This window comes from Providencia sp. PROV268 (genome assembly GCF_028477805.1).
GTDB classification, from domain to species: Bacteria; Pseudomonadota; Gammaproteobacteria; order Enterobacterales; family Enterobacteriaceae; genus Providencia; species Providencia stuartii.
The window spans coordinates 57,672-115,342 of the sequence record NZ_JAMPLW010000009.1 but is presented as its reverse complement, the minus strand read 5'-3'; the positions used below and the strand labels follow the sequence as shown (position 1 = coordinate 115,342).

At 41.8% G+C, this 57,671-nt stretch carries 51 protein-coding genes, 7 tRNA genes and 1 pseudogene (1 of these 59 only partly in view); 13 read left to right on the top strand and 46 right to left on the bottom strand.

The window, feature by feature from the left end; all coding sequences use genetic code 11:
• The 10 genes from emrA to nrdH form a co-directional block, all read right to left on the bottom strand.
• On the bottom strand, positions 1 to 117 hold the 5' end (the start) of the coding sequence (gene emrA, locus PR699_RS08440; RefSeq protein ID WP_004917588.1) for a multidrug efflux MFS transporter periplasmic adaptor subunit EmrA. 1,065 nt of this gene lie to the left of the window's left edge; 117 of the gene's 1,182 nt are visible here — the first part of the coding sequence; it begins with the start codon at positions 115 to 117; the stop codon falls past the left edge of the window.
• 218 nt (positions 118 to 335) lie between these two features.
• On the bottom strand, positions 336 to 860 hold the full coding sequence (mprA, locus tag PR699_RS08435) for a transcriptional repressor MprA (protein ID WP_004917591.1): 525 nt from the start codon (positions 858 to 860) through the stop codon (positions 336 to 338).
• Between the two features lie 656 nt (positions 861 to 1,516).
• Entirely contained in the window at positions 1,517 to 2,716 is a 1,200-nt protein-coding gene (locus tag PR699_RS08430; protein WP_014657703.1) for an MFS transporter, read from the bottom strand.
• 157 nt (positions 2,717 to 2,873) lie between these two features.
• Positions 2,874 to 3,872, bottom strand: coding sequence for a glycine betaine/L-proline ABC transporter substrate-binding protein ProX (gene proX / locus PR699_RS08425; protein WP_014657704.1), 999 nt, complete (start codon positions 3,870 to 3,872; stop codon positions 2,874 to 2,876).
• Between the two features lie 86 nt (positions 3,873 to 3,958).
• Positions 3,959 to 5,137: a glycine betaine/L-proline ABC transporter permease ProW gene (gene proW, locus PR699_RS08420; RefSeq protein WP_014657705.1), complete on the bottom strand. Its 1,179-nt coding sequence runs from the start codon at positions 5,135 to 5,137 to the stop codon at positions 3,959 to 3,961.
• Positions 5,127 to 6,329, bottom strand: a complete 1,203-nt coding sequence (proV, locus tag PR699_RS08415; protein WP_004917599.1) for a glycine betaine/L-proline ABC transporter ATP-binding protein ProV — start codon at positions 6,327 to 6,329, stop codon at positions 5,127 to 5,129. Before proV ends, proW begins: the two co-directional genes overlap by 11 nt.
• A 726-nt stretch (positions 6,330 to 7,055) precedes the next feature.
• Positions 7,056 to 8,027, bottom strand: a complete 972-nt coding sequence (nrdF, locus tag PR699_RS08410; protein ID WP_004917602.1) for a class 1b ribonucleoside-diphosphate reductase subunit beta — start codon at positions 8,025 to 8,027, stop codon at positions 7,056 to 7,058.
• A 13-nt stretch (positions 8,028 to 8,040) separates the two neighbouring features.
• Positions 8,041 to 10,173: a class 1b ribonucleoside-diphosphate reductase subunit alpha gene (gene nrdE, locus PR699_RS08405; RefSeq protein WP_071821176.1), complete on the bottom strand. Its 2,133-nt coding sequence runs from the start codon at positions 10,171 to 10,173 to the stop codon at positions 8,041 to 8,043.
• A 10-nt stretch (positions 10,174 to 10,183) separates the two neighbouring features.
• Entirely contained in the window at positions 10,184 to 10,597 is a 414-nt protein-coding gene (gene nrdI, locus PR699_RS08400) for a class Ib ribonucleoside-diphosphate reductase assembly flavoprotein NrdI (RefSeq protein ID WP_004917606.1), read from the bottom strand.
• 9 nt (positions 10,598 to 10,606) lie between these two features.
• Positions 10,607 to 10,834 (bottom strand): glutaredoxin-like protein NrdH, encoded by a 228-nt coding sequence (gene nrdH, locus PR699_RS08395; protein ID WP_014657707.1) that lies wholly within the window; start codon positions 10,832 to 10,834, stop codon positions 10,607 to 10,609.
• 290 nt (positions 10,835 to 11,124) lie between these two features.
• Here nrdH and PR699_RS08390 point away from each other — a divergent pair, with 290 nt between their 5' ends.
• Both PR699_RS08390 and cspE read left to right on the top strand, forming a co-directional pair.
• A complete protein-coding gene (locus PR699_RS08390; protein WP_004917609.1) occupies positions 11,125 to 11,595 on the top strand; it encodes a methylated-DNA--[protein]-cysteine S-methyltransferase in 471 nt (156 codons plus the stop codon).
• A gap of 206 nt (positions 11,596 to 11,801) precedes the next feature.
• A complete protein-coding gene (gene cspE / locus PR699_RS08385) occupies positions 11,802 to 12,011 on the top strand; it encodes a transcription antiterminator/RNA stability regulator CspE (RefSeq protein WP_014657708.1) in 210 nt (69 codons plus the stop codon).
• Between the two features lie 142 nt (positions 12,012 to 12,153).
• Here cspE and lipA read toward each other — a convergent pair whose 3' ends face one another.
• The 9 genes from lipA to rsfS all read right to left on the bottom strand — a co-directional run bounded on the left by lipA (position 12,154) and on the right by rsfS (position 20,775).
• The gene (gene lipA, locus PR699_RS08380) at positions 12,154 to 13,119 is read right to left on the bottom strand and encodes a lipoyl synthase (RefSeq protein WP_004917612.1); all 966 of its coding nucleotides are present in this window, start codon (positions 13,117 to 13,119) and stop codon (positions 12,154 to 12,156) included.
• Between the two features lie 123 nt (positions 13,120 to 13,242).
• Positions 13,243 to 13,887 (bottom strand): lipoyl(octanoyl) transferase LipB, encoded by a 645-nt coding sequence (lipB, locus tag PR699_RS08375; RefSeq protein ID WP_014657709.1) that lies wholly within the window; start codon positions 13,885 to 13,887, stop codon positions 13,243 to 13,245.
• Positions 13,888 to 14,147: 260 nt separating this feature from the next.
• Complete coding sequence (ybeD, locus tag PR699_RS08370; protein ID WP_004917614.1) at positions 14,148 to 14,411, bottom strand: DUF493 family protein YbeD; 264 nt, start codon at positions 14,409 to 14,411, stop codon at positions 14,148 to 14,150.
• 100 nt (positions 14,412 to 14,511) lie between these two features.
• Complete coding sequence (gene dacA / locus PR699_RS08365; protein ID WP_004917615.1) at positions 14,512 to 15,720, bottom strand: D-alanyl-D-alanine carboxypeptidase DacA; 1,209 nt, start codon at positions 15,718 to 15,720, stop codon at positions 14,512 to 14,514.
• A gap of 226 nt (positions 15,721 to 15,946) precedes the next feature.
• Positions 15,947 to 16,924: an endolytic peptidoglycan transglycosylase RlpA gene (gene rlpA / locus PR699_RS08360; RefSeq protein WP_014657710.1), complete on the bottom strand. Its 978-nt coding sequence runs from the start codon at positions 16,922 to 16,924 to the stop codon at positions 15,947 to 15,949.
• 12 nt (positions 16,925 to 16,936) lie between these two features.
• Positions 16,937 to 18,049 (bottom strand): peptidoglycan glycosyltransferase MrdB, encoded by a 1,113-nt coding sequence (mrdB, locus tag PR699_RS08355; RefSeq protein WP_004917618.1) that lies wholly within the window; start codon positions 18,047 to 18,049, stop codon positions 16,937 to 16,939.
• A 4-nt stretch (positions 18,050 to 18,053) separates the two neighbouring features.
• Complete coding sequence (gene mrdA, locus PR699_RS08350; RefSeq protein ID WP_004917620.1) at positions 18,054 to 19,943, bottom strand: peptidoglycan DD-transpeptidase MrdA; 1,890 nt, start codon at positions 19,941 to 19,943, stop codon at positions 18,054 to 18,056.
• A gap of 32 nt (positions 19,944 to 19,975) precedes the next feature.
• Positions 19,976 to 20,446 (bottom strand): 23S rRNA (pseudouridine(1915)-N(3))-methyltransferase RlmH, encoded by a 471-nt coding sequence (gene rlmH, locus PR699_RS08345; RefSeq protein ID WP_004917624.1) that lies wholly within the window; start codon positions 20,444 to 20,446, stop codon positions 19,976 to 19,978.
• A 2-nt stretch (positions 20,447 to 20,448) separates the two neighbouring features.
• A complete protein-coding gene (gene rsfS, locus PR699_RS08340; RefSeq protein ID WP_004917626.1) occupies positions 20,449 to 20,775 on the bottom strand; it encodes a ribosome silencing factor in 327 nt (108 codons plus the stop codon).
• A 315-nt stretch (positions 20,776 to 21,090) separates the two neighbouring features.
• On the opposite strand from rsfS, the gene PR699_RS08335 reads away from it, so the two are divergent.
• Positions 21,091 to 21,813: a YbgA family protein gene (locus PR699_RS08335; RefSeq protein ID WP_237713150.1), complete on the top strand. Its 723-nt coding sequence runs from the start codon at positions 21,091 to 21,093 to the stop codon at positions 21,811 to 21,813.
• Here the strand turns inward: PR699_RS08335 and nadD are convergent.
• From nadD to leuS, 4 genes are read right to left on the bottom strand one after another with little or no spacing between them, the layout of a single operon-like run.
• The gene (gene nadD, locus PR699_RS08330) at positions 21,804 to 22,460 is read right to left on the bottom strand and encodes a nicotinate-nucleotide adenylyltransferase (RefSeq protein ID WP_014657713.1); all 657 of its coding nucleotides are present in this window, start codon (positions 22,458 to 22,460) and stop codon (positions 21,804 to 21,806) included. The genes PR699_RS08335 and nadD overlap by 10 nt on opposite strands.
• On the bottom strand, positions 22,450 to 23,484 hold the full coding sequence (gene holA, locus PR699_RS08325) for a DNA polymerase III subunit delta (RefSeq protein ID WP_014657714.1): 1,035 nt from the start codon (positions 23,482 to 23,484) through the stop codon (positions 22,450 to 22,452). The genes nadD and holA overlap by 11 nt, the downstream gene beginning before the upstream one ends.
• The gene (lptE, locus tag PR699_RS08320; protein ID WP_014657715.1) at positions 23,484 to 24,023 is read right to left on the bottom strand and encodes an LPS assembly lipoprotein LptE; all 540 of its coding nucleotides are present in this window, start codon (positions 24,021 to 24,023) and stop codon (positions 23,484 to 23,486) included. Before lptE ends, holA begins: the two co-directional genes overlap by 1 nt.
• Before the next feature lie 12 nt (positions 24,024 to 24,035).
• Positions 24,036 to 26,618, bottom strand: coding sequence for a leucine--tRNA ligase (leuS, locus tag PR699_RS08315; RefSeq protein ID WP_004917635.1), 2,583 nt, complete (start codon positions 26,616 to 26,618; stop codon positions 24,036 to 24,038).
• Positions 26,619 to 27,052: 434 nt separating this feature from the next.
• Here leuS and PR699_RS08310 point away from each other — a divergent pair.
• A pseudogene (locus PR699_RS08310) lies at positions 27,053 to 27,450 on the top strand (GFA family protein).
• 10 nt (positions 27,451 to 27,460) lie between these two features.
• On the opposite strand, the gene PR699_RS08305 reads toward PR699_RS08310, so the two are convergent.
• From PR699_RS08305 to PR699_RS08285, 5 genes are all read right to left on the bottom strand, one after another.
• Positions 27,461 to 27,994: a GNAT family N-acetyltransferase gene (locus PR699_RS08305; RefSeq protein ID WP_014657716.1), complete on the bottom strand. Its 534-nt coding sequence runs from the start codon at positions 27,992 to 27,994 to the stop codon at positions 27,461 to 27,463.
• Positions 27,995 to 28,154: 160 nt separating this feature from the next.
• Positions 28,155 to 28,880, bottom strand: a complete 726-nt coding sequence (locus tag PR699_RS08300; protein WP_004917638.1) for an amino acid ABC transporter ATP-binding protein — start codon at positions 28,878 to 28,880, stop codon at positions 28,155 to 28,157.
• Positions 28,877 to 29,557 (bottom strand): glutamate/aspartate ABC transporter permease GltK, encoded by a 681-nt coding sequence (gltK, locus tag PR699_RS08295; protein ID WP_004917639.1) that lies wholly within the window; start codon positions 29,555 to 29,557, stop codon positions 28,877 to 28,879. The genes PR699_RS08300 and gltK overlap by 4 nt, the downstream gene beginning before the upstream one ends.
• Position 29,558: 1 nt before the next feature.
• On the bottom strand, positions 29,559 to 30,299 hold the full coding sequence (locus tag PR699_RS08290) for an amino acid ABC transporter permease (RefSeq protein WP_004917640.1): 741 nt from the start codon (positions 30,297 to 30,299) through the stop codon (positions 29,559 to 29,561).
• 114 nt (positions 30,300 to 30,413) lie between these two features.
• Complete coding sequence (locus PR699_RS08285; protein ID WP_014657717.1) at positions 30,414 to 31,307, bottom strand: amino acid ABC transporter substrate-binding protein; 894 nt, start codon at positions 31,305 to 31,307, stop codon at positions 30,414 to 30,416.
• A gap of 482 nt (positions 31,308 to 31,789) precedes the next feature.
• Between PR699_RS08285 and PR699_RS08280 the strand changes: the two genes are divergently transcribed.
• The 4 genes from PR699_RS08280 to PR699_RS08265 are packed head-to-tail and all read left to right on the top strand — an operon-like array spanning position 31,790 to position 35,523.
• A complete protein-coding gene (locus tag PR699_RS08280; protein ID WP_040132901.1) occupies positions 31,790 to 32,185 on the top strand; it encodes a hypothetical protein in 396 nt (131 codons plus the stop codon).
• Between the two features lie 47 nt (positions 32,186 to 32,232).
• Positions 32,233 to 34,290, top strand: a complete 2,058-nt coding sequence (locus PR699_RS08275) for a protein-disulfide reductase DsbD (RefSeq protein WP_272577835.1) — start codon at positions 32,233 to 32,235, stop codon at positions 34,288 to 34,290.
• A complete protein-coding gene (locus PR699_RS08270) occupies positions 34,287 to 35,015 on the top strand; it encodes a DsbA family protein (protein ID WP_004917644.1) in 729 nt (242 codons plus the stop codon). Before PR699_RS08275 ends, PR699_RS08270 begins: the two co-directional genes overlap by 4 nt.
• Positions 35,016 to 35,022: 7 nt before the next feature.
• On the top strand, positions 35,023 to 35,523 hold the full coding sequence (locus PR699_RS08265; RefSeq protein ID WP_004917645.1) for a protein disulfide oxidoreductase: 501 nt from the start codon (positions 35,023 to 35,025) through the stop codon (positions 35,521 to 35,523).
• A 74-nt stretch (positions 35,524 to 35,597) separates the two neighbouring features.
• Here PR699_RS08265 and PR699_RS08260 read toward each other — a convergent pair whose 3' ends face one another.
• Positions 35,598 to 36,311 (bottom strand): NUDIX domain-containing protein, encoded by a 714-nt coding sequence (locus tag PR699_RS08260; protein ID WP_004917646.1) that lies wholly within the window; start codon positions 36,309 to 36,311, stop codon positions 35,598 to 35,600.
• Between the two features lie 150 nt (positions 36,312 to 36,461).
• Here PR699_RS08260 and PR699_RS08255 point away from each other — a divergent pair, with 150 nt between their 5' ends.
• Positions 36,462 to 37,484 (top strand): SPFH domain-containing protein, encoded by a 1,023-nt coding sequence (locus tag PR699_RS08255; protein ID WP_014657721.1) that lies wholly within the window; start codon positions 36,462 to 36,464, stop codon positions 37,482 to 37,484.
• Positions 37,481 to 38,404 (top strand): sugar kinase, encoded by a 924-nt coding sequence (locus tag PR699_RS08250; RefSeq protein ID WP_014657722.1) that lies wholly within the window; start codon positions 37,481 to 37,483, stop codon positions 38,402 to 38,404. The genes PR699_RS08255 and PR699_RS08250 overlap by 4 nt, the downstream gene beginning before the upstream one ends.
• Before the next feature lie 70 nt (positions 38,405 to 38,474).
• Here the strand turns inward: PR699_RS08250 and lnt are convergent, their stop codons facing one another.
• The 5 genes from lnt to miaB all read right to left on the bottom strand — a co-directional run bounded on the left by lnt (position 38,475) and on the right by miaB (position 44,067).
• Positions 38,475 to 40,019: an apolipoprotein N-acyltransferase gene (lnt, locus tag PR699_RS08245; protein ID WP_014657723.1), complete on the bottom strand. Its 1,545-nt coding sequence runs from the start codon at positions 40,017 to 40,019 to the stop codon at positions 38,475 to 38,477.
• Positions 40,019 to 40,903, bottom strand: a complete 885-nt coding sequence (corC, locus tag PR699_RS08240; protein WP_014657724.1) for a CNNM family magnesium/cobalt transport protein CorC — start codon at positions 40,901 to 40,903, stop codon at positions 40,019 to 40,021. Before corC ends, lnt begins: the two co-directional genes overlap by 1 nt.
• Positions 40,904 to 41,084: 181 nt before the next feature.
• On the bottom strand, positions 41,085 to 41,552 hold the full coding sequence (gene ybeY, locus PR699_RS08235) for an rRNA maturation RNase YbeY (protein ID WP_004917654.1): 468 nt from the start codon (positions 41,550 to 41,552) through the stop codon (positions 41,085 to 41,087).
• A complete protein-coding gene (locus PR699_RS08230; RefSeq protein ID WP_223854883.1) occupies positions 41,549 to 42,550 on the bottom strand; it encodes a PhoH family protein in 1,002 nt (333 codons plus the stop codon). The genes ybeY and PR699_RS08230 overlap by 4 nt, the downstream gene beginning before the upstream one ends.
• Positions 42,551 to 42,636: 86 nt before the next feature.
• Positions 42,637 to 44,067, bottom strand: coding sequence for a tRNA (N6-isopentenyl adenosine(37)-C2)-methylthiotransferase MiaB (gene miaB, locus PR699_RS08225; RefSeq protein ID WP_004917657.1), 1,431 nt, complete (start codon positions 44,065 to 44,067; stop codon positions 42,637 to 42,639).
• 394 nt (positions 44,068 to 44,461) lie between these two features.
• Between miaB and ubiF the strand changes: the two genes are divergently transcribed.
• Positions 44,462 to 45,649, top strand: coding sequence for a 3-demethoxyubiquinol 3-hydroxylase (ubiF, locus tag PR699_RS08220; protein ID WP_014657726.1), 1,188 nt, complete (start codon positions 44,462 to 44,464; stop codon positions 45,647 to 45,649).
• A 113-nt stretch (positions 45,650 to 45,762) separates the two neighbouring features.
• On the top strand, positions 45,763 to 45,861 hold the full coding sequence (locus PR699_RS19690; protein WP_219996624.1) for a DUF3289 family protein: 99 nt from the start codon (positions 45,763 to 45,765) through the stop codon (positions 45,859 to 45,861).
• A gap of 12 nt (positions 45,862 to 45,873) precedes the next feature.
• Here the strand turns inward: PR699_RS19690 and PR699_RS08215 are convergent, their stop codons facing one another.
• The 5 genes from PR699_RS08215 to PR699_RS08195 all read right to left on the bottom strand — a co-directional run bounded on the left by PR699_RS08215 (position 45,874) and on the right by PR699_RS08195 (position 53,642).
• The gene (locus PR699_RS08215; protein WP_004917663.1) at positions 45,874 to 47,223 is read right to left on the bottom strand and encodes a dicarboxylate/amino acid:cation symporter; all 1,350 of its coding nucleotides are present in this window, start codon (positions 47,221 to 47,223) and stop codon (positions 45,874 to 45,876) included.
• Between the two features lie 548 nt (positions 47,224 to 47,771).
• Positions 47,772 to 50,282 (bottom strand): PEP/pyruvate-binding domain-containing protein, encoded by a 2,511-nt coding sequence (locus tag PR699_RS08210; protein ID WP_014657727.1) that lies wholly within the window; start codon positions 50,280 to 50,282, stop codon positions 47,772 to 47,774.
• The gene (locus tag PR699_RS08205; protein WP_272572884.1) at positions 50,266 to 51,144 is read right to left on the bottom strand and encodes a phosphatase PAP2 family protein; all 879 of its coding nucleotides are present in this window, start codon (positions 51,142 to 51,144) and stop codon (positions 50,266 to 50,268) included. Before PR699_RS08205 ends, PR699_RS08210 begins: the two co-directional genes overlap by 17 nt.
• Complete coding sequence (locus PR699_RS08200; RefSeq protein WP_004917668.1) at positions 51,138 to 52,214, bottom strand: lysophospholipid acyltransferase family protein; 1,077 nt, start codon at positions 52,212 to 52,214, stop codon at positions 51,138 to 51,140. The genes PR699_RS08205 and PR699_RS08200 overlap by 7 nt, the downstream gene beginning before the upstream one ends.
• 195 nt (positions 52,215 to 52,409) lie before the next feature.
• Positions 52,410 to 53,642 carry a hypothetical protein gene (locus tag PR699_RS08195; RefSeq protein WP_272572883.1) on the bottom strand — a complete coding sequence of 411 codons (1,233 nt, stop codon included), beginning with the start codon at positions 53,640 to 53,642 and terminating at the stop codon, positions 52,410 to 52,412.
• 768 nt (positions 53,643 to 54,410) lie between these two features.
• Between PR699_RS08195 and PR699_RS08190 the strand changes: the two genes are divergently transcribed.
• A complete protein-coding gene (locus tag PR699_RS08190; protein ID WP_004917671.1) occupies positions 54,411 to 55,526 on the top strand; it encodes a DUF3829 domain-containing protein in 1,116 nt (371 codons plus the stop codon).
• A 1,174-nt stretch (positions 55,527 to 56,700) separates the two neighbouring features.
• On the opposite strand, the gene PR699_RS08185 is transcribed toward PR699_RS08190, so the two are convergent.
• The 7 genes from PR699_RS08185 to PR699_RS08155 form a co-directional block, all read right to left on the bottom strand.
• Positions 56,701 to 56,775: transfer RNA gene (locus PR699_RS08185), tRNA-Gln, on the bottom strand.
• A 31-nt stretch (positions 56,776 to 56,806) separates the two neighbouring features.
• Positions 56,807 to 56,891, bottom strand: a tRNA-Leu gene (locus PR699_RS08180).
• A 6-nt stretch (positions 56,892 to 56,897) separates the two neighbouring features.
• A tRNA-Met gene (locus PR699_RS08175) sits at positions 56,898 to 56,974 on the bottom strand.
• Positions 56,975 to 57,045: 71 nt separating this feature from the next.
• Positions 57,046 to 57,120: transfer RNA gene (locus PR699_RS08170), tRNA-Gln, on the bottom strand.
• 34 nt (positions 57,121 to 57,154) lie between these two features.
• A tRNA-Gln gene (locus PR699_RS08165) sits at positions 57,155 to 57,229 on the bottom strand.
• A gap of 28 nt (positions 57,230 to 57,257) precedes the next feature.
• Positions 57,258 to 57,342, bottom strand: a tRNA-Leu gene (locus PR699_RS08160).
• A gap of 5 nt (positions 57,343 to 57,347) precedes the next feature.
• Positions 57,348 to 57,424: transfer RNA gene (locus PR699_RS08155), tRNA-Met, on the bottom strand.
• Positions 57,425 to 57,671: the final 247 nt, after the last annotated feature.

Below are 57,671 nucleotides of genomic sequence, written 5' to 3'. Positions count from 1 at the left end.
CCAGCCAACGCCAATAGCAATAAAAAGGAATGTGAGAAACATTAAAGCATTTCTGCGTTTTCTTTTTTTATTTGGTTGTGGATTTTGGGTTGGTTGCATTTCCTCATGGGCACTCATTGGGTGTTTCTCCGCTCATCGGCATTTTAGATCACGAATGTTCCCAGCAGTTAACATTAACCACTGGAAACTAAGACAACAATTGAAATATTTGCTTGATGGGATATCGTAAGCACAAGTTAGAAAGGATAACGAAATCTTTCAGACAGAAAAGTCTTTTTTCGCCTTTTTGCTTATAAATGCCTCAAATACATTACCCACAAAAATACAATGGTTAATTATTTACTATAATCTTTAACAGTATCTAGCTTTATTAGCAACTTACGCATCAACTTATTCAGTTGTTGTTGTTCTTCAGCATCTAATACTGACCAAATATCTTTTAAGGCTGCATGCTGAGGAGGCAATAACCCTGCTAAAAATTCAGAGCCTTTTTCAGTTAGGTGAAGATGCAAACAACGACGGTCATTGTGACTTTCTTTACGTTCAATCCAACCATTTTTTTCCAGTTCATCGGCAATACGGGTTGCATTAGTGCGTGAGGATCCCAAAGCAGCGCTTAGCTCAGAAGGTTGAATACTGCGGGAATCTTTTGTATCTAGGATCATTAACGCCATAAACAGTGTTTCATTAATCCCTTGAGCTTTGAGCATATTATTACGAGACTCAAGGAGCTTGCCATGAACATGCATACAAAGGCGTGTTAGGAGGATCTCCTGATAGGGAATGGGATTGCTGTGTGAACTTTGCTGTGCGACGCGAGCATTAAGTAACTCTTCAGTCGGAGTAAATGAACTTTCCATTATTTAGATACCTTATTAGTTTCAGTTGGTAAGATTACAACTGTCATCAACCATCTAAATGGTATATCAAAAGCTAAAATTAGCAATTGTAGTTAATTGATACCATCAAATTTATTTTGATAATGATACATAATTCATAAATTTTATGAATGTAATTTGCTAAATTTAGTATAGCTTAATTATACTCTTCTGCCTTTTAAATTATTTACGTATAATAAAATCATCATTTTGCTTTATTTTTCATCATGATAATAACCGAGTAAAACAAAATAAAATCACGTAATTATACTGCTGCACTCTCCTTACTGTCATGATTTCATGACATTTGTAAACCTTTCCTCTGTTACTTAGTATTGTTAGGTGACAACTAACATATTGATTACAATAACTACAAGAAATAGTAATTTATATAAATTACATTATAACTTTATAGAAAGGTATATTTTTTGTTTAACTGTGTCATTTGATGATTTTTGCCTATGTAATTATTGCAAAATAAAATCATTGGCAAAAATTTGTGATTATAAAGAGAGGAAGCGGAGAATGAGATATTAAGTATAAATTAAGTATTTTTACCGATGCATTATATTTTCTGATAGATTTATGGCAGGGTTTATAAAGAGTGCCTAAAAAAAGACACTCCTTGCGAGTATGTTTTATTCATCGGATGGGTATATGGTGGGGTCAAAGCGAATACCTATTGCCCAAATAATCAAACTGATCACACATAATATGCCGCCAGCGATAGCAACGCCTTCCCAACCTGCTTTTTCGTAAGCATAGCCAGATAATAAAGAGCCAAGTGCACCACCAATAAAATAGCTCGTCATATAGCCTGCGGTAATACGATTACGCGCATCAGGTAAAATACGGTATAGAGTACTTTGGTTAGTGACATGGACAGCTTGAATAGCCAGGTCAAGTATTAAGACGCCAATAATAAAAGCAATCAGTGAATCCTTTGCAAATCCAATTGGGATCCATGACAGAAGCAATAAAATTAAGCCAATGGTTGTCACTCGTTTTCCTTTACCTTTATCGACGAGATGACCGGCTTGGGAAGCCATGAATGCTCCGGCAGCACCAACTAAGCCAAAAAGGCCGATAGTTCCTTCTGAAAAACTAAAAGGTGGGCTGGCAAGTAGAAAAGCCATGGCAGTCCAAAGTAATGCGAAATTGGCGAAGGATAGGGCGCCCAATAGCGCACGAACGGCCAACACAGGGGTTCCAAAAAAGAGTCGACCTATTGAAAACAGCAACTGGAAGTAATTTAGGTTTGCTTTTTGATGATAACGAGGCAGTTTAATCGCAAGCACAATAATTAAGATAATAAGTAGGGTAAAAGCGACCCAATAAATGGTTCGCCATCCTCCTACCATAGCGACGGCGCCGGAAATTGTTCTAGCAAGTAAGATCCCTAATAGCAATCCACTCATGATGATACCGACAGATTTCCCTCTTTGATGAGGTTTTGCCAGCGAGGCTGCCATTGGGATGAGCACTTGAGCAACAACTGAAAATAGCCCTGTGAGTGCCGTTCCAACAAGAATTTGCCAGATATTATTTGAGAGCGCGGTGATAAGTAAGCCGATAGCTGACAAGGATGTCATTGTTAATATCAGGCCTTTACGCTCAAAGATATCACCTAGGGGAACTAAAAAAAGTAGACCTACTGCATAGCCTAATTGGGCGACAGTCACAATAAACCCCGCCATATTTGTGGTCAGGTTAAATTGAGTGGCGATAGTGTCTAGAAGGGGTTGCGCGTAGTAGTTACTAGCAACGACGAGGCCTGTTGCGATGGCCATTAATATGACTAAACCCGGAGTGAGTTCTGCTTGTGGTGCCTTATTCATTCAATATCTACTCATCATTCATAAGGCCTCTACTATAAAACAATTTTGAGTTATGAATGGGAACATTTTATCTATTAATAAAATATTTCTATAAGTTGGGAAGCGTGCAAAAAAGCCACCTAAAAAGGTGGCTTAGAAGACTCATCACTGGCAGATATTATTTTTCAGCAGCTTTGCGTGCTTGCTCTACCCAACCATCAAAAGTGGATTGGTGGGCTTTGATCCACGCATCGGTGTGACGGCGAATATCTGATTGCGAAGCTTCTCCATTATGCATTCTCAAGTTTTGTGCGTTGATATCTGCAATAGGGAGTTTCATGATCTCGAATAACTTAGCTGCCGCAGGGTTCTTTTCGGCCCATTTTTTATTGGCGACGATATGCATTGTGTTTGGTGGGAAGCCGTAATTTTTACCGTTCGGTAATGCGGTGTCGGTTTTGTCATCATTTGGCATTGATGAGAACGGTACTTCTAACCAAACCACATCACGACCTGGTTTGAGCACATCACTGATCCAGTAAGGCGTCCATGTGTAGTACAGGATAGGTTTACCTTCTTTGTAACGAGTGATGGTGTCTGCCATCATAGCGGCGTAGTTGCCTTGATTGTGCTCAACGGTTTTTTCTAAACCATAAGCTTTTAGATGGTTGTTAATCGCCGCTTCACAGCCCCAGCCTGGGTTACAACCCGTTAGGTCTGCTTTACCATTACCATCGGTATCGAATAATTTGGCTATTTTTGGATCTTTTAGCTGATCAATATTGGTGATTTTGTATTTTTCGGCGGTTTTCTTATCGATGAGATAACCTTGTGCCGCATTCACGACATAATCACCTTGGCGGTAAAAGACCTTATCACCCCCTGCCGCGTTATATTGTGCATCATGTAATGGCACCCAGCTTACCGCCAAATAGGTTGCATCCCCATTGGCAATGGAAGCATAAGCCACATTGTAGTCGACCTCTTTAATCGGCTCGACTTCATAACCGAGTTTCTCAAGGGCTTTTGCCACTAACAGCGTTTGGAACGTCTCTTCGCTGATGGTACTTTGTACCGGGGTGATTTTTACCCCTTTGCCGGGAAGATCTTCTGCATGAGCAAATGGAACGGCAAGTAAGGCTGTCAGGGCAGTTGCCAATATCATTGGTTTTTTCATTATTGATACCTCTGTTTGTCGTTTTGGCTTGCCTTGGCAAGCGAAGAGCCGATTGTCGGCTCTATCGTGAATAGAAGAGCAAAAACTTAATGTGATTTTCGGCTAAATGGGCGCGTGATAAGGCCGATGGGGCCTTGTTGATACCAGCGAGTTGAGGCTTTACTACGCGAATTTTTGCCAAGTGACTGCGTTAATCGGTCAAGCACAATCGCGAGGATAACAATGCCCACACCACCGACGGACGCGAGTCCCATATCGAGACGACCGATACCACGTAATACCATTTGACCTAAGCCACCGACGGCAATCATAGAGGCGATAACGACCATGGAAAGTGCTAACATCAAGGTTTGGTTAACACCAGCCATAATGGTTGGCATCGCCAAAGGCAGTTGGACTTTAAAGAGTAGCTGACGAGGGCTGGCGCCGAAGGATTCTGCTGCTTCAATCAAGTCTGCGGGAACTTGTTTGATACCTAAAATAGTCAAACGGATAATAGGTGGTAGCGCAAAGATGATGGTGACGACAACACCGGGCACATTACCAATACCAAAAAGCATAACAATCGGTACTAAATATACGAATGCTGGTGTTGTTTGCATCGCATCAAGGATCGGCCTAACAATGCTGGCGGCTTTATCACTACGGGCTAGCCATATGCCGAGTGGTAAGCCAATAATTAAGCAAAAGAGTAACGAGGTTAGCACCAGAGAGAGTGTTACCATCGCTTCTGACCAAGCCCCGATAGCACCAATCACAATCATCGACACAAATGTTGCAATGCCCATGACACGGCCTGCCAGTTGCCATGCTATCAACGCAAATAAAATAATCGCAATCGGTGACGGTAGTGAGGTTAAAAGCTGCTCAAAGCCGCTAAGGATAAAATCAATAGGAATACGGATCCCCTGAAAAACAGGACGGAAATGCAACACGATCCAATCAATAGCCTGAGTGACCCAAGAGTCAAGTGGGATCAGAGTATGTTGAAAAGGATCCATAATATCAAAATGTTCTGTATTTATTCCCTCAGTGGGAGCCGCATCCAGCCAATCGCTTCCGCCGGTATCTGACGGTGTTGAAGTATCTGCTGTACTTCCCCACGGATCACTCTCTGTTGATGTTTGGCTTTCAGAACTTGTTGACCAAGGGTCGCTGCCTGAAGTGGTATCCGTCGCATTATTTTGTTGCGATGTCTCATCTGCTTGGGTTTCTGCCCACGGATCCTGATAGTCAGCTTTACGCTCATTCGTGTTATTGCTCATTAGAAGTCTCCTTATCCAGCGCCTGTAGTAGCATTCCCTTCGATATCACACCAAGATAGCGATTTTTTTCATTAATAACGGGAACGGCGCAGGGAGCTTGTGCAACGGTTGAGATGACCTCATTGAGTGGGGTTTCTCCCTGAATTGGTTCTATGCTAGAAATCACCGCTGATTCAATGCCTTGGTTGTTTTGTAGCGCTTTTTCGAGTGATTCAACAGATACGACACCTGCAAATGTGTGTCCTCGAGAGATGAGATAACCATAGTATCGGTCATCATCATTAAGCACTTTCAATGCGGAACGTGGGCCAAAACCAGGCGCAATATGCAATAGGGCATCGGCTCTTCGTCGCGCAATATCTTTGGCACTAAAGACCTGACTAATATCAACACCACGGAAGAAGGTTTTGACGTAATCATTCGCGGGATTATTGAGTATCTCATCGGGAGTGCCTATTTGCACAACGACACCACCTTGCATGATGGCAATTCGGTCTCCTATGCGCATGGCTTCATCAAGGTCGTGGGAGATAAACACAATGGTGCGTTGTTTATCACCTTGAAGAGAGAGCAACTCATCTTGCATTTCGGTTCGGATCAAGGGATCTAACGCAGAAAAGGCTTCATCCATTAACAAGATATCGGGATCATTTGCCAAGGCTCGTGCAAGACCAATACGCTGCCTCATACCACCGGATAATTCATCAGGATAAGAGTAAGCCCATTTTTCAAGGTTAACTTGTCGAAGGGCATCCATTGCTTTTTGATGACGTTGCTCTTTTGAGATCCCCGAGAGTTCCATACCAAAAGCGGTGTTATCGAGAACATTCATATGTGGCATGAGCGCAAAGGATTGGAACACCATACTGATTTTTGTGCGTCTGACCTGACGTAGCGCTTTTTCTGAAATATTCGAGATATCTTCACCATCAATCAGCACTTGTCCGCTGGTGGGTTCAATTAGGCGATTGAGAAGCCGTACCAATGTTGATTTCCCAGATCCCGAAAGCCCCATCACAACAAAGATTTCACCCTCATTAATGGCTAAATTTGCATCTTGAACACCAACCGTTTGGCCTGTTTTTTCAAAGATATCATCTTTGCTCATTCCTGATTCTAAAAGTTTGAAGGCTTGATCAGGGTGTTCCCCAAAAATTTTATATAAATTTTTAACTTCTAATTTTATTGGCATACAGTAATTACCCATTTTTCAATTAATAAATTGTTCAAAGCACTTATCGAATGAAACTGGTCTTTTTATCAATTGGCCAAAAACTCGATTATCAGCTTTAGACTATTGGTTGAAAATATTTAGGGTAGATATTCCTATTTCGCTTAAGGTGAATTTAATAATTATGATTTGAATTCAACGGCTCCACTTAAAATTATTAGAAAAATAAACAAGCAATATAACCTAGCATAATAAATTGAGCTGACAACCCTTGGTTAAGGAGTATTAATCAAAAAAATAGCGAGTAAAAATAGAATACAAATTAGGAAAGTGTTGTTTTTATGGGATTCAACATTAAGGTGATTTATTTTCAAAATAAATAGGTTAACGTTTTGTTGTATATACATTTATTTTACTATTGTGCATTTGAAAACTAACCATAACAAATTAAAAAGAATAGAGATTATAACGGTTAGGTCAATTAGCAAATAAAATTGAAAATAATTTCAATATAAGGCCTTATTGATTAGTTATATTAATTAATTTTTAAGCGAGAATACTTATTCTTAAAAATTATTGCCTGATATGCATATTAAAAATGAATTATTTAACAGTAAAACATGTAAATCTCGAGTTGTCATGATGGTTTTTTATACTAAAAGATATCCCGCTAAATAAAGTTATTATTATTCAGCGGGATATGCTTATTTAGGATGTTTAAAACGATCAGTTAACTAAATTGATTGATTAAAAATCCCAGTCATCATCTTCGGTGCTTACTGCTTTGCCAATGACATATGAAGATCCTGAACCCGAAAAGAAGTCATGATTCTCATTTGCATCCGGTGAAAGTGCCGATAATATTGCTGGGCTAACATCAGTAACCACATCGGGAAATAGGGCTTCATAACCTAAATTCATTAATGCCTTATTGGCATTATAATGAAGGAACTTTTTAACATCCTCTGTCCAACCAACAGTGTCATATAATTCTTGTGTATAATTCACTTCATTTTCATATAAATCAAAAAGTAAACTGAAAGTAAAATCTTTAATTTCCTTCTGTGTTTTTTCATCATATTTTAATAAGGATTTCTGAAATTTATAACCAATATAATAGCCGTGAATTGCCTCATCACGAATAATTAAACGAATGAGGTCAGCAGTATTGGTTAACTTGCCTCGACTGGACCAATACATAGGTAAATAGAATCCCGAATAAAATAAAAATGATTCTAAAAAAACACTTGCGACTTTTTTCTTTAATGGATGTGAATCACAGTAATAAGACATAATGATTTTTGCCTTATTTTGTAGCGCAGAATTTTCTTCACTCCAACGATAAGCATCATCAACATCGCTAGTTGAGCAAAGCGTTGAAAATATAGAACTATAAGAGCGAGCGTGTACTGCTTCCATAAAACTGATATTTGATAATACCGCTTCTTCATGTGGTGTAAGGGCATCGGACATGAGGCTCGGTGCGCCAACGGTATTTTGAATTGTGTCGAGTAGCGTTAACCCAGTAAAGACTCGGATAGTTAACTGTTGCTCGGCAGCCGTTAATGTATTCCATGAAGAGATATCGTTTGATAGAGGTATTTTCTCTGGTAACCAAAAGTTGGTGGTTAAGCGGTTCCAGACCTCCAAATCTTTATCATCTTCGATTCGATTCCAGTTGATCGCTTTAACTGGTGCAGATGAAATGTGCGTTGTCATACTGATTTTCCTTTTAAAGCGTACATGAAACACAACCGTCAATTTCTGTGCCTTCTAGGGCGGTTTGGCGAAGCCTAATGTAATACAAGGTTTTTATACCTTTACGCCACGCGTAGATCTGAGCGCGGTTGATATCGCGAGTTGTTGCATCGTCTTTGAAGAACAAGGTTAGAGATAGCCCTTGGTCGACATGTTGTGTGGCAACGGCATAGGTATCGATGATTTTTTCAGGGCCAATTTGATAAGCATCTTGATAATATTCAAGGTTATCATTATTCATAAATGGGGCAGGGTAGTAGACGCGACCTATTTTCCCCTCTTTACGGATCTCTATCCGGGCAACTATCGGGTGAATACTCGATGTTGAGTTATTGATATAAGATATTGAACCAGTAGGCGGAATTGCCTGTAAGTTTTGGTTATAAATACCGTGCTCCATCACTGATTGTTTCAATGATAGCCAATCCGCCTGAGTTGGAATTTCGATGCCCGAACGTCGGAATAATTCCTGAACGGTTTGTGTTTTTGGTAGCCAGCTTTGGTTGATATATTTATCAAAATAACGACCATTGGCATACTCAGAATGCTCGAAACCTTTAAAAGTGGCTTTGCGTTCAATTGCCAATTGATTTGAAGTTTTTAAAGCATGATAAGTGATGGTATAAAAATAGATATTAGTGAAATCAAGCGCTTCTTCTGAACCATAGTGGATACGCTCTCTTGCAAGATAGCCATGTAAGTTCATTTGCCCAAGCCCAATGGCGTGGGATTGATGGTTACCTTGTTCGATAGAAGGCACAGAGCGAATATGGCTCATATCGGAGACCGCCGTTAGCGCTCTGACCGCAATGGCAACGGATTGGGCAAAATCGGGAGCATCCATCATTTTGGCTATATTCATGGAGCCTAAGTTACAACTGATATCTTTCCCGACTTCGCGGTAACTTAAATCGTCTTCATAGAAGCTAGGGCGATTAACTTGCAGAATTTCTGAGCACAAGTTACTCATATTAATGCGTCCCGCTATTGGGTTCGCACGATTCGCCGTATCTTCAAATAAAATATAAGGATAACCAGACTCAAATTGGATTTCGGCGAGAGTTTGGAAGAATTCGCGTGCGTTGATTTTGTATTTTTTTATGGCCTTATTATTGACCATCTCATGATATTTTTCAGTCACGCTGATTTCTGACATGGGAACGCCATATTCACGTTCAATATCATAAGGTGAAAACAGATACATCTCTTTGTTTTCTTTCGCCAATTGGAAAGTAATATTAGGGATCACTACACCAAGTGATAATGTTTTAATGCGAATTTTTTCATCGGCATTTTCCCGCTTAGTATCCAGAAAACGCATGATGTCAGGGTGGTGAGCATGCAGATAGACAGCGCCTGCACCTTGTCGCGCCCCTAATTGATTTGCGTAGGAAAAGGCATCCTCTAACATTTTCATGACCGGAACGACGCCAGAGGATTGGTTTTCGATCAGCTTGATCGGCGCGCCTTGTTCCCGCAGGTTGGTCATCAGAAAAGCAACACCACCACCACGTTTTGATAGCTGTAGCGCTGAATTGACGGAACGACCAATTGATTCCATGTTGTCTTCAATACGCAGTAAGAAGCAGGAAACCAGCTCTCCGCGTTGTTTTTTCCCACAGTTAAGGAAAGTAGGGGTGGCCGGTTGAAAGCGTCCACTGATAATTTCGTCGACTAAATAGCTAGCAAGTGCTTGATTACCTTGAGCGAGTGTTAGCGCGACCATGCAAACACGATCTTCATAGCGTTCAAGGTAACGTTTGCCATCAAAGGTTTTTAAGGTGTAGCTGGTGTAGTATTTGAATGCACCTAAAAAAGTTTGAAAACGGAATTTATGTGCATAGGCTTGCTTAAAAAGCTTCTTGATAAAGGCAAAATCATATTGTTCAATGACTTGTGGTTCATAATAATTTTCATTAACTAAGAAATCGAGCTTCTCTTTTAAGTCATGAAAAAAGACAGTATTTTGATTTACATGTTGGCGAAAATAGTGGTGAGCCGCTTCTTTATCTTTCTCAAACTGGATCTCGCCCGCACTGTTGTACAAATTCAACATGGCATTAAGTGCATGATAATCAACAGTGGTCTTGTTTTTGGTGTTTTCCATTGAATTAGCTCTAATTATGTCTTTGTTGCCAAAAGGCATTTAGTCCATCACGGACACGTTGCACATCGCGCTCCGTGCCTAATAATTCAAATCGATATAAGTAGGGAACTTGGCACTTTGTGGCGATGATATCGCCCGCAATCGCATAAGCTTCGCCAAAATTAGTGTTACCAGCGGCAATAACCCCACGAATTAATCGTCGATTTGATTCAATATTCAAAAAACGGATCACTTCTTTCGGAACTGCACCTCGGCTGCCACCTCCCCCATAGGTCGGAAGGAGCAGGACAAATGGCGTGGTGGCAATGATGCTGCTTTGTTGTTCACCGATAGGCAAACGCGTTGCTGGCAGCCCAACCTTTTCAACAAAACGGTGACAGTTGCCAGAACGGCTCGAAAAATAGATGAGTGATTCCGTTTGCATAATCCGCTCCTAAGCTGAAAGGCGGCTGATCATATCAGGGCGAAAGCCGGACCAATGTTCTTGATCAGCAACGACAACAGGAACTTGCTGGTAACCCAATTTGCGAACAAACTGTAGAGCTTCATCATCTTGAGTGAGGTCGATGACCTGATATGGAATGCTTTTACGTTCTAGGGCTTGGTAAGTGGCATGACATTGAACGCAGTCGGGTTTACTGTAAATCGTAATAATGGCCATATTAAGTACCTTTAGGTGTACTGAATACTATCAGTAGTGTGATGATTGGTATTTAAAGACTATATATAGATCTAATTTTTTTCAACCACACAATATATAGTGGTATGGAAATATTGAATGATAATTATTCTAATTAATGGCTAGGTAGTTATTTATATTGGAAAATTAAATTTTGAGGATTTGAATAGTTCTGTTATCAAGTCTGAGAAAAAATATTATTGCCAAGTAGAAATAATACAGTTTATAACTGTATATACGATCAGATAATCGCACTCTCTTAAGGGGATATTATGTATTGTCAATATTTGGCTGCACCGGAAAAATTTCCTAAACCGTGGGTACAAATCACGGCGGATGACGAGGGGGTAACCAGTATCTATTTTGTTGAGCAAAAGAGTTATCCAGAACAGAAAAATACGCATTCTGAGTTGTGTGTTAAACAACTGACAGAATATTTTAACCATCAACGTAAAGAATTCACGGTAAAGTTAAATCCACAAGGCACTGAATTTCAAAAGAAAGTATGGGGGCACCTTTGTAGTATTCCTTTTGGTGAGCGTTGGAGCTATAAGGATCTGGCTTTAAAACTCGGTTCTGTGAATTATTGCCGCGCGGTGGGGATGGCAAACTCACGTAATCCGATTTCGTTGATTGTTCCTTGCCATCGCGTATTAGGTCATGACGGCAAGCTGGTCGGCTATACCGGAGGGTTAGATATCAAGGATTGGTTATTAGCGCATGAAAAGGAATATGCTAATTAGTTCAGTGAGTTTAATATTATTATTGGGATTAATTACTATTATAAAGAATAATTCATGTTAAATGAGAAATTTATCCCAATAAATAATATTTTTTTATATATTTTGTCAATTTTCGTGATCTAGGTTGTAGACAAGTTACTTGTATATCTGTTGTACTGAACCTGACACTGATGGTGTGTCTATTTTTATTTAAAGGTAATAATTTGATGTCTAAAGTTAAAGGTAACGTTAAGTGGTTCAACGAGTCTAAAGGTTTCGGTTTTATCACTCCAGAAGATGGCAGCAAAGATGTGTTTGTTCACTTTTCTGCTATTGCGAGCGAAGGTTTCAAAACCCTAGCAGAAGGTCAGAAAGTTGAATTTGAAATCACTGAAGGTGCTAAAGGCCCATCTGCTGTAAACGTTGTCTCTCTGTAATTTAAACAAATAGAAACGAACAGCCTCTAAACTCGCCCCAGTTTATCTGGGGCGAGTTTTATTTGCCTCTTAGATTTTGGGGTCACAAATAAAAAAGCCTCGAATTTTCGAGGCTTGATAGACTGGGTGATAAACGTCGTGACTATTTAACTTCTTCGCCTTTGGCTTGTAGGTCTGCATGGTAAGATGAGCGTACGAACGGACCACAAGCCGCGTGGGTAAAGCCCATCGCCATAGCCTCTTCTTTCATTTCATCAAATTCAGCAGGGCTAACATAGCGCTTAACCGGAAGGTGATGGCGGCTTGGTTGGAGGTACTGACCAAGCGTTAGCATGGTAACGCCATGACGGCGCAAATCGCGCATTACTTCAATAATTTCTTCGTTAGTTTCACCTAAGCCAACCATCAAACCTGATTTGGTTGGGATGTCTGGATGCGCTTCTTTGAACCTTTCAAGTAGCTTTAATGACCAATCATAATTTGCGCCGGGACGTACTTGACGATAAAGACGCGGCACATTCTCAAGGTTATGGTTAAATACATCCGGTGGTGTTTCGGTCAAGATCTCTAAAGCACGATCCATTCTGCCTCTAAAATCTGGCACTAATGTTTCGATTTTAATCGAGGGGCTTTTTTCACGAATAGCGCTAATACAATCTGCAAAGTGCTGTGCTCCGCCGTCTCGTAAATCGTCACGATCCACCGAGGTGATCACGACATAGCGAAGCCCCATATCTTTAATGGTTTGAGCAAGTTTAACTGGCTCGTTAGCATCGGGGGCATTTGGGCGGCCATGGGCAACATCACAGAATGGGCAGCGGCGTGTACAGATAGCACCGAGGATCATAAAAGTGGCTGTACCGTGATTAAAACATTCAGATAGGTTAGGGCAAGAGGCCTCTTCACAAACAGAGTGCAGGCCATTTTTGCGCATAGCGGCTTTGATCCCCTGAATACGGGTCGAGTCAGCCGGTAACCTAATTTTCATCCAATCAGGCTTACGTAGAATCTCTTCACGTTCTGTAACAACGTTTTTAACAGGGATCAGCGCCATTTTATCGGCGTCACGATATTTAATTCCGCGTTCTATCTGAATTGGTTTACTCATAATTATACCGGTTCCAGTTATCTTTTTGAGTTATTGGATAAGTTGATACTAGGAATAAAAGTATGGGAGCCGTGACTTATCCATTAAAATTTTTTTTAAAAATGTTAAAAAATTATAGCATCATTATTGAACAATATGAAATCCCAGTGTGTCACAGAACTGTTCAATTAGCACGGGTTGAACATCTGGTAATGTCAGGTTGGGAATGAAATGACACATCTGTGTCATCTTTAATTGCGAATAACCACAAGGGTTGATGCGGTTGAAAGGTTCTAGATCCATATTGATATTGAGCGCTAATCCATGGAAAGAGCAACCTTTTCGAATGCGTAGACCTAGCGAACAAACTTTATCACCATTGATATACACGCCGGGGGCATCAGGGCGTGGATAAGCTTCAATTTGGTAATGTGCAAGTGTCTTCACAACCGTCGTTTCAAGAGCCGTGACTAAATCGCGAACGCCTAACTTGTTACGTTTGAGATCAAGCATGACATACATCACTTGCTGACCAGGGCCATGATAAGTGACTTGGCCGCCCCTATCACTTTGGATCACGGGGATCTCTCCGGGAGCGAGCAGATGTTCAGCCTTACCTGCTTGGCCTTGGGTAAAGACGCGAGGATGTTCGACAAGCCATAGCTCATCGGCGGTCTCTTTGTCGCGGTTTTCAGTGAACTGGTGCATCGCATCAGAAACGCGTTGATAAGGGGCAAGCCCTAATTGACGTACAATAATGGTTCGTGCTGACAATGTTTTAACATCCACATTAGAAATGTGCCAGTAGTATAACGCTGGTAGCGGGTTATCGCCAGTTTTGTCATGTTATGAAAATGTTATATTGAGGGTTGATGCAATCTATTTGTGCTATGCAAAGTAACCTGTAACGCTATCTAGCGGGAAAAAAAGGCGGGTATTTGGACCTAGAAACGATGAAAGTTTTTATATAGGAGGGAGTAACATAAAAGACGTTAGGAAAAAACCGAGTGGGTTTAAGCCACCCGATTTTTGATAAGACACAAAGTGAATTACAGAACCATTCTAACGCGCTCTAATGCACCAAGCTCTTCATATAATTTTTCGATTTGCTCAATATGCGTTGCATTAATGGTAATCGAAACGGAGTGGTAATTGCCTTTGCTACTCGGCTTCACTTCTGGAGAATAGTCGCCCGGAGCATGGCGCTGAACCACTTCAACGACCTGATCAACCAGCTCCGGCTCCGCTAATCCCATCACTTTGTAAGTGAATGAGCAGGGGAACTCAAGTAGTTCGTTTAATTTCGTTTTCATGGGCGCTCCTAATAACAATAATAGTGTTTGAAGGGGGATTCCCCCCCTTCAAACTTTCAGATATACACTATATGGGGATGATATATATCTGATTCAAGGGTTAGCCAAACCAGCGATGGAACAGTAACTTAATATAGTCAATTAAACGACTGAAAAAGCCACCTTCTTCCACATCTTTCAGCACGACCAGAGGGCGTTGTTCGATGGTTTTACCATCAAGTTGGAAATTAATAGTTCCAACTGCTTGCCCTTTTTTCAGTGGTGCTTCTAGCTCGGATGTTGAGATATCATAGCTTGCTTTAAGATCTTTTAAACGTCCACGAGGGATAGTTAAGAACAGATCTTCTGTTACCCCAAGTTTAACGTTATTTTCATCACCAAACCAAACAGGCTCGGAGGCAAACTCAACCCCCGCTTGTAGCGGCTTGACGGTTTCATAAAAGCGGAAGCCATACGTGAGCAGTTTTTTACTTTCTGCATCACGGCCTTTCATACTTTTACCGCCCATTACGACGGAAATAAGGCGCATTTGGCCCTCTGTTGCGGAGGCAACTAAATTATACCCCGCAGCATTAGTGTGGCCTGTTTTAATGCCATCAACTGAGAGACTTTTATCCCATAACAAACCATTACGGTTAGTTTGGCGAATATTGTTAAAAGTGAACTCTTTTTCTTTGTAGATAGCATATTCATCGGGAACATCACGTATCAGAGCCTGCCCGAGTAATGCCATGTCACGTGCTGAGCTATATTGGCCCTCAGCATCTAAACCATGAACGGTTTGAAAATGAGTATTTTGTAAGCCCAGTTTGCTGACGTAGCCATTCATCAATTGGATGAAATTCGCTTGGTCACCCGCAACATAGTCCGCCATGGCAACACAAGCATCGTTACCTGATTGTAAGTTAATTCCACGAGTTAATTGAGAAACACTCACGCGGTCGCCGGGTTTCAGGAACATTAATGAGGAACCCTTAAATATTGGGTTACCTGTTGCCCATGCATCTTCGTTGACAGTGACAATATCCTCTGCACCGATTTTGCCTGACTTGATCGCTTGACCAATAACATAGCTGGTCATCATTTTAGTCAAACTCGCAGGGTCACGGCGTTGATCCGCATTCTTTTCAGCAAGCACTTTACCTGAGTTGTAATCAATCAAGATATAGGCTTCTGCATCAATTTCAGGTACTGCTGGAACAGGGCTATTTGGGAATGGCTCGTTAGCATTTGCCTGTGTCATAGTGAAAAGTAGCGATGCACCTAGCAAGGTATGACGAAGGGTGCGTGATGGGGCAAAATTTTTCATGTTTGTATTGTTACATCCGGAATTCGGTTAACACAAGGAGGCGCAGTTTAGCAAAAGTACAAGGATTGATTAATGCTTGCGCCAATGTTTTTACAATATTTTATACAGATCACATTTCAAGTTACTAGTCGGTTATCGAGCAAATAAAAAAGCCCCTTGATATGTTTAGGTTAAGAGGCGTCATTATTGTTGGTACTGATAATTTGAATAGTGATGAATACCTACCTTATGGAGCGACAACCATCGACGTTTGATTTAGTTCAGCCTGAATTCGGCCTTGTAGATCCACAGCCTGTTGCCTATCTGCAAATGGCCCTAATTGAACACGATAAATATTGTTGTAGGGCTGTAAGCGGCCGGGAACACCAAACTGACTTTTCAATTTTTCCAACATAGTTTTGGCGTTGCTTTGATTTCCGATAGCACCAACTTGAACTAAATAACCTCTTTCAGGAACGGCAGGAGTACTTGGCGTCGCTTGAGGGGCTTCTGGCTCAGGGGTTTTTAAGCTGCTTTCAGGCACAACGGGTTCCATTGGGGCTGTTGGCTGTTTCACGGGGAGCACATTTTCAGGGGTTGGTAAATTTTCCATTACAGGCGTTCCCATTGGGCCGGAGCCTAGCTGAGGGCGCCCTGGCAGGGCATAACTTTGTTTAACAAAGTTTGAGCCAACCGTACCTGGTCCTGATAGAGAGCCATCTTGAGCGACTTGGATAGCATCAATTTTGATGCGTGTGGTTGGCATTAAATTGAGGCGATCAGCAACGGCGCGAGAAACAGCGATGCTTTTGCCTTGTGTATAAGGGCCTCTATCATTCACACGAACAACCATCATTCGGCCATTCATCATGTTAGTGATACGCACATAGCTTGGAATAGGTAAAGTCGGGTGGGCTGCTGTTAATTCAATAGGGTTAACTCGCTCACCAATTGCTGTCATATTCCCTGCTGACTCTGAACCAAAGATAGAGGCATAACCTACTTGTGAAAATTGCGATGCGTCGCGAACAATTTGGTATTGCTGGCCGTTACGCTGATAGTCACTGTTGGCTGTTGGATGAAAAGGCTCATAATGAGGCTCTGCGCCAAGCACGTCTTGAGCAGGTACAGCCGGTACATTACTAGGCTGCTTAATGTTCTCTTCTGTGACACAACCACTAAGCAATGCAGTCGTAATGCCAAGCATAATCCATTGAAAACGCATACTAAGCCTCTTTTATAAACTCTTGGAAAGAAATTTTCTGTGTGTATGAATAGACATGATAATACCGAATCCGGCCATTAAAACAATCAGTGCCGATCCCCCATAACTGACGAGCGGTAGAGGTACTCCAACCACAGGTAAGATACCACTAACCATGCCAATATTAACGAATACATAAACAAAGAGGATCAACATTAAGCCACCAGCCATGACGCGACCAAAGGTGTTTTGTGCGTTTGCTGCGATATAAAGCCCACGCATGATCAGTAACAGATATAAGCCGAGTAAGACCAATACACCAATTAAGCCAAGCTCCTCCGCTAATACGGCAAAAATAAAGTCAGTATGGCGCTCAGGTAGAAACTCAAGCTGTGATTGTGTTCCATGTAGCCAGCCTTTACCCATCAGCCCCCCAGAACCAATCGCGATTTTTGATTGGATAATATGATAGCCAGCGCCTAATGGGTCGGTTTCAGGGTCGAGTAGCATCATGACGCGGGTTCGTTGGTAATCATGCATCAAGAAAAACCACAATAGCGGAATAAAAGCGGCAAGGGCGGTTGCGGCGATAGTGATTAAACGCCAGCTCATTCCTGCTAAAAAGAGCACAAATATCCCCGATGCGGCAACTAAGATAGAGGTACCAAGGTCGGGTTGTGCGGCAACTAACAAGGTAGGCGTAAAAATAAGCACGAGCGCTATCATGGTATTTTTTAGTGATGGCGGACAGAGGTCTCGGTTCATAAAGCGCGCCACCATCAAAGGAACCGCTATTTTAGCAATTTCGGAAGGCTGGAAGCGGATAATCCCCAGATCGAGCCACCGTTGTGCCCCTTTACTGATTTGCCCGAAAACATCGACAAAAATTAGCAAAATAACGCAAAAGATATATAAATGAGGGGCAAGGTTTTCATATAGGCGCGGAGGAATTTGCGCCATGATGATCATGACGATAAATCCTGAAGCGATTTGCCCCAATTTTCTTTCCATCATTTCAGGGTCTTGCCCGCTAGCACTCCACATAATAAACGCACTGTAAGCAAGTAACGCTAAAATAATTAACAGCATAGGCACATCGATGTGCAGGCGCGCTGAGAGTGATAATTTTTTCTTATCGTCTGTCATAGTGTTAACGGTCTTCCTCAGTGCCTGTTGGTACGCTATTAACCTCTATTTTATTATCACCTAATAAAACATGGTCAAATATTTGCCTAACGATATCGCCAACAGAAGGGCCAGCGCCACCATTTTCTAAAATAATGGCGACCGCAACGGTTGGTTTATCGTAGGGGGCATAGGCAATCATTAGTTTATGATCGCGTAAATGCTCGGCTAATTTGCTGGCGTTATAGGTTTCGTAACTAAACACCTGAGCAGTTCCTGATTTCGCTGCTGCCTTATATGGCGTGCCGATAAAACTACGTCTTCCTGTACCGTTTGGTGCATTGGCGACACCGTACATTCCTTGCTTCGCGAGCTCCCAATAACCTGAATGGATATCACCAATCTGAGCCGTCTCTTTATCTTCGTAAGGCACCATCGCATTGCCGAGCTTGGTGCCATACAATAAATGAGGGGTTTTCACTTGACCGTCATTGATGAGTGTCATCAAGGCTTTTGACATTTGAATTGGCGTTGCGGTCCAGTAGCCTTGTCCAATGCCGACAGGTATAGTATCCCCTTGATACCAAGGTTTTTTATAGCGTTTTTGCTTCCACTCTCGAGTCGGCATAATACCTGCTCGCTCTTCGGCAAGGTCGATACCAGTATAATCGCCAAAGCCAAATTTCTTCATCCAATCGGATATTCTATCAATCCCCATATCATAGGCGACTTGATAGAAGAACGTATCTGCAGACTCAATGATTGACTTCACCACATTTAATTTGCCATGCCCCCAACGCTTCCAGTCACGATAGCGTTTTTCAGAGCCTGGAAGCTGCCACCAACCTGGGTCAAAGATAGTCGTTGAAGGGGTGATCACCTTTTCGCTTAACGCCGCAACCGAAATAAAAGGTTTTACGGTTGAAGCGGGAGGATAAAGGCCTTGAGTTGTTCGGTTAATTAACGGCCTATCAGGGTTGTTTAAGAGTGCTTGATAGTCTTTGTTTGATATACCGTTAACAAATAAGTTCGGGTCATAGCTTGGGTTAGAGACCAATGCCAATATTTCACCATTACGCGGGTCAGTGACAACCACCGCGGCACGACTCGTTGTCAGCAGTTTTTCAATATAAATTTGCAGTTCAAGATCGATAGTTAAGTAGATATCTCGGCCTGCTTGCGGCGGTTGCTCATGTAGCTGGCGGATAACACGCCCGCGGCTATTCACTTCAACCTCTTCATAGCCTGTTTTCCCATGCAACACATCTTCATAGTAGCGCTCGATGCCTAATTTACCGATATCATGGCTGGCGGCATAGTTAGGCAGTTTTCCTTCTTTATCAAGGCGCTCTACGTCTTTATCGTTGATCTTAGCAACATAACCAATGACATGGGTCAATGCCGAGCCATAAGGATAGGAGCGACGTTGGTAGCTTTTTACTTCAAGCCCAGGGAAACGGTATTGGTTAACGGCAAAGCGCGCTACCTGTACTTCGTTTAGCTGTGTTTTTAGGGGGATAGAGGTAAAACGGCGGGAGCGTTTACGCTCTTTTTCAAAGTTAGCAATATCCTCATCGGTTAGACCGATGACATCACGCAGTTTATCCAGCGTGTCTTGGAGATCGGCCACTTTTTCAGGCACAATTTCTAATTGGTAAAAGGTGCTATTTAAGGCTAATTGTCTGCCATTGCGGTCATAAATAATCCCGCGGCTAGGGGCAATGGGAACGAGTTTTATCCGGTTATCATTCGATCTTGTTTGATAATCCTCGTGGCGAACAACTTGTATATGATAGAGATTAGTAACAAGAACAGCAGTTAATAGCACAATGACGCCGAATGCAATTAATGCTCGGCGAATAAATAACATTGATTCTGCTGTATGGTCGCGAAAAGGGGTGCGTTGATTTTTCATCCCACTGCCATATTGAACATATTAAAAACTGACTATTCCCGATGATAAGGGTGGTTAGTCGTAATACTCCACGCACGATAAAGACTTTCTGCAACAAGTACTCTAACAAGAGGGTGGGGCAGTGTCAGTGGAGATAATGACCAACTTTGCATGGCGGCTTCTTTACAAGCAGGTGCAAGTCCTTCAGGGCCACCGATGAGCAGGCTAACATTGCGACCATCTTGTTTCCAATTTTCAAGTTGGTTAGCAAGTTTTGGGGTATCCCACTTCTCACCGGGTATATCCAATGTGACAATCCGATTACCTTTGCCGACGGCTGCCAGCATCAGTTCACCTTCTTTCTCGAGAATGCGTTTAATATCTGCGTTTTTCCCGCGTTTCCCTGCTGGGATCTCAATCAGTTCGAAAGGCATATCTTTAGGGAAACGATGGAGATAATCCATAAAGCCGGTCTGAACCCAGTCCGGCATTTTTGTACCTACAGCAATGAGTTGTAATTTCAAACTCAGCTCCAGAGTTTCTCAAGTTCATACATACGACGGCTTTCGTCTTGCATGATATGAACAATAGCTTCACCAAGATCAACCACAATCCAGTCAGAAACCCCTTGGCCTTCAACACCGAGTGGGTGCAAGCCATTTTTACGGCAAGCTTCAATTAACCGGTCTGCAACAGACATTAAGTGACGACTTGATGTCCCAGTGCAGATGATCATTTGATCAGTGATGCTTGATTTACCATGAACATCGATCGAGATGATATCTTCAGCTTTTGCATCGTCAAGCTGATTGATAATAAATTGTTGGAGTTCAGTTCCTTGCAAAAGGTTCACCTTTTATTCTAATTATACTCAGCCAATACATAATGCCAGTAGCTATCCCTTAGAAGCTATTGGCGCCACTAATTAGGAGACAACTCGAAGTATGACGGGTATAACGTTAAACACTGTTTGTAATATACCTGTTAAGGCAGGGACATTTTACCCTAGATTTTCAGAAAAATCGGCTAAATTATTTTATATTCCTTAAGGTGTGTGATTTATATGGATAACTGGCGTTCAGGGCAAGAAATTTGTACAAACTTTACAAAGTGATAAATCAATAATCAGCTATCGTGAGTTTTATCTCACAAAGCAAAGGAGTCATGCGTGGAATCAATAATGTTTAATGTTGTTCTGTTTGGGGATGTTGAATTTCCTGCCGAGGATATCACCTCATTAACGGAGTCACATATTAAGTTGATTCCCATTACGGCCCTGACAGAGATAAAGTTTGCATATCAAGGGGTAATTTGTGATGAGGGAGCTCGTCAGCAACTCCTGGAACAATTTCCTGAAAACACACCACTGTTAACCACGCAGGAATGGTCATGTCCAGAGCATCTCGATCGGTTTCTTATTCAACTGTATACCGGATATCGATTAACGCAATTAGCTAAGAATTTAACGCACCACCAAATTATTTGTTTTCACAGTCGTCATAAATATTTATTGATGGCTTATTCCCCGAAGGGATATAAAGCAACAGGTAAATTTGTGGCGGGTATTCAAAAAAATAGCGAACTCACTGAGGTTTACACCCAATATCGTCATCAACTACTGGCTATTTTAGCCACAACACCAGCTCGCAAGTTACAAGTCAATGCGCTTCAACATATACAAGGCTATTTTAAATATAAAGCGACAAGAGATGAAAAAGTCCGTTTGGGGTGGCTAATCAATGATTATCAAGCGGGTTATCTTTCTATTAATAATCCGTTATCGATGATATTGCAGTTGCTCACTCAATACCCTGATAGTTATATCAGTGAGCAACTTTACTTATCACCATATCTGGGATGTGAAAAAATCAGAGCATTACTTCAATTTTGATAGAGGTGCTGCTGTTTGATATAAGCCATGACAGAAGCGGGGATCAAATCATCATTTAGATGGCCGGCACTTAAGCTATGACGGATTTCGGTGGCTGAAATATCAATGAGTGGCGTATCACCAAGGAAAATATAACCGTTCGGTGCTTGGCTCAGCTTATTGGTATCCTCTGTTCTGTGTTTTTTTAACCATGCTTGCATTTGCGGCTCACTGAAATTGGTCGCATAACCGGGGCGTGAGCAAACTAATAAATGGCATTTATCCAACAGCTGTTCCCAACCATTCCATGTCTGGATCGACAATAACGAATCTTGACCAATAATGAATGCTAACGGCTGCTCTGGCCCCATCTCAGTACGTAATGAGGTTAAGGTTTCCATCGTGTAGGATGGGCTATTACGCTCAAGCTCTCTGGTATCGATGGTAAACAGCGGGTTATCTTGTATCGCTAGACGTACCATGTCTAATCGTTGAGCAGGGCTAGCTTCTGGTTGAGGTCGGTGTGGCGGCACATGATTTGGCAACAAAATCACTTTTTGTAAGCCAACTTGCTTGGCTAATGCTTCTACTGGGCGTAGATGGCCATAATGTATCGGGTCAAATGTCCCACCAAATAACGCTTGAAGGCCTTTGGTCTTAAAGGTCATGGATAAAACTCTCTGGTAAGGCTTTGGTACATACTAACATAGACAAGGATTGTAGGTCAGGCCACACCGAGTGGCTAAAGTCTTGTTTGGCATGTAGCTCTGCTTGTGTTAGCAACAAAAGTGCGGATTGTAATTGATGTAAGCTTAGACGTTGTAATGCTGCGCTCAATAACGGTCGGCGGCTTTGCCAAATCTTATGCTGATCAAACAAGGTTTTTAATGGCGTGGTAACCGATTGGCGTTTTAATGTCAGTAGTAGCATTAATTCACGTTGGATAGCCCGTAAGAGGATGACTGTTTCAGTATCTTCACGTTGAAGCTGTTCGAGAATATGCCAAGCGCGCCGTGATTTGCCGGCTAATAAGGCATCAACCCAATGATACGGCGTAAAATGTGCAGCATCATTCACGGCAGTTTCGACACGTGGCAAGGTTAATTTACCATCGGGGTAGAGTAGCGATAATCGCTCAAGTGCTTGTGCCAACGCGAGTAAATTCCCTTCATAACAGTAGCAAAGGAGTTGATTGGCCTCTGTTTCTAAAGAGAGCTGCATATTGTGCGCCCGTTTTGCAACCCACTGAGGTAGGCGCTGATATTCAGGCGTTAGACAACTGATATAGACAGCTTCATGGCTGATAGCTTTAAACCAAGCACTGTTTTCTTGTGCTTTGGTGAGTTTTTGCCCGCGAAGCAATAGCAGGATATCTGGGTGAAGAAGTTGAGATAATTGAATCAGCTTTTCCGCCATGGCAGCACTAGGGCCATTTTCTGGCAGGATCAACGTCAGTGATTGACGGCTTGTAAATAGGCTCAGGGCTTGGCAGAGGCTGAATATTTCGTCCCAATCAGTGTGCTGTTCAAGTGAAAAGGTGAAATGCTCTTCAAACCCTTGAGTTTGAGCTGTTTTTCGGATGGCATCTTGGCTTTCTTGAATTAATAGGGGCTCATTGCCCCAGATTAAATAGCGGCCTCTCAGAGACTCTTGTAACTGAGAGGCCAACTGTTCAGGATAGATACGGATCATTATGGTTCAACAACAGGAACAACAGCTTTAGCGTTAGCTTTCTCAAGTTCGGCAGTATGAACAATTAACAGTTTACGGACTAATATCCGCGCTGCTTGTTCCCGCATCTCTTGTTTAACCAATTCATTTTCAGCATCTTTTGCAAGAGCTTCTAATGGGTTATCAAAGAAAGTACGCTCAACTTGGCTTTGTAACGGGTAAACCGAACCATTTGGCATCATGACTTGAGCATTGAGCACAAAGGTCAATTGTTTCTCTGCCGCTTTACCATCTTGGTAAATCGATACGGTTTCTGTTTTTTCTGACGATCCCGTAATTTTTAAAATTGGGATATCAGCGCTGCCATTTTCAACAAGCGTCACATTATTGAGCCTGAGTTGCTCCCTAACGGCTCTGGTTAGAGAGCTATAAGGTGCATTAGAACTTAACTGTAACGTCTTCAGTTCCTCAGGGATCTGTGTCGTTCCTTGAAGGCGAAAACCGCAACCTGCGGTGACTAGCACCGACAGGCTCAGTAATAAAGTTATCAGATAGCGCACCTGGCCTCCTTATCAGCCAACAACCAAGTTTAGTAATTTACCTGGTACATAAATTACTTTACGAATAGTAACGCCTTCGAGGTATTTCGAGACGCTATACTCTTTTGTTGCCATATCTAACACAAAGTCTTGCACTGCATCAGCAGGTACAGTGATACGACCACGCACTTTACCATTAACTTGGATAACGACTAATTTAGTGTCATCAACCATGGCTTTTTCGTCAGCGACAGGCCAGCTTGCAAAATCGACATCATCGGTGTGACCTAATGCTTTCCACATTTCGAAACATGCATGTGGAATAATAGGTGACAGCATCAAGGTGATCGCTTCAAGTGACTCTTGCATCAATGCACGATCTTGTTCGGTCTCTTGTGGTGCACGAACTAATTTGTTCATGAACTCCATGATAGCGGCAATTGCAGTGTTAAACGCATAGCGACGGTCAAAATCATCGGTCACTTTAGCAATGGTTTTATGTAAGTCGCGACGTAAGTCTTTCTGCTCTGTCGTTAATGTGCTGACATCAAGCGGCTGAGTTGCCCCTTTTTGTGAGTGCTCATGAACGATACGCCATACACGACGGACAAAACGGTTTGCCCCTTCGACGCTAGACTCTTGCCATTCAAGGGTTAGCTCTGGTGGTGCCGCAAACATCATAAATAGGCGAACAGTATCGGCACCGTATTTTTCAACCATCAACTGTGGGTCAATACCATTGTTTTTCGACTTAGACATTTTGCTCATGCCAGTATAAACCAGCTCATGTCCTTCGGTATCAACGGCTTTGATAATACGGTTTTTGTCGTCGCGCTCTACAGTGACATCACTTGGCGAAACCCAAACACGCTGACCATCACTGCCGGTATAGTAGAAGGCATCTGCCAGTACCATACCTTGACATAATAGGCGTTTTGCTGGTTCATCTGAGTTGACTAGGCCTGCATCACGCATCAATTTGTGGAAGAAACGGAAATACATTAAGTGCATGATGGCGTGTTCAATACCACCAATGTATTGGTCCACTGGTAACCAGTAATTCGCAGCAGCCGGATCCAACATGCCTTCATCAAATTGAGGGCAAGTGTAACGAGCATAGTACCAAGATGACTCCATAAAGGTGTCAAAGGTATCGGTTTCACGTAAAGCTGGCTGACCATTGATGGTGGTTTTCGCCCATTCTGGATCCGCTTTAATTGGGCTGGTGATACCGTCCATTTCGACATCTTCTGGCAAAATCACTGGCAGTTGATCTTCAGGAACAGGAACAACTGTGCCATCTTCTAATGTTGCCATTGGAATTGGTGCGCCCCAGTAGCGTTGGCGAGAAACACCCCAGTCACGTAAACGGTAGTTCACTTTACGTTGACCCACGCCGATAGCGACTAATTTGTCTGCGATAGCATTGAAGCCAGCGGTATTATCTAAGCCGCTAAATTCGCCTGAGTTGATCAATGCAAATTTTTCAGTCATCGCTTCTTGAGAAATATCAGGCTCATTGCCTTCAGCGTCGGCAATAACCACTTTTAGTGGCAGGTTATATTTATGGGCAAACTCCCAGTCACGTTGGTCGTGAGCAGGTACAGCCATCACCGCACCGGTGCCATATTCCATCAACACAAAGTTGGCTACCCAGATAGGTAATTTTTCTTGGGTGAGTGGATGAATAACATAAAGGCCAGTTGGCATCCCTTTTTTATCCATGGTCGCCATATCAGCTTCGGCTGTTTTGGTATTACGGCATTCATCGATAAAGTTGGCTAATTCGGCATTTTTTTCTGCGGCTTCGAGTGCTAATGGGTGACCCGCAGCAACCGCCACATAAGTTGCCCCCATGAAAGTATCAGGGCGAGTGGTATATACGGTTAATTTGTCATCACGATCGGCAACGTTAAAGGTGATTTCGACACCCTCAGAGCGCCCAATCCAGTTACGTTGCATGGTTTTGACTTGCTCAGGCCAATCATCAAGCTTATCAAGATCGTTTAGCAACTCTTCAGCATAATCGGTGATTTTAATAAACCATTGAGGAATTTCTTTACGCTCGACGGGCGTATCACAGCGCCAGCAGCAGCCATCGATAACCTGTTCGTTGGCGAGTACGGTTAAATCATGTGGACACCAGTTTACAGCAGAGGTTTTTTTGTAGACTAAGCCTTTTTCATAGAGCTTAGTAAAGAACCATTGTTCCCAACGATAGTATTCAGGCGTACAAGTGGTAACTTCGCGATCCCAATCGTAGCCAAAGCCCAGCATTTTTAACTGGCCTTTCATGTAATCGATATTGGCATAGGTCCATGGTGCAGGTGCTGTTTTATTTTTGACAGCCGCGCCTTCAGCAGGTAAGCCAAACGCATCCCAACCGATTGGTTGTAAAACGTTTTTACCTAATAGGCGTTGATAACGGGAGATCACATCACCCATAGTGTAGTTGCGCACATGGCCCATGTGTAGTCGACCAGAAGGGTAAGGTAGCATGGACAGGCAGTAGTATTTCTCTTTGCTGTTGTCTTCTGTCACTTTAAATGTGGCTTTTTCATCCCAGTGACGCTGTACTTTTGGCTCTATATCTTCTGGACGATATTGTTCTTGCATGGCACCGATAATCCTATGGTGAATAAATGCTACTCAGTAGCGTTAATGTCTTTCTATAAGTTAGATCCGCATAGCATAGCGGATCCTACCCTAAAACAACAATAGTTGATTAGCTGAACCGACGGGGAAAGCTGGATATTGTTTTTGGGGGGCGGTGTCAGAATATTTTATTCCGATGAGCATCAAACTTAACTAAAAAACAGTAAGATTGGTAGTGTTTCACGCAAAAAAACTCAAAAAGCCAGCAAATATTGGGCAATACATAGGGAGGGGTATTTATTCACTCTATTTTATTAGCACTAAAGTGCAAAGATCCCCTAGAAACATAAAAAAGCATCAATAAATTATATCAATTAACAAAACCTATTTGAGTTGTTTGAGTACCTTAATCCACTGATTTCATTTTTGCCTATGCTATTAGGGAGGGCGTTGTGATTGAAAAACAAGTTCAGAGCCATTGTGGTACAGTGAAATTTAAGGTTGCGTTGACTGATAGATATAACACAGCAAGAAGATGTCACTGCCCTTTTTGCCGAATGCGTGGGGCAATCGTAATCTTTGCGCTCTTGTCAGAGACACTATTTTAGAAGGAAAAGATAAACTAACGGAATATCGTTTTAACACAAAGCAAGCCGCCCTCTTTTTATTCAATCTGCGGAATTTATACTTTTCATCAAAGACGCTCAACCCCACAAGAGTATGGAGTAAAGGTTGCTTGCATTGAAGGTGTCTCTCCCTTTGATTTTGCATCGGTCAATGTGATGGATGGAAGACATCTTCCGAAAGAGAGGGAGGGGTTGTTGGTCAACTTATTTATAAAAGTAAACATTGAACGCTAATGTTTATAATGTTTTATACCAAAATAATGCGACTTCATGGGCATTTTCCGTGCATAAATAGAGCGCTTTATCATAACCATGAATGCGAAAACCGTGTTTGTGATAGAACTTAGCGGCTGTGGTATTCGTAGATTGAGATTCTAATCTGATGTGATGTAAGCCATTGTCGGTTGCCCAAGCTTCAATTTTTTCTAGTAATTGTTTGGCGATACCTTTACCTCTATATGGCTCATCGATGGCCAATTCATCAAGTTGAGCCATTCCATTCCAGCAAAGACTTGCACAGGCATAGCCAATCGTTTTATCCCCCAATTTCGCAACATATAAAACACCTAAACTTTCTTGTTCATTCAACCAGTGCTCAGGAGAGAAATGATAATCCTTTAGGTAGGGTTTAATTGCTTTTTTCCTGTTTATATCGTCATAGGGATGGAGTAACTCATCGGTTATCATCACATTAAAATTACAGGCAGAAACATCCAGAATAGTATCGTCTTGTAAAGGGATAATTGTTATTTGTTGATCATTTTTCATCATGAGGCTTAGATTATTAGATTGATATTAATTAGGTTTTTAATCTATATCTGTATGTATTGTCGGGCAACAAATATTTAGATAAAACAAAATAGAAAGGTATAAGAGTGTCGTGCAGGGGGGAAGCCATAGAGAGGTAGTCTCTCCCTATGGCTTGCAATAATTAATGCAGTATTTTCGCGAGGAAATCTTTAGCTCTATCAGATTGCGGATTAGCAAAAAAGTCTTCTTTTTTACTGTCTTCAACAATCTTTCCTTCATCCATAAAAATCACACGGTTAGCGACTTTCTTAGCGAAACCCATTTCGTGGGTAACGACCATCATAGTCATACCCTCGTTTGCTAATTCGACCATAACATCAAGCACTTCATTGATCATTTCAGGGTCAAGTGCTGATGTTGGCTCGTCAAATAACATTGCAACGGGATCCATACACAAGGCTCGAGCAATTGCCACACGCTGCTGCTGCCCACCCGAAAGCTGGGAAGGAAACTTATTTGCATGGCTTGCTAGCCCAACGCGTTCGAGTAATTTCAACCCTTTTGCTTCAGCCTCTTTTTTATTTCTATTTAGCACCTTTACTTGGGCCAGTGTTAAATTTTCTATAATAGAAAGATGCGGGAATAGCTCAAAGTGTTGGAATACCATGCCAACTTTAGAGCGAAGTTTTGCCAAATCAGTTTTTTTATCATTGACTTGGATACCATTTACAAAAATTTCACCCTGTTGAACTGGCTCAAGGCCATTCACTGTTTTTATTAATGTGGATTTACCAGAGCCTGATGGTCCACAGACAACCACGACTTCGCCTTTTTTGACTTCAGTTGTACAGTCTGTGAGTACCTGAAACTGGCCATACCATTTAGAGATATTTTTCAGGGTAATCATGTAACAGTCCTTTTCTTAAGATAATTCACCAGCATTGAAGCGCCGAAACTGATAATAAAGTACACGAAACCTGCAAACAATATCATTTCTACTTGTGTACCATCACGCTCACCAATATTGGTTGCCGTACGGAAGAAATCCGTCAAACTCAGTACATAAACTAATGATGAATCCTGAAATAGCACAATGCCTTGTGTTAATAACAGAGGGATCATCGCTTTAAAGGCTTGAGGCAAGATGACTAACCTCATTGTTTGCATATGCGTCATGCCCAGTGCAAGTGCGGCAGATGCTTGGCCTCGTGAAATACTCTGAATACCTGCTCGAATAATCTCAGAGTAGTAGGCGGCTTCAAAAAGCGAGAAGGCTACCATTGCTGAAATTAAACGGATATCACTTTTTGGTGATATGCCTAGAACATTTTGGACTAAGTTAGGCACAATCAGATAGAACCACAACAATACCATGACTAATGGGATAGAGCGGAACGTATTTACGTACAGTGCAGCGAACCAACTGATAGGTTTAAAAGTAGATAGGCGCATCACGGCGAGAACCGTTCCCCACAATATCCCCACGACAATAGCCGTAATGGTAATTTTAGCGGTGACGACCAACCCATCAAGAAGAAATGGCCAACTTGGGGCGATGGAGCTCCAATCAAATTCATAGAACATATTATCGCCCTCCTAATGTGCCGGGTAAGCGAACTTTACGTTCTAACAAATTCATTAACAGCATAATGATCAAATTGATGCCGACATAGGCAAGCGTGATCGCAGTGAATGATTCCCAAGCATGGGCAGAATAATCAAGCAACTTACCTGCTTGGGCTGCCATATCAACGAGGCCGATAGTGGAAGCTATCGCCGAGTTTTTCACTAAGTTAAGCATCTCGGATGTCATTGGTGGCAAAATGACACGATACGCATTGGGTAAAAGCACATAGCGATAAGTTTGTGGCAAGGTCAGCCCCATAGCGAGACCGGCGTTTTTTTGCCCTCTTGGTAATGATTGTATTGCCGCTCTTACCTGTTCAGTCATACGGGCGGCGGTAAATAAACCAAGGCACAGTGTTGAAGAGATAAAAAATTGATAGTTAGGATCTAAGTCCATTTTGAACCAGTCGCCGATAGAACGGGGCAACAGCTCTGGGATCACTAAATACCAAGTAAAAAATTGAACAATTAAAGGGACATTACGAAATAGCTCGACATAAACGGTTCCTATCATCGCTAAAAAGCGATTAGGCACGGTACGTAAAATACCAAAGAACGAGCCGACCAGAAAAGCAATGATCCAAGCACAGATAGAAAGTGCGACAGTGACTTCTAAGCCAGATAATAACCAACCTAAATAGGTGGTATTCCCAAATGGGGCTTCCTGTAGGAAAATCCCCCAATTCCAATTGATTGACATAATTCTACTTCCTGTGGGCAATTTAGATTGACCCTACTACTGGTGAGAAAGTGCAAGGCGGGGAACGACCGCCTTGCAAATCCCACTTCAGTAACACCCTGTTTGTCTTTTTATTTAGTTAAGTGCTTTGTCATTAGGTGATTTGAACAACTCTTTCATTTCATCTGATAACGTGAATTTCAAGTTAAGATTTTTTGGTGGGATAGGTTGGTTAAACCAACGGTCAAATGATTTCTCAGCCGTACCAGAAGTTTGTGCCTTCGCGATAGTTTCATCGACTAACGCCTTAAACTGAGGATCATCTTTGCGTAGCATACAGCCATAAGCTTCTTCTGTTTGCGGTTTGCCTACAATCTCCCAAATATCTGGTTTTTTCGCTTTTGCACGTTCACCTGCTAACAACGCATCATCCATCATAAAGGCGACAGCGCGGCCAGATTCAAGGGTACGGAATGAGTCACCATGATCTTTTGCACTGATAATGCGCATTTTCATATTTTTTTCGTCGTTAAGTTTATTGAGCAAAATTTCAGACGTTGTTCCAGAGGTAACAACGACGTTTTTACCCGCGAGGTCGGCGAAGTCTTTGACTCCAGAGTCATTTTTAGTAAGTAGACGAGTACCTACTACGAAAATCGTATTTGAAAACGCAGCTTGTTTTTGTCTTTCTAAGTTATTGGTCGTTGAACCACACTCAAAATCATAGGTACCATTTTGTAATAGCGGTATACGGTTTTGTGATGTAATAGGGATAAGCTTAACTTCGAGATTAGGTTTGTTGAGTTTCTTTTTAACCGCATCAACGATTTCATTGGAGTAGTCTTGAGAGTAGCCGACCACTTTTTGGTTGTTGTCATAGTAAGAAAATGGAACGGATGACTCACGGTGGCCAACAACAATCACACCATTGTCGTTAATTTTTTTTAGAGTACCTGTTAGTTCTTCTGCTTGAACGGCACAAGTTGCTCCTAGCACCATCATCGATAATACAATCTTGCTCATACGCATATTTACAGCTCCTTTCTAAGATCGGAGATTTATCTCGTTTGTTGTGCTTGCTGATGTTTCGTGGATGCTATCAATACCACGATCACCTGCTGTATGTTTTAATATTGTTAAAAATTAAAGAAAAATGTTAAACAATGAAAATGAATTGTTTCAAAATCGGGAGCTATCTCGCATATTATTTGGGCAGTTCCTAATTTGTTGCACTATTACTGGGAAAACTTTCCTAAAAAGGGTATTTATGCACCACTAGTGTGAAAAATAATCTCATTTTCCTGTTGCTCGTGGGTATAATGCATCTTGTATGCCAATTTTTATCTTTAGGGGTGTAAATAGGATTGGGTTTGTAAAGTTAGCTCATGCTACTTGTACCGAGTCGTTTGCTGTGTAAGATGTAACCTTGATTAAATTGGTTAAATTTAAATATTGAATTAACTTATCATTATTTAACAGTGTGATTTCAGGACGAAGAAATAGAGACACGCATGAACAGGCAACTCAAATTAGGCAAAGGATTAGTAGTACTCGCCTGTCTGATGGTTTTACTTTGTATTAATCAAAGAGCCGTTGGAGAGCGTCTTTTCGCCCATTTTTCGCCTCAAGACCCTGTCGTGCAAATGCAATCCAATGGTCAGTCTATGGTGTTTAAAACGGCTGTTTCGAGTGAAAAAAGCGCGCAATTGTCTTCTTGTGAATTGAGTGCTAAATCACTACTGACATTAAGTCCTGCTGCTATTGAACCTCTCTTTTTTGTTTTCCTTTCTATCACTGCGTTAGGTATTTTTTACTCTCATTTATTTTCACGCAGAGCTAAGCGTGAGGATAAACATCCCCCACCAAGAGTTAGGCTCCATTTACAATATTGCAATCTTCGAGATTAGAACACCATCACGTTCAGCTTGTTGGTGTATTTTATTCTGGAGGAATTATGCGTTTTTTAATTAATGCGTTAATTATTTTATCTGCCTTATTTTCGGGAGTGCTACAGGCAGCTGATACTGGCTGGCTAACAGATAAACATAATGACCATGCTCAAGTAAGATTGTTAAGTGCTTCCCAAAAAGATGGGAAGGTTGCTTTATTGTTGGATGTACAACTACAAGATGGTTGGAAAACCTATTGGCGTTCTCCAGGAGAAGGCGGTATTGCGCCGGAAATCAATTGGAAATCACCAGTAACAGATATGGATTGGCAGTGGCCAGCCCCTGGTCGTTTTGATGTTGCAGGTATTTCAACTCAAGGTTATATGGGAGACGTTGTTTTTCCTATCGTCGTTAATGCCGATGAAAAACTAGATAAACTTTCGGGAGTTTTAACACTTTCCACCTGTAGCAATGTCTGTATTTTAACGGATTATCCTTTCGAGCTCGATTTGACTGAACCTGAGCCTGAGAATTTTGAGTGGGCATTTAATCAAGCGATGGGGCATATTCCTCCTACAGCGGGGCTAGTGCAAAACCATAATGTCGGGTTTGATGGTGACAAACTCGTTCTTGAATTACAAAAAGTGGCTGGCGAGCCGTGGAGCCAAAAAGCAGGGATTTTTACTGATACACCAGAAGGAACCACGCTAGGTGTGCCAAATATTCGTTTATCGGGTGACAAGCTGACGGCGACTGTTGCGGTGAGTGATGATTGGGGAGATAAAGCGCCAGACCTGACAGGAAAACCGTTCTCTTTTGTGGTGACGGATGGCGCGCTTTCACAACAGGTAACAGCGCAAATCACACCTTTTACTGGCGCTATCCAGCAGGATAATGCTGGTGGTGCGATACCTCTTTGGCAGATTTTGGCCTTTGCGTTACTAGGTGGTTTGATTTTAAACCTTATGCCTTGTGTTTTGCCGGTTCTCGCGATGAAGTTAGGCTCGGTCTTGATGGTACCGCAAGGGGAGCAGAAAACCATCCGTCGGCAATTTTTGCTTTCTTCTTCAGGGATCTTAGTCTCTTTCTGGCTATTAGCGTTATTAATGACCCTGTTGCGCGTTGGGCAACAAGCTGTTGGATGGGGGATCCAGTTCCAAAACCCATGGTTTATTGGGTTTATGGTATTAGTGACAGCATTATTTACGGCTAACCTATTTGGTTTGTTTGAGATCCATCTAGGAAGTAAAGCGAGCACTCGTTTAGCGACTGCGGGTGGTCAAGGTAACAGTGGGCATTTCTGGCAAGGTGTGTTTGCAACCTTATTGGCAACCCCTTGTTCTGCACCATTTTTGGGCACAGCAGTGGCGTTTGCACTAGCGGCTCCGATAGGAGAACTCTGGTTAGTCTTTACGGCACTGGGGATCGGAATGAGTTTGCCGTGGCTATTAATCGCCGCTTTCCCTGCTATTTCTCGGCTGTTACCAAAACCTGGGGCTTGGATGAGTAAACTGAGAGTGGTTTTAGGTGTGATGATGCTATTGTCATGTCTATGGTTAATTAGCTTACTGATCCCTCATTTTGGTGAAATGGCTGCCTTAGCTATTGTGATCGTCTTTTTGCTTTTGCTGGTGGTTTTCATTGGCAAAAAATTCAGTTTACGCACTGCGGCAATTTCGTTTGTCCTGTTTGCATTATTAACAGGTGGCTTTGTTTGGGCAACGATGGAGCAAACGACAGGAAGTCGAACCCTTGTTCAGGATAATGTGGATTGGCAACCTCTGAGTGAGGAAGCGATTACACAGGCTCTGTCAGAAAATAAGCGAGTGTTTATTGATGTTACGGCAGATTGGTGTGTAACCTGTAAAGCAAATAAATATAATGTATTGCTAAGAGATGATGTTCAGCAACTCTTGAATGAACCAGATGTGGTCGCATTAAGAGGTGACTGGACTAAGCCATCACCAGAAATTACCGCATTTTTACAAAAACGTGGGCAGGTGGCTGTGCCATTTAATCAAATTTATGGCCCTAGGTTGGCTGAGGGTGAAATACTGTCAACGATACTTGATCGTGAAGTTTTATTATCAATTATGAATGAGGCCAAAGGAGCCGAAAAATGAAAAAAACAATTGTAGCTGTTCTGTTCTCGTCGCTAATGCTAGGTGCAACTGCTCATGCGGCTCCATTAACGTCTGACCAAGAAGCACAAGTGCGTAAGTTGGTACGTGATACCTTGGTTGAAAACCCTGAAATTTTAGAAGAAGCGATTGTTGCACTACAGGCTAAGCAAGGTGAAAAACAGCAAGCTCAAATGAAGGCAACGATTAAAGCCGAGCACGATAAGCTGTTTAATGATCCAGCAAGCCCACGACTGGGTGCCAAAGATGCAAAACTGGTGTTGGTTAACTTCACCGATTATAACTGCCCATTCTGTAAGCGTTTTGATCCACAGCTTGAAGAGATTGTGAAGAAATACCCTGATGTTGCTGTGGTGATAAAACCTCTGCCATTTAAAGGCAAAACATCGCTGGAGTCTTCTCAACTGGTTCTGACATTGTGGGAAAAAGATCCAAAAGCATTCCAAGCACTGCATCAAAAATTTATGCAAAAGCAAGGGATGTTAACTGAAGAAAACATCAAACAGGCGTTGAAAGCGACAGGTAATGAAAAATTAGTCGCTAACGATAAGAGCGAAGAAACTATTCGCACTAACATGATGTTAGCCGAAAAATTAGGGGTTAATGGTACACCTGCAACACTCATTGGTGAAGAAATGATCCCAGGTGCTGTAGATGCTCAACAATTAGAAATGATTGTTAAAGAGCAATTAGCAAAAGTGAAATAAGGTAAATATGGCTAGACTGAAAAAGTGGTCAAAAGAAATTATTGGGTTGGTGGTGATCTTGTTCGTCGTCTTTACCGTAATGGATTTTTGGCGTAAACCTGAAAGCCTAGCACCTATTTTGCTTGAGCCGCAATTACTTGCGACGGGTGAAACCGTATCATTAGCAGAGTTGAGTAAAGAACAACCTGTTTTAGTCTATTTTTGGGCGACATGGTGTGGGGTTTGCAAAATAACCTCTCCAACGGTAGCCGACTTAGCTAAGGCCGGTGTTCCCGTTGTTTCTGTGGCAATACGTTCTGGCAATAGTGAACGTCTGTTATCAGGGATGGAGAAAAAAGAGCTAAATTTCCCAGTAATCAATGATACACAAGGCTCGCTTGCGAATCAGGTTGGCATTAGTGCCACACCGACCTTTATGATCATCGATAACGGTAAAATGGTCAGTTTTACCAGTGGTTATACAAGCTATTGGGGAATAAAAACACGTATGTGGATGGCTTCTTTTTAGTTAATTTCTCGCTAGGCTATTTCAGGCCCTCTTGAAGATATGTTTCAAGGGGGCCTTTGTTTTACCCATCAGGGTTAAAATTCTAAATTACGAATAAAACGGTAATCAGCTGACTCAGGTTTCAGACGATATAAATTAGCTGGTCGGCCTGTTTCTTGCCGTTTTTCTCCTGTATCAATCAGTAAATCAGCCTGCTCTAAGCGACGGCGAAAAGATTTTTTTTGCAATGTTTTGCCGATTAATACTTCATGCACATGTTGCAGCTCTGTCAAAGTAAAGACTTCAGGTAAGGCAAAGCCGGGAACAATAGAATAAAGTGATTTTTGTTTTAATCGCTCTCGTGCTTGCTGATAAAGCATCGAGTGGTCAAAGGCTAATGACATGTTTTCAATGTCGCTGATAGCGACCCATTTTGCTGATCCGACACTATCAATGTAGTGCTGACATGCCTGATAGGCGATAAGGGCTGTATAACAAACGGTGACAGACCAACCTCGTTTATCACGAAAATGGTTACCGACAGTACAAAGCTGTTCAATGTAGGGGGGAATGACGCCCGTTTTTTCTTTTAGCTTTCTCAAGATAGCTTGCTCAAGAGTGCTATCTTGCTCTTCATCGATAAACCCGCCAGGTAGCCCCCACATCCCTTTATCTGGATGATTTGCACGCTCAACAAGGAGAACCTTTAACGTCTCTTCATGGTAAGTAAATAGCACCGCATCTACCGTCACTAGCGGCGAAAGATATGCATTCCTATCGTATTTAGATAAATATTCTTGTTCATTCATGAGATGACAACCCACTAAGCTATTTCATGGTTAATAGGGCGATGATACGTTAAAAAAATATTTGTGTCATTAAGACACTTAATGCTTGACACTTTGGTGTCTATAAGACAATAATTAATTATTGTCACAAGGACACTAATGAGGTTAACTATGTTTAATATTAATTATTTCAAAGCAGACTCTTCGACTTTCATTATTAAATCCGTCAACGGAAAAGTGATTAAGCAAGGGAAGGGATTAAGTTTTTGGTATAACTCAGCAACAACATCTATTGCAGCACTACCATTAAATGCGCTTGAAGCGCCGTTTATTTTTAATTTACAAACGGCGGACTTTCAAAGCTTGCGTATTCAAGGGCAAATCTCATTTCGAATTAGCCAACCGGAAAAAACAGCAGAGGTATTGAATTATAACCTGACTCAAGATGGCAGCTCGTATGCGTCTGAGGACCCATTAAAATTAAGCGATAGGGTTGTGCGTAGTGCACAGACTTTAATTCAGGCAAAAATCCAACGCACTGCGATGCGTGATGCATTGTTGATAAGTCAAACATTGATCACAGAGGTCGCCAATCAGTTATCGATACATTCGGCGCTACAAGCATTAGGCATCGATATTCTTGATGTTTCGATTGCAGCCATTACACCATCACCTGAAACATTGAAAGCTCTTGAAGCAGAGGCGAGAGAATCGATTCTAAAAGAGGCCGATGATGCGATTTATGCGAGACGTAAGTTTTCTGTCGAACAAGAGCGTATGCTTAAGGAAGCCGAGCTGGAAACCGATTTATCCGTTCAAAATAAGCAGCAACAAATTGAAGAAGCACGTTTAGAAAATGAACGTCATTTATTGCGTGAACAGGCTGAAATTGAGCAGGAAAAGTTAGCCGCTCAAGTCAATGCCGAAGCTAAACGTAATGAGCTTGTGGCATTAAGCGTTGAAAACCAACGAATTCAATCGGATGCGGATGCTTACGCTATTGAGGTGAAAATGCGTGCTTATCGAGAACTGCCTGTCGAGAATTTAAAAGCGATGGCATTGGCAAAAATGGCACCGGAGCAGTTAATGGCTATGGCGTTTGAATCATTAGCGCTAAATGCAGGGAAAATTGGTGAGTTGAATATATCCCCCGATCTCTTTAGCCAAATATTTAAAAAAGGAGCTAAAGTATGAAAAGAGGAGAGGATGTCCGTTTTGTTTTAATTATGCGTAAAACGCGGTTACAGGCACTGATTGAACGTTTTAATACTTGGCCACAAGCCAAATTTTATTTAGAGCATAATCATGTTGAGGTAAACGATTATCTTGAAGAGCACGATCACTATCAAAAACAATTAGTACAAGCAGAGGCGGTTCTGAAATCAATGGGGCGATTTCAATTGTTAGAACGTTCTTTACTGCCTAGCTACCAATTTACGGCTCGTGATATTGTGATTGTGATAGGACAAGACGGCTTAGTGGCAAATACATTGAAATATTTAAATGGTCAGCCTGTTATCGCAATTAATCCTGATCCTGCAAGATGGGATGGCAAATTATTACCTTTTGAAATAGGCCAACTGCGTGAAGTCGTTTTGAATACGTTAAAGGAAAAGATGCCAAGTAGAACGGTGACTTTTGCTCAGGCGACAACTAATGATGGGCAAACATTACTTGCGGTTAATGATCTATTTATTGGCCCTAAAACCCACACATCGGCACGCTATATTATGAGATGGAATGGGGAACAAGAATTTCAATCCTCCTCGGGGATCATTATTTCAACAGGCTTAGGGTCGACAGGGTGGTTTCAATCGATTTTAGCGGGTGCTCAAGCCGTTATGGGGGGAGCTCATCACCCGTTGTCACAAGGATTTTCTTGGCAAGAAAGGCGACTTCAATTTAGTGTTAGGGAGCCTTTTCCTAGTAAGACAACAGGAACTTCATTTGTTTTCGGTGCGATTGAGGAGAATTCACCGCTGCAACTTGAATCATTGATGCCAGAAAATGGCGTGATTTTTTCCGATGGCATTGAAGATGATTATTTAAATTTTAATGCAGGTTGCATCGCTTCTATTAGCGTTGCGGATGTACAAGGGCAATTGATTGGTTAAATGATAAAATTTAGGCGATGTAAAATAAAATCCCAGTCGTGTGCAATTAATGCAAAGACTGGGATTTTTGTTATTTATCTGAACTTGTTTTTGACCTGCGGCCTCGTGATATGGCTATCAGCATAAATATGATAACAACGCCCCACATTGGCCAATTACTCCAGCGTGCATAAGGTGTTAACCCCGTTGTTGGGGTAATAGATGCAGATAGTGTAGCAGCGGTAAATTGAGGCAACTTAGCTTGGACGGTACCATCTGCTCGAATAATTGCGGTGACGCCATTATTGGTAGCTCTAAGTAGTGGGCGACCAAGCTCCAGCGCTCTCATGCGCGCCATTTGGAAATGTTGCCATGGCCCAATCGACTTACCAAACCACGCATCGTTAGAAATGGTTAAGAGGTAATCGCTATTAGGTTGGAAATTATCGCGAACCTGTGTTCCAAGGATAATTTCATAGCAGATGGCGGCTGTTAGATGCATGTTGCCTACAGCAAGCTGAGCTTGTTGATAATCGCCCCGGCTAAATCCTGACATTGGCAAATTAAATAATGGTGCGATAGGGCGTAAAATATCCTCTAGCGGTACAAACTCACCAAAAGGCACTAAATGGTGCTTGTTATAGCGATTTTTTGATGGGTACAGATAGGGAGTTGTATCCCCTAATACAATGATGGTGTTATAAAACTGATAGTCACCGTCAATAGGACGGGCGTCAACAATACCCGTGATCAGTTTGGTCTGGGATTCAGCTAATATTTTGTCCAGTGATTTTAGCCATGTTTGGTTATCTAATTCGACTGACGGCACTGCGGATTCAGGCCAAACAATTAAGGAAGCTTTGCCAATATAAGGGCTAGAAAGCTTAATATAAGTATCTTTGATTTTTTGTAAGTAGCTTGTTTCCCACTTCATGGATTGGGGAATATTGCCTTGTACAAGCGCCACTTCCGTAGTTTTTGACTCCAGAGGGGTATACCACTGATAGCTCTTGATAATTAAAGGGGCGAAAAGTAGTACGGCAGCGGCGACTAACGGCGTAATACGGCGACGTACCAACGCAAGCACGAGTAACCCACTAATACTAAATAATATTAGAGTTATCAGTTCTACACCAAAGATGGGGGCAAGGCCTTTCATTGGGCCATCAATTTGGCTGTAACCGAATTGAAGCCATGGGAAGCCTGTAAGAACCCAACCCCGTAAAAACTCGGTGAGCTGCCAAATGGCTGGAGCGGCAAAGACTAATCGCCATATTGTTGATTGGGGAAAGAATTTGCTGAGTAGATAACCAAATAACCCAGTGTAGAGGGAAAGGTAAGCTGCAAGCAGGATCACCAATAGGACATTAACAACCTCTGGCATTCCACCAAAGTCAGCAATGCTGACATACACCCAATTAACGCCCGAGCCAAATAGCCCAAAGCCCCATGCAAAAGCAATCGAAAAAGCTTGTTTAGGGGAGCGTTGTAGGGTCAGTAGTTGGAGAAATAGGATGGAAAGGAGAGCTGCAGGCCAGAGGTCAAATGGCGAAAAAGCCAGTGTACCACTGGCTCCGAAAATGAAAGCCAGTAGTAGTCTTAACCACTGACTTTGATAGTATGACGTTAAGTTCATTAACTCTTTTCTTCATCTAAGTTTGGTGCAGGCGCGCCATCTGGAATTTTTACGTGAAGTAAAATAATTCGGCGGCTATCCGACATGGCAACTTTAAATTGATAGCCATCTATAGTGATGGATTCACCTCGAGAGGGTAGATGACCAAAGGCTTGCATAACAAGGCCACCGACAGTATCCACTTCTTCGTCGCTAAAGTGAGTCTCAAACGCATCATTGAAGTCTTCAATTTGGGTTAAGGCTCTAACTGAGTAGGAGTGCTGACTTAGCTGACGAATATCGACATCATCTTCATCATCGTACTCATCTTCAATTTCGCCAACAATAAGCTCTAAAATATCTTCAATGGTAACAAGACCAGAGACACCGCCAAACTCATCAATGACAATAGCCATATGATAGCGTAGTGAACGGAACTCTTTTAACAACCGGTCGACCCGTTTGCTTTCAGGTACAACAACCGCTTGGCGCAACACTTTATCAATACTGAATGGCTCAGCGTCTGTACGCATAAATGGCAGCAAATCTTTTGCCATTAGTAGCCCTTCAATGTGATCTTTATCTTCGCTGATGACAGGGAAACGTGAGTGTGCGGATTCGATAATAACATCAAGGCACTCATCCAGAGTTTGATTACGTTTTAAGGTTACAATCTGGGAGCGCGGGATCATAATGTCACGTACCCGCTGATCGGCAATATCCATGACGCCTTCTAACATGTCACGGGTATCAGGATCGATAAGGTCGTTCTGCTCGGAATCACGGATCAGCTCGACCAAGTCACCACGGTTTTTAGGTTCAGCGTGGAAGAGTTGGTTTAATAGTGCAAAGAACCCTTTCTTAGGACCAGGGTTGTCACTACTCGAAGAGTTATCGTCGCTCATGGCGTTTTATTAATTATTCCTCAATTGATGATAATGGTTAATTTAGCTAAATAAGTCAATTGCTTAGGTTTTTAACTCTGCCAAATATACATTCAACGGCGTGAGATAACTATGGTATTTACTCCCAAAAAACGCGATTAGACTTATTCAGCTAATATTTAACATAAAAATAGACCGTGGGTCATTCTTTTTCTGCAAGATAAGGATCAGCATAGCCCAATTCAGCTAAAATTTCCGTTTCTAGGCTCTCCATTTCTTCTGCTTCATCGTCTTCGATATGATCATAACCAAGCAGATGCAGACAGCCATGTACAACCATGTGCGCCCAATGCTCCTCAGCACTTTTTTGCTGTTCGATGGCTTCCTGTTCAACCACTTGACGACAAATAATCAGATCGCCAAGTAGAGGTAATTCTACCTCTGGTGGCGCTTCAAAAGGAAAAGATAACACATTTGTTGGTTTATCTTTCCCCCGATAAGTCAGGTTTAAATGGTGACTTTCTTCTTCATCAACGATGCGGATTGTCACTTCACTTTGTGGTTGAAACTTAGGGAGTACGGCTTCTAACCAACGTTGAAACAGTGCTTCATCAGGTAGCCCTGTTGTTTCTTCGCAAGCGAGCTGTAAATCAAGAATGACTTCACTCATTTAATTATTTCCTGCTTTTCTAACGCTTTTTGCTGTTCTTTTTCTTCTCTAATTTGTTGACGGCGTTTGTTGTCTTGTTCTTCCCATTTTTCATAGGCAATAACAACTTTTGCGACAACAGGGTGACGAACAACGTCTTCGCTGTGGAAGAAATTAAAGCTAAGTTCATCAACATCAGAAAGCACTTCAATGGCATGACGTAAGCCTGATTTATTACCGCGAGGCAAGTCGACCTGAGTAATATCCCCCGTGATGACGGCTTTTGAATTAAAACCGATACGGGTCAGGAACATTTTCATCTGCTCAATGGTGGTGTTCTGGCTTTCATCTAAAATAATGAAAGCATCATTGAGGGTGCGACCGCGCATATAAGCCAGTGGTGCTACCTCAATAACATTACGTTCAATCAGTTTTTCAACTTTTTCGAACCCTAGCATTTCAAATAATGCGTCATACAGTGGGCGCAAATAAGGATCTACTTTTTGACTGAGGTCACCGGGTAAAAAGCCAAGTTTTTCCCCCGCTTCAACAGCAGGGCGAGTCAGCAAAATACGCCGTACTTCTTGGCGCTCTAAAGCATCTACGGCGGCTGCAACGGCAAGGTATGTTTTACCTGTACCCGCAGGGCCAATGCCAAACGTAATATCGTGATCTAAAATATTCGCTATATATTGCGCTTGGTTTGGTGTGCGAGGCTTGATAACACCACGTTTGGTCTTGATATTAACGGCTTTACCATAATCTGGAATACTATCGGCAGCCTGCTCTAATACGCGGCTTTCAGAGATAGCAAGGTGGATTTGCTCAGGGTCAATATCGGGGATCACACCGCGTATTGGAGCGGTATCAACATACAATTGGCGTAAGATTTTACTGGCCGCTTGGATATTGAGTGGTTTGCCTGATAGCTTGAAACGGTTATCACGACGATTAATTTCAATCGCAAGTCTACGCTCAAGTTGCTTGATATTATCATCAAATGGCCCGCAAAGGCTCATTAAGCGTTGGTTATCTGCGGGCTCTAGAAAGATTTCTTGTGTTGCGATTTGCAACGGTTTTTTATCGGTCACTGAGTATCCTATCGTTAGGGTTGGTAACTACCAACACCAAGCTCATCTTCTTTACGAGTACGTGCGATGACAGAAGCGGGTGATTCGTGAACGCGCAAGCCCATTTGGTCTTCTGTGCGGATCACTTTACCGCGTAGTGAATTGGCATAAACGTCAACGATCTCTACATCAACAAACTTGCCAATCATATCAGGTGAACCTTCAAAGTTCACAACACGGTTGCTCTCTGTACGACCTGAAAGCTCCATAACGTTTTTACGTGAAGGGCCTTCGACTAAAATACGTTGTACCGTACCTAACATAGCACGGCTGTAGCTCATTGCTTGTTGGTTTATGCGCTGTTGAAGGAGATAGAGACGCTGTTTCTTCTCATCTTCGCTCACGTCATCGGGTAGATCAGCGGCTGGTGTACCTGGGCGTGGTGAGTAGATAAAGCTAAAGCTCATATCGAAGTTCACATCAGCGATCAGTTTCATGGTTTTTTCAAAATCATCATTGGTTTCACCAGGGAAGCCAACAATAAAGTCAGAGCTAATGAGAATATCCGGACGTGCTTTACGTAATTTACGGATGATAGCCTTGTATTCAAGTGCGGTGTGTGCGCGTTTCATTAATGTCAAAATACGATCTGAACCGCTTTGCACTGGCAAATGTAGGAAGCTAACTAGCTCAGGCGTATCTTCATAGACTTCAATGATGTCATCAGTAAATTCAATTGGATGGCTAGTCGTGAAACGAATTCTGTCGATACCGTCAATCGCGGCAACCAAACGAATTAATTCAGCAAAAGTACAGATTTCACCATCAAATGTTGCGCCACGATAAGCGTTAACGTTTTGACCCAATAGGTTTACTTCACGTACACCCTGCGCCGCTAATTGAGCAATTTCAAACAGGATATCATCACAAGGACGGCTAACTTCTTCACCGCGTGTATAAGGAACAACGCAGAATGTGCAATATTTATTGCAGCCTTCCATGATGGAGACAAAAGCGGTAGGGCCTTCCGCGCGTGGTTCTGGCAGACGGTCAAATTTCTCAATTTCAGGGAAACTGATATCGATAACAGGGCTACGGCTTCCTTTAACCTGATTAATCATTTCAGGGAGACGGTGTAGCGTTTGTGGACCGAAAACAATATCGACGCTTGGTGCGCGCTGGCGGATAAAATCACCTTCTTGAGACGCAACACAGCCGCCGACACCAATAATGATATCAGGGTTGCTATCTTTGAACGATTTCCAGCGACCAAGCTGATGGAAAACTTTTTCCTGTGCTTTTTCACGGATTGAACACGTGTTCAGCAGCAGTAAATCTGCTTCTTCTGGAATCTCAGTGATCTGATAACCATGGGTGCTTTCTAATAATGAAGCCATTTTTGATGAGTCATACTCATTCATTTGGCAGCCCCATGTTTTAATATATAACTTTTTATTCGTCGACATGTCTATATCCGGTGTTTTCGAAGTGGCTTAGTATAATGGACTCCGAAACGCGTTGTATACCCGTTATACTTTGAGCATAGAGCCTTTATGCGTAGTTGCTCGAAATATAATGGATATAAATCCAAAGTCCTGTCCCGTTTTGGGAAGGCGCACGCATTTTTGATCATAAACATCACTCTATGATATGAAAAATGCCAAAATAGCCTGAGTTAGTACCCAAAGGCTATGTAATACGCGGTCTCAAAGACAGGTTATCGCCTATTTTTTCAAGATTAACCTGTATTGTATTCATTTGCAGCATCAGTGACCAGAGTCTCTGAAAGAGATATTCCCTGTCAGCGTAACAATTTTTCGGTACACTACGTAAATCAAATAGTTAATAGTAGCTAATGTAATGAATAAATTAACAGAATATTATGATGTTGTCGTCGTTGGTGCGGGTATGACTGGTGCCGCCGCGGCTCTTGGGTTTGCTCAAGAAGGGATGCGAGTTGCATTACTGGAAAAAGCAGAGCCAACCGCTTTTGACGCCAATAGTGCTCCTGATGTCCGTATTTCTGCCATTAGCCGTTCCTCTGTCGATTTACTTAAACAGTTAGGTGCTTGGCAACATGTTGAAGCAATGCGCAGTGCGCCTTATCGACAACTTGAAACATGGGAAGAAGAAGGGAGCAACGTTGTTTTTGACGCCCATGATTTAGGGTTGCCTGAACTTGGTTTTATGGTAGAAAACCGAATATTGCAGCTGGCTCTGTGGCAGGAGTGCGAAAAATACGCCAATCTTGAACGTATTTGCCCCGCTCAATTACTGTATCTTTATCAACCTAAAGGCCAAAAAGAGTGGGTAGTCTCTCTGGATGATGGGCGTGAGCTACAAGCGAAATTAGTCATCGGTGCGGATGGCGCAAACTCCCAAGTACGTAAATTAGCAGGAATTGGCAGCCGTGGTTGGCAATATCGCCAGTCTTGCATGTTGATCACCGTCCAAACAGCAGGGCCGCAGCAAGATAAGACATGGCAGCAATTTTTCCCGTCAGGCCCTCGGGCATTTTTACCGCTTTATGATCATTGGGCCTCGCTGGTGTGGTATGACAGCCCAGCCAAAATCCGCCGATTACAATCAATGTCGATGGAGCAACTGACTGGGGCGATTACGGAAGCTTTTCCTGAGCGTTTAGGGGAAGTCACCGCATATGCTTCCGGCGCATTTCCGTTGACACGCCACCATGCGAATCGTTATGTGATTGAGGGGCTTGCGTTGGTTGGCGACGCCGCACATACCATAAACCCACTGGCAGGACAGGGGGTTAACCTAGGCTATCGAGATGTTGATGTTTTGCTGAAAGTGGTTACACAGGCAAAAGAGTACCTTGAACCTTGGTCTTCCGTAGAGGTATTAAAACGCTATCAACGTCGGCGCTTGCCAGATAACTTAGTCATGCAAGCGGGGATGGATGCATTTTATATGGCATTTAGTGAAACGCTACCCGGTTTGAAAATGTTAAGAAACCTTGGTCTTATGGCTGCTCAACGTGCCGGTGAAGCGAAGAAAATCGCATTAAAATACGCATTAGGATTATAAATTTCATCCTAAATAACCTAAGTTGCGGATAGAAATTGCATTAATGCCCAAGTTGCGATTAGAAAGTTTGACGAGAACCTCAATAATCGCAAGAACTTGGGCAATGATTAATATTGAAAAAATACACACCGACTCAAAGTCGTATGGATGATTACAGCGCAGATGATATGCGCTGTAATGACTTGAGCGGTAACCAACTTATTTGCAGTTAACAAATACGCTTCTTATTTTTTGCTAATATCCACCGGTTTTGGTTGGTCAGCTACAACATCAAAATTTTCTTCAGTAATAATTGAATCAATGCTTTCGCCTTTTGCGGCAAACGCATTGGCTAATTTTTCAGTATCTAACTCTTTTTCCCAACGAGCAACGACGATACAAGCACAAGCATTACCCACTAAGTTAGTTAGTGCACGACACTCAGACATGAAACGGTCGATACCTAGAATCAAAGCCATGCCTGCAACAGGAATGCTTGGCACCACCATTAGAGTCGCTGCCAAGGTAATAAAGCCAGCGCCTGTCACACCTGCTGCGCCTTTAGAACTGATCATTGCAACCAGTAACAGTGAGATTTGTTCCCAAATAGTCAGATCAATATTTGTCGCTTGAGCAATAAACAGTGCGGCCATGGTCATGTAGATGTTGGTTCCATCAAGGTTAAATGAGTAACCTGTTGGGATAACCAAGCCAACTACGGATTTTTCACATCCAGCATGTTCCATTTTTCTCATTAAGCTAGGCAATGCGGCTTCAGACGATGAGGTACCTAATACTAGCCATAGTTCATCTTTAATGTATTTGATCAGTTGAATGATCGAAAAGCCATTATATTTAGCGACAGCACCAAGCACTATCAGAACGAACAGTAATGATGTGATATAGAAGGTCATAATCAGCATCATTAAGTTGCCGATTGAAGAAATACCGTACTTACCTATAGTAAATGCCATAGCTCCGAATGCACCAATAGGAGCAAGTTTCATCAGCATGGCAACCATCTTAAAGACAGGCTCTGAGAAGTTTTGCAGTAATTTAACGATAGGCTCGCCATGCTTACCCGTTGCAGCAAGAGCCAAACCAAAAATGACGGCAATAAACAGTACTTGCAGAATATTACCGTTAACGAGCGGGCTAATAACGGTATCAGGAATGATATTCATTAAAAAGCCAACAATAGAGGATTCATGGGCTTTTTCTACATATCCTGCCACTTTACTGCTATCGAGTGTTGCTGGGTCAATGTTAAGCCCCGCACCGGGACGAATGATATTCGCGACAATTAGGCCGATAATCAGTGCGATGGTTGAGAAAGTGATGAAATAAAGCATCGCTTTCCCTGCAACGCTACCAACCGCCTTCATATTGCTCATACCGGCTATACCAGTAACAACGGTTAAGAAAATAACAGGTGCGATGATCATCTTAACAATTTTAATGAAAGCATCACCGAGTGGTTTTAAGGATTCTCCAATATCAGGGAAAAAGTGACCAAGTGCGATACCAAATAAAATGGCAACAATAACTTGGACATAAAGGATCTTATAGAGTGGTTGTTTTATAATGTTTTGCATAAATCTTCTCTGTAAAATATTGCATCACTGCAAATTATAATTATTAGGATTTGAGAACGTTTTTATTTTGGGAATGATAGGTTGGATGAAATTTGAGTCATGGCAGAAGGCAGAGTGCTCCTGACGCCATTAACCGAGTCTAACCAAAATTCACGCGGAGATTATCACTATTATTAGTTACGATAAAATGATTAAAGTCACATATTCGATAATGAAGTTATCTAAAGGTAAATAAAATTAACTAAGTGTTACTTTTCGAAGCTAAATGATAAGTGTAGATAACTATTCGAAAGTCAAAAATAGAGAAGTAAGATGAGATGATACAAAGAGGTCAAACAGGGAGTAGCAAGCGTCCAGAGCAGGCGTAGCCTAATCTTGAGATACTTTTCTGTACTGATAAGCGGAAAAGAGAAAAGATATCCATTTAGGCCATTCGGCTCGTTATTCTTTATAGTTATTAGTTATAACAAAAAGTTCAATTCACTGAATAAAGCCATCGTCTATAAGGTCATCATAAACATAGCTTATCCAGTGAATTGAATACGTGATTATAGCAGCTCAACAATACCTTTTTGACCGTCGACTTTAACACGCTGACCATTTTTAAGCGTATTCATCACACGACGGATACCCATAACCGCCGGTAATCCTAATTCGCGAGCGGTTACTGCGCCGTGAGAAAGCGGGCCACCACTTTCGGTGATAACGCCACTTGCTCGATAAAAAAGTGCTGTCCATGCAGGATTAGTGGTACGAGCAACCAAAATCGCGCCTTGAGGGAATTGGGCAAAATCTTCAGGCCCATGAACTAAAAAGACTTCACCTTCAACGGTGCCAGCGCTGCCAGCTAACCCTTTTAGGGATGACCCATCGTCTTCGGTTTCTTCTGATATTTCGCCATAAACCCATTGCGGTGTTGTACTTCTAGCCTGTTCATAGCCTGCTTTGTTGCTGCTTATATGTTGGCGTAATTCGTTAAATGCTTGAGTAGTTTCAGCGTTAATAGCGTCTGCTAACTGCTGTTCTTTCGCAAAATAGATATCCGAGGCTTGATCAATGACACCGCGGATCACCAAGCGCTCACCTAGGGCATGTAAGCCCCTGCGCATAGGTAAAGCCAGGCGAGTGGTTTGGTAATGCTCTAAATCATCTAATGCAGTGTATACCCGCGCCAACCTAATTAACTCTTGCATAAAATAACGCAACTCTTCTGGCGTTTGCGAGATGATCTCAAATTCGGTTTTTGACTGAGCAATTTTTTTACTTAACGCATCGCTGGTTTGTCCATCATTTTCTAAATCCGCCATTGCGCTTATTTGTGTAAGAACAATATGAGGGGCATCTAGCCATGTAGGGTGGTAGGCATCAAAGTCCATTTCACGATGACCATGGTTAGTTAAAAATGCGGTAAATTCAGTGAAAAAGTCGGGATGCGCTTGCTTCAATGTATCCATAATTGAATCTGCATCGATAGCTTTTAATAGCGCAAATAATTTCGCATCATGGCGAACAAGGCGTGATAAGCTCCATAATTCGTTATTCACTTGCCCTGTTTTGGTCTCTGACATTGCAATTAGACTATCAAGTGTCTTATGAGCTAACTGTTCATCCCCTTGATAAAGCATTTTCAGTAAGGCGATTAAGGCTGTGTATAATGAGCGTTGAGTAAGTGAAATCGCAATGTTCGGTAAAAAGTAATCAGAGCCTAATTTATTGATCCTTTGTATGTAATCCCACAGTTCACTCAATTTTTTCTCTTGGAGAGGCTCTTGGTTAAGGGCGCCAATTCCAATCAAATATCGGTCGAGGTCTCGCATCCAAGTAATAGGTAGCTCTTGTACCCATGCAAATTTACGGGCAATTTCAGGCAATGAAGATAAGAGAGTGGGTAAATCATTCATCATTGATGTAGGAAGACGGTTATGGTAAAGCGCAACGGCGTTTTGGTTACCATAAATATAATAATCTTTCATCGTGAACCATTTACCATTAAAGGAAGGTAGCCCCATTAAATTTAAACTGTAGTTCAAAGAGGCATGGAAACCCGCCTCACACATATCCCATGTCAAAGGTGTGATTGGATTAGGGAAACGTTCTGCCGACTCGTCGCGTGTCCAAATTGGGGCAATTTGAGTCACATTACGTGATTGTAATAACCATAATTGTTGGTCATGAAATGCCCACTCAATATCTTGAGGGAACTGAAAATATTGCTCTGCACGAATGGCGAGCTCGGCGACTGCTTGGCATTGTTCAGAAGTTAGTGTTGTTTGATTTTTGGCTGGGCTCACTAAAGGGAGTATGTCCGTTCCCTTATCAGTCATAACAATTGCACGCTGCTTCTCGGCGATTTCTTGGTGAACGATTTGCAAGGAATCGCGATCAACTTGGTATTCATCAATAGGCTCTTCACCACCAACAACGGTTTCTCCTAATCCAAAGGCAGCGTTAATCAGTACAGATGATAAATTACCCCGTACAGGATCAATTGAGAAGGCAACCCCGGCGGCTTCATTTTCACGTACGTCTACCATACGCTGTAATACAACCGCCATCGCGGCATGTTGATGGGGTAACTGTAAATGTTGTCGATAAAGCATGACATGGGTATGCCAAAGGGAAGCATAGCATTGGCGGATCGCATCATGAAGCGACGGGAGATCGCGTACGCCTAAAATAGTATCGTGTTGGCCTGCAAATGCGGCTCCTGGCATATCCTCTAGTGTCCCTGAAGAGCGCACAGCCAGAGGAACATGAGTTAATTGACTATCATGTAAGCGGGTTGATAACAGGGTGGTCAGGCTATCAGGCAATGGCGCCGAGAGTATGAGTTGTCGGATAGATTCGCTGGCATTTTGTTCATTGTCAGGGTGTTGAGCAAGGAGTGAACTAATTTGTCCAAATAAAGGGGAAATGAATTGCTTGTAGGCTTCGCAAGAGAGGATTAAGCCGTCAGGAACAGGGAGGGCTTGGATTGTTTTTGCCAAACTAGCCCCTTTACCACCACTGATAGCAATATCTGCCGCTTGAGTATCATTTAGACTATAGATGAGTTCCATTTTCCACCTTCTTTTTCTTAAATAGGAAATGCAGTACAAGTAATGCCAACAAAGCACCAACAATGACGTCGATACCGTAGTGGTAGTGAAGATAAATCGTTGCAACAATGAGACCTGCTGCTAAAGGGGTTAGGCACCATGCGATTTTTCGGTAGCCTATTTTGAATAAAAAACCAACGATATACAGGGTGATCCCTGTGTGTAAGCTTGGGAAAACATCCATTCCAGTGATCCCTTTTTCCACCATATCTGTCAGAAAAAGGGTTATTGCACCATTGTGGACAGGGTAAGTAAATAATGTCGGGAAAGCACCGTATGGCCCGACAGCAGGCAAAATGAAATAGCCAATAAATCCAAAAAAATACATCAACATTAAGCCCAAAAAGTAATGCTCAGAGGTGTTTTTTTTGCGTTGTAAAAAGAAAAATAGAGCACTACCAATGACTAAAAAGTAAAAGCTGAAATAACAAAAAGCAATTAACTCACTGAACCATGGGGCTTGAAGAGCGATCATATGCTCTGGAAGGCTTTTATTAAGCCAAAGATAACTGTCTATGGTGTATAAGAGATGATCCGCGCTCCATGAATAAAAATGAATTCGAATGGCTTTAAACAGTGGGAAGATGGACCAGCAAGCGATAAGTTGTAATAAACCTACCCAATAGAAACGCGGGGATTGCCATTTGGGAAGTTTGCTACAGGCGACTAATAGGATCCAAAAGATGCCGCCAGTGAGTACCGATGGCCAAAGAGTCTCTGTCAGATCTGAGCCAAAAACCCCAATGCACCCTAAAAGCCAGATAATAAATAATTGAATGGAAAATAGCCGATTAAATAAATGTAGATAGTGTGTTTTTAGCATGGAGCAGAGCCTTTGTATTGAATAATTTTATAACCAATAAAGGCACTGATAAAACTCGGAATAAGTACCGTAGGCCAGATGAAGGTAAAACAAGCAAGTAAGGGTAACCAAACTAAACTGGCTAATCCTCCTCCTAATATTTTAAAAAAAGTGATGGTGTTACGTGCATCGGCATAAGTCGCTGCAAACCGAGAGGCCAGTAAAATAGGAATAAAGATAAACATTAAAAAGAAGCCAAGCCAACGCCAAGTTGTACTGTGAGTTGAGGGGCGAGCGTCGGGAAGTAATTGGGGTGTTGGGTTGTGTTGGTAACGTAAAAATGCCTCTGCATAGGAATCGCCTTGCATGAAAGCGTGGCTAGCATACTGTTCAGCGTGTTTAAAGGTTTCTTCATCAGGGCAATTAACGGAAACATCATCCAGAGATTGTGAGATTTGAGTATGGATGCGTTTTTCCCATTCGCGATCGGACTCTTCATTTTCTTGGGCAGTAATCTGGATTGGTTTGCCAACATAGATTTCGGCATGACTCGCAAAGCGGTCGGGCATGGCATAAAACAGCCCTAATGGCACGATATTAAATTCAATCTGTTGAGAGAGTAAAGTGCGAATGATCCGTGCTGCACCACGTTGATAAGGCAATGGTCGGTGGCCCCATTCACTACTTCCCTCTGGGAAGAGAAACAGTGAGCCTCCTGCTTTGAGATGCTCAACACCTGCATCAACCGGGTTTTCGAAGCTGCTTGCACTGATCCCTAAGCGTTCTTTATCTTTTTTGCGTACGACGGGAATACCCGTGAAATAAAGGCGCATGATAAAGCTATTGAGCAGTTGGATGGATGCGAGTGCTTGCCCCAGTGGAGAGACTTTTAAGGTTAAATAGCCATCAAAGGCACTGTTGCGATGACTACACAAAAAGAGAGTTGGTTTATTAGTTTGCTGTAGTGGCACATGACCGACAAGGGAGCAATTTGGGTAGTATATGCGACGAATAGTTGATGAAACTATGCGGTAATAAAGGGGCAATGGCTTCCCTGCAAGAACTAAAGGTACTTCTTTATTTTGACCCATGAGACTTTTTTACCTTTGTGTATACCTGAAAAACACACATAAAATTCGAATAATCAATCTTGCCAGTGTCACATTAAATTGCGACATCATAAGTGTTTAGCTGTTTATCATTATGTATGTTTATCTACGGATAAAGTTATATATGAGCTCACTTAATACATATTTGAGATAAGTCCGAACGGAAAGCCATCTTAATCAGCACGCTTTTTGATTTAATGTCGCAATATCAAAAGCGAGCGTGCGTAAATTAGGAATATGTCCAACTAATCCTCGGTGAGTACGAGCTTGATTAATAAACACATAATTTTCACCTAATGGCGGTGTTTCTGTTTCACATAAAATGGGGTGCTCCCATCCTTTAAGTAAACCATCGATCGGAAGGTGGTCATCGCCTTTGGTGAGCGCCTGTTCAACTAAATTAGGGTAGTGCTTTTGTATCGCTTTTGCGTTCAAAAATAGTTGCCCTTGGTCATAGACGGCGCATTTGACTGTTTGATGGTTATCACTCAAAAACCAGGTTTGAGAAACTGACTGTTCGGCGGCATGGCGTATAGACACACATTGACTAAAGGCTTTTGCACTCATTAGGTTATTTGCTAGCTCTTCACGTAGGTGTTCCGTGGAGGCAGAGATATTGGCTGTGGGTGAGCGATAAGGGCCGAGAGAGAAGCTTTTCCAGCATTCTTCATCATAAATATCAAATTCTTCGACTAGATTACCTTTTTTATCTATGACTTGAGGAGAGCTAGGAAGCAGCTGGTAGGCACTAGGGCAACTGGCAATATCATCAGCAGAAAACCCATGAAAGAGTTTCCCTGCTGGGTAATACCCCGATTGAATCAAGGCTAAAGATTGAAATGTTCCAACCCAAGGAGGACCAAAAGCATACCATTTAGCAATGCTGTCGCGATTTTTTTGTGTTGCCGATTGTTGTAGATAGTAGCGGATCGCACAGTTTGATGATGAATGAGCAATCAGTAATATTTTTTGCTGCTCCCCATAACGTTGTTTTACTTGATGGATTTTGGCGTCAAGTTGAGCGGCTAAATGGCGGTGATCTGTGCGCCAATCATATGCAAGGAAAAATAGGTCAATACCATCGCGATAGCCTAATGCTTTTTCTAAGAGCTGCTTTAACGGTGCGGTGATTAAATTCTCGATTAAACCAGGAATAACTGAGAAGCTGTGTAGTTGTTGGACACCAATATGAGCAGCGGAGTCCGTATATTGATAATGATTCTGTCGAATTAAGCTACGATAGTCTCCCCAAATTAAGGTTTTTTTCTGCCTATCGCATAACTGACTTCCTAAAATACCTGGTAGGTAAATAATGGGCAAATTCAGTGTATGGTTAATTAATCCAGCATGACGCAGTTGTTTTGCAATGGCTGCTATCTTAATCGCGTAATAAGCCCGATTTAACGGCATAATTCACATCTCTTATTGAAAACATGAAAATGAGAAAAGTGCTAATTAGAATGAGAGTAAAATAAAAGTTAATTGCACTTTTCCAGATTGTAATATTCGTTTTTCTCTTCTACTTGTTCGTTTACCTATGCGCGAAACTGGATTGGTATCACTAAGAAGTTGTAGAGCAGCTCGGGCATACCGTTCGAGCAATTTGAAATATCTTTTATAATATACTTTTTTCAGGTGTGATAGATATTTTGTGTCATTTCAGTAAACACATTAAAAAGGAATGATGCATGGCACAATCTTTCATTTTCGGTAAAATCCTAAAAGTATTTTAAGAGGATAGTATTTTGACTTCATTGATTAAATAACGCAATGACGCCACATTATCTGCGGAACCCGTCGAACAACAAGCCTAGTGAAGCTCATATGGGGAATGTTGGAGTAAAGATCTCATGTGACATAAGGCTGCTTTCGAATCTCAACAAGTGAGAAAGCACCAAACTAAGATATTGAATAAAATTGACTACGAGCACACTTCTTTTATTTTCAGCACAAGCCATTCAAATAGTTACTGAAAAATTGAGAATACTGATCGGCTCTTTTTTATCTTTAATGTATTACTGTGAAATATTGTCAAATGTAATACCGTAAATGTTAATCTTCTTTGTTATTAAAAAATAGGAGTGTGAAGGATAGTGTTAAGCTCATTGTTTTTTTACTCGTAAAAAAGAGCTATGATAATTACTTGGAAGTAAAAAACTAATAATATGCAGAGGGATTATGAAAAAGAAAATATTAGTTTCGATATTAAGCCTTTTATTAATATCAGTTACGGGGTGTAATGATTCTAATGAAAGCTCAAATACCACTCCATCTCAGAAAAATAAAGCAGAACAATCTGAGTCAAAACAGAAAAACACTAACTTCAATGAAGCTAAATTGGCCCAAAAGATTGAAAAAGGTAATTTATGGACATATGCCATTGAGGAGGAATTTGGCAATATAATAAGGAAAAAAACATCAGTGATATCAGGTGGTTTAAATCCTAATATTTTAAATAATACAAAAAGTGTATTAGATTCATTCAGTTCTGATAAAAATATGACACTTAACCTTCCGGCTTTTAAAGCAATTGATAACAAAACGGATCTAAAAAATAGGGCAGAAATAAGTGGAAGCTTACTGTCATTGGACATTACTTTTTCAATGCATTTCAATAATTCAGAACTAAATAATATCAAAGAAGCATTTGATTATATGGCGACGCTTTCCCCAGAGATCCCTGAATTAGACGCTGCAGGTATTGCTTATGGTAAAAGTTATGTTGATTTATATGAAAAAATGATAAAATTAGGTGATTATGCCATTATCAAAAAAACATATCGTTTAGATGATTATGCGCAAATGCAAGTGTTATACGACGATGCTAAAAAAGCCTACATCAAACTTATTGATGAAAAAGAAAAATTAGAAAATGCATATGAAAATTATTATCAAGATATGCATGTTGAAGAGCTTAAATTAGTGAAGGAAAAAGGCTTAATTATTCGTTTTCAAATTATGAACTCATTGGATCTACTGTCTAATACTATTGAGTCAATGGAGCCAGAGAAAATTGATTTGAAAGTACTTTCTGATGAAATTGCTAAAATTGAAGCTGAGTCAGTCGAGTTAGAAAAATTATTCGGCAATGAAGTGTTACTCAATAAAGAAAACATAAAAAGCTCAGATTATGCAGTTAAAGAATATTTAAGAAAATATCAACAAATTGTTATCGAGTTAAAAGTGTTAGAGAAAAAAGCTAAGGAAGGCAAGAATGTGTCGAATGATATTGATACGATTTTTATAAACTATGAATCCTTGATAAAGGATTATAATTCATTAATAACAAAATAATAAATTTTTAATAGAAATGTTAATTGGGCTAACTCAGTTTTGAGCTAGCCCTACGAACTAAGTATTAATATCATCAGTGTTAATTCTTAACGGAAAATTATTAAGATAAATCAAAGGTCGTGAGATATCACGGGAGAAACAATTTTGTAATGAGTCAATGATTTCTCATTAAAACGTGTCAATAATGCTACCTTGTTATTACCTGATAGGTATGCGGATAAAATATAGATATTTTTGTTTTCTGCGAAAAATGCTGACATACCAAAGGGAATGGCTACAGGGTTTTGCTGTTAGATGATTTCTCTCTGGTGTTTGATATACAGCAAAAGGCGTTAGAGTAAGTCAAAACTATTGTACCTAATAGTCTGGTGAATCAATGGCTCCCTAGTTAGCTTAGCTAGCCAATAAGCGCTGAGGGCTATCAAACAAAATTAAGCATCTTTTTGCTCTAAGAATAAGCGACTCAGCCGCGACTATCCGCGTGCGCCAAAGCAGTGGCAACAGAAGCCACAAGAAACGCTTTATACGCTCCATCCTATATAAAGTGAAAGAAGACGGCGGCGATGTGAAGAAGGCTGCTTAAACTGCTCTCGTTTCAAATTTAAAAGATAAGCAGCTCTACCTCTATGAAAGTGGAGTGGTAATTTATGGCTTTCTGTGGTGATTAAACGGCAAATTCTCGGGGTAAGCGATCTCCTTATTGCTCGTGTCGATGGGCTAATGGGCTTTCTTGAAGCATCAAATAGCCTCTATCCTCAAGCAAAGCACTATGCCGCTTAAAACACTACGATGTGTTTATGGTAGGTTTGAAACCTGTTTATTGAGCTAGATGAACAGGAGAATAAATCAGGCAATAAGATTTGGTTACAGGGATGACACTGTAATGGATACACTGTCTGATGATTTTTGTTTCTCTGAAAATATCTCAAGGTCATCTATACGATAGGTGCTGTTCATCGTTTTGCCGCTGACGAACACTAAGTGGGTATACGGAACGAAAATAGTATCTTGAAATGGCTGTACATTGGTCTACTTAAGGCTCAGAAAAATAGATGATGCAAACCTGTAACTGAGCTTGAGTGATAAATGAAGTTGTCTCTTTTGAGAAAGTATAAGGGATAGCCCAAAGGTATATTAGGTGAAAATTTTACTTTGAAGTGGAGTAGGGGGGAGATGGCTGGGGTACCAGGATTCGAACCTGGGAATGCCAGGATCAAAACCTGGTGCCTTACCGCTTGGCGATACCCCAATATATCAGATTTTTTATCCCTAGTTAGGGATGGTGCGGGAGGCGAGACTTGAACTCGCACACCTTGCGGCGCCAGAACCTAAATCTGGTGCGTCTACCAATTTCGCCACTCCCGCAAAACATGGTGGCTATGACGGGATTCGAACCTGTGACCCCAACATTATGAGTGTTGTGCTCTAACCAGCTGAGCTACATAGCCATGTCATACAGTAAAACTGCTTTTTTAACTTCACTGCATGGGATTCAAGACAACCTACGAAGAGGAGAAGATGGCTGGGGTACCAGGATTCGAACCTGGGAATGCCAGGATCAAAACCTGGTGCCTTACCGCTTGGCGATACCCCATCCGAGGATGTCTTCTAAATTCGTTAATTTAAGATGGCTGGGGTACCAGGATTCGAACCTGGGAATGCCAGGATCAAAACCTGGTGCCTTACCGCTTGGCGATACCCCAATCTTAAATTCAATAACCGAGAAGGAAATGGTGCGGGAGGCGAGACTTGAACTCGCACACCTCGCGGCGCCAGAACCTAAATCTGGTGCGTCTACCAATTTCGCCACTCCCGCAAACATGGTGGCTATGACGGGATTCGAACCTGTGACCCCAACATTATGAGTGTTGTGCTCTAACCAGCTGAGCTACATAGCCATCTTTTTTGCATTACCTTCATCGGCGTTGCGGGGCGCATTATGCTAATTACAGCTAAGACAGTCAACTGCTTTTTTCACTATTTTTGTGAAAATGCGTCCGTTTGTTTGATGAATAATCATTTTGTCGATAAAGACAGCAAAAAACAAGTCATTCATCGAAAAAACTGTGACATGTCACGTGAGAGTAATTGTATCCATCTTAATATGTTGGGATGCCAAACTAACAGTGAAATGGTGATCCAAAA

What these genes read in the sequence shown, in the direction of transcription:
- PR699_RS08260 (WP_004917646.1), bottom strand. Translation starts at nt 36,311, where the DNA reads ATGAATGAACAAGAATATTTATCTAAATACGATAGGAATGCATATCTT.
- ubiF (WP_014657726.1), top strand. Translation starts at nt 44,462, where the DNA reads ATGAATAAATTAACAGAATATTATGATGTTGTCGTCGTTGGTGCGGGT.
- lnt (WP_014657723.1), bottom strand. Translation starts at nt 40,019, where the DNA reads ATGAACTTAACGTCATACTATCAAAGTCAGTGGTTAAGACTACTACTG.
- PR699_RS08275 (WP_272577835.1), top strand. Translation starts at nt 32,233, where the DNA reads ATGCGTTTTTTAATTAATGCGTTAATTATTTTATCTGCCTTATTTTCG.
- holA (WP_014657714.1), bottom strand. Translation starts at nt 23,484, where the DNA reads ATGATCCGTATCTATCCTGAACAGTTGGCCTCTCAGTTACAAGAGTCT.
- PR699_RS08215 (WP_004917663.1), bottom strand. Translation starts at nt 47,223, where the DNA reads ATGCAAAACATTATAAAACAACCACTCTATAAGATCCTTTATGTCCAA.
- nrdE (WP_071821176.1), bottom strand. Translation starts at nt 10,173, where the DNA reads ATGGAAAACACCAAAAACAAGACCACTGTTGATTATCATGCACTTAAT.
- corC (WP_014657724.1), bottom strand. Translation starts at nt 40,903, where the DNA reads ATGAGCGACGATAACTCTTCGAGTAGTGACAACCCTGGTCCTAAGAAA.
- gltK (WP_004917639.1), bottom strand. Translation starts at nt 29,557, where the DNA reads ATGTTCTATGAATTTGATTGGAGCTCCATCGCCCCAAGTTGGCCATTT.
- miaB (WP_004917657.1), bottom strand. Translation starts at nt 44,067, where the DNA reads ATGTCGACGAATAAAAAGTTATATATTAAAACATGGGGCTGCCAAATG.
- PR699_RS08430 (WP_014657703.1), bottom strand. Translation starts at nt 2,716, where the DNA reads ATGAATAAGGCACCACAAGCAGAACTCACTCCGGGTTTAGTCATATTA.
- PR699_RS08280 (WP_040132901.1), top strand. Translation starts at nt 31,790, where the DNA reads ATGAACAGGCAACTCAAATTAGGCAAAGGATTAGTAGTACTCGCCTGT.
- PR699_RS08250 (WP_014657722.1), top strand. Translation starts at nt 37,481, where the DNA reads ATGAAAAGAGGAGAGGATGTCCGTTTTGTTTTAATTATGCGTAAAACG.
- PR699_RS08285 (WP_014657717.1), bottom strand. Translation starts at nt 31,307, where the DNA reads ATGCGTATGAGCAAGATTGTATTATCGATGATGGTGCTAGGAGCAACT.
- nrdF (WP_004917602.1), bottom strand. Translation starts at nt 8,027, where the DNA reads ATGACAACGCACATTTCATCTGCACCAGTTAAAGCGATCAACTGGAAT.
- leuS (WP_004917635.1), bottom strand. Translation starts at nt 26,618, where the DNA reads ATGCAAGAACAATATCGTCCAGAAGATATAGAGCCAAAAGTACAGCGT.
- PR699_RS08205 (WP_272572884.1), bottom strand. Translation starts at nt 51,144, where the DNA reads ATGCTAAAAACACACTATCTACATTTATTTAATCGGCTATTTTCCATT.
- PR699_RS08195 (WP_272572883.1), bottom strand. Translation starts at nt 53,642, where the DNA reads ATGCCGTTAAATCGGGCTTATTACGCGATTAAGATAGCAGCCATTGCA.
- nrdI (WP_004917606.1), bottom strand. Translation starts at nt 10,597, where the DNA reads ATGCAAACGGAATCACTCATCTATTTTTCGAGCCGTTCTGGCAACTGT.
- PR699_RS08305 (WP_014657716.1), bottom strand. Translation starts at nt 27,994, where the DNA reads ATGATGAAAAATGATCAACAAATAACAATTATCCCTTTACAAGACGAT.
- proX (WP_014657704.1), bottom strand. Translation starts at nt 3,872, where the DNA reads ATGAAAAAACCAATGATATTGGCAACTGCCCTGACAGCCTTACTTGCC.
- PR699_RS08300 (WP_004917638.1), bottom strand. Translation starts at nt 28,880, where the DNA reads ATGATTACCCTGAAAAATATCTCTAAATGGTATGGCCAGTTTCAGGTA.
- cspE (WP_014657708.1), top strand. Translation starts at nt 11,802, where the DNA reads ATGTCTAAAGTTAAAGGTAACGTTAAGTGGTTCAACGAGTCTAAAGGT.
- PR699_RS08230 (WP_223854883.1), bottom strand. Translation starts at nt 42,550, where the DNA reads ATGAGCCTTTGCGGGCCATTTGATGATAATATCAAGCAACTTGAGCGT.
- PR699_RS08200 (WP_004917668.1), bottom strand. Translation starts at nt 52,214, where the DNA reads ATGGGTCAAAATAAAGAAGTACCTTTAGTTCTTGCAGGGAAGCCATTG.
- dacA (WP_004917615.1), bottom strand. Translation starts at nt 15,720, where the DNA reads ATGAAAAATTTTGCCCCATCACGCACCCTTCGTCATACCTTGCTAGGT.
- lipA (WP_004917612.1), bottom strand. Translation starts at nt 13,119, where the DNA reads ATGAGTAAACCAATTCAGATAGAACGCGGAATTAAATATCGTGACGCC.
- PR699_RS08270 (WP_004917644.1), top strand. Translation starts at nt 34,287, where the DNA reads ATGAAAAAAACAATTGTAGCTGTTCTGTTCTCGTCGCTAATGCTAGGT.
- ybeD (WP_004917614.1), bottom strand. Translation starts at nt 14,411, where the DNA reads ATGAAAACGAAATTAAACGAACTACTTGAGTTCCCCTGCTCATTCACT.
- rlpA (WP_014657710.1), bottom strand. Translation starts at nt 16,924, where the DNA reads ATGCGTTTTCAATGGATTATGCTTGGCATTACGACTGCATTGCTTAGT.
- PR699_RS08190 (WP_004917671.1), top strand. Translation starts at nt 54,411, where the DNA reads ATGAAAAAGAAAATATTAGTTTCGATATTAAGCCTTTTATTAATATCA.
- proW (WP_014657705.1), bottom strand. Translation starts at nt 5,137, where the DNA reads ATGAGCAATAACACGAATGAGCGTAAAGCTGACTATCAGGATCCGTGG.
- PR699_RS08210 (WP_014657727.1), bottom strand. Translation starts at nt 50,282, where the DNA reads ATGGAACTCATCTATAGTCTAAATGATACTCAAGCGGCAGATATTGCT.
- mrdA (WP_004917620.1), bottom strand. Translation starts at nt 19,943, where the DNA reads ATGAAAAATCAACGCACCCCTTTTCGCGACCATACAGCAGAATCAATG.
- ybeY (WP_004917654.1), bottom strand. Translation starts at nt 41,552, where the DNA reads ATGAGTGAAGTCATTCTTGATTTACAGCTCGCTTGCGAAGAAACAACA.
- mrdB (WP_004917618.1), bottom strand. Translation starts at nt 18,049, where the DNA reads ATGACAGACGATAAGAAAAAATTATCACTCTCAGCGCGCCTGCACATC.
- nadD (WP_014657713.1), bottom strand. Translation starts at nt 22,460, where the DNA reads ATGACCTTTAAGACCAAAGGCCTTCAAGCGTTATTTGGTGGGACATTT.
- PR699_RS08290 (WP_004917640.1), bottom strand. Translation starts at nt 30,299, where the DNA reads ATGTCAATCAATTGGAATTGGGGGATTTTCCTACAGGAAGCCCCATTT.
- PR699_RS08390 (WP_004917609.1), top strand. Translation starts at nt 11,125, where the DNA reads ATGTATTGTCAATATTTGGCTGCACCGGAAAAATTTCCTAAACCGTGG.
- nrdH (WP_014657707.1), bottom strand. Translation starts at nt 10,834, where the DNA reads ATGGCCATTATTACGATTTACAGTAAACCCGACTGCGTTCAATGTCAT.
- PR699_RS08255 (WP_014657721.1), top strand. Translation starts at nt 36,462, where the DNA reads ATGTTTAATATTAATTATTTCAAAGCAGACTCTTCGACTTTCATTATT.
- proV (WP_004917599.1), bottom strand. Translation starts at nt 6,329, where the DNA reads ATGCCAATAAAATTAGAAGTTAAAAATTTATATAAAATTTTTGGGGAA.
- PR699_RS08265 (WP_004917645.1), top strand. Translation starts at nt 35,023, where the DNA reads ATGGCTAGACTGAAAAAGTGGTCAAAAGAAATTATTGGGTTGGTGGTG.
- mprA (WP_004917591.1), bottom strand. Translation starts at nt 860, where the DNA reads ATGGAAAGTTCATTTACTCCGACTGAAGAGTTACTTAATGCTCGCGTC.